Genomic DNA, 57,671 nt, shown 5'->3' on the forward strand with positions numbered 1-57,671 from the left:
AAGAGTTCACTGCGAATGGCGCTGGCCTGCCTCGTTCTGTCCTTACGGGCCTTAGTAGCTCTTAGGGGCGAATCCCGAATCCCATTTGGCTGCATCTTCCTTCCCCGGCCCGGACAGCCTCTCCGATCGTTGGCTTCCGGTTCCGCCTCCCCATTCCGTGCGAACCTTCCGCCAGCCATCCTTGTTAAATAACAATTTTGAGGGGAGATTGTGAATATGGTGATAAAAAAATCTTTATTGGGAGACAACTTCTTTAAAATGTAGTATTATAATAAGGACTAAAACAAAGGAAAAAGGAAAAGAATATGCTGTTTAGTTCACTTGTTTTTATCTGGTACTTTTTGCCGATAGTATTTCTGGCTTATATCTGTATTCCCAATTTGAAATTAAAAAATGGAATTCTTCTGATTTCCAGCATTCTGTTTTATGCTTGGGGAGAGCCCAAGTATGTGGTTTTAATGGTTATCTCCATTGGAATTAATTATGTGTTCGGGCGGCTGATTGATGCCGGGCAGGAAAAGAGAATGCGCCAGATCATGATTACGGCTTGCATTGTGGTGAATCTTGGGATTCTGGGGTATTATAAGTATTTTAATTTCTTTGCGGATTTGGTTAATTCGGCGGCGAGAAGAGAGGTGGTTGGAGCCAGGAATATTGTGCTTCCAATTGGCATTTCTTTTTATACGTTTCAGGCTTTGTCCTATGTGGTGGATGTTTACAGGAAAAAGATTAAGGTTCAGAAGAATTTTTGGAACCTGGCATTATATATCAGTTTTTTCCCTCAGCTGATCGCAGGGCCGATTGTAAAATATCATGAAATCGATACGCAGCTGACGCAGAGGACGATCTCAACCGGGCGCATGGCATATGGGATCAAACGGTTTAGCTATGGATTGGGGAAGAAAGTGATATTTGCCAATACATTTGCCGCTGTGGTTGATAATGTGCTGACGTCTCCCAATCAGGAGCTGGCTAGTACTGGACTGGCTTGGTTTACGATTTTATTGTATACGCTGCAGATTTATTATGATTTTTCCGGGTATTCGGATATGGCTATCGGGCTTGGAAAGATTTTTGGATTTGATTTTATGGAAAACTTTAATTATCCTTATCTGTCCCAGTCAATCCGGGAATTCTGGAGACGGTGGCATATATCGCTGTCCACCTGGTTTCGGGAATATTTATACATACCGCTGGGCGGCAACCGGAAAGGCAATGTGAGGACCTATATCAACCTGTTTATCGTGTTTTTGGTAACCGGGTTATGGCATGGGGCCGGAATTAATTTTGTGCTGTGGGGCGCTTACTATGGGGTGTTTATTGTAGCGGAGCGTTTATTTTTAGGGGATATATTGGAAAAGAACCGTTTTAAGGTTTTAAACCATGTCTATACCATGTTTGTGGTGATTGTAGGATGGATGCTGTTCCGGATCGAAAGCCTGGGACAGATCAAAGAGATGGTGAAGGTAATGTTTTTCGGCAGGGGCGGCTGCTATACGATACCGATGTTTGCGGACCGGAGAGTGATTTTCTGGTTTGTGGCGGGGATCTTGTTCTGCGGGCCGGTTCAGGCTGTGTTTAAAGGGTTAAAGGCTCATTTATATGAGGAAGATCATATCAGCTGGTGGGATATTGTGATGATGGCAGTGCTGTTGGGATTCTGTACACTGCTTTTGGTGAACAATACCTATAATCCGTTTATTTATTTCAGATTTTAAGGAGGCGGGCAGAATGAAGAAAAATTGGATGATCATATGTTTTTTTGCCATTTTGCTGCTGCCGAATTTATTGGGGCTGGCATTTGGCTACCAGGCGGAATCTGAGAATACGGAAAAGAGAGAACTGGCCGGGATGCCGGTATTTTCATGGGAAACGATGAGTGAATTCCCGGGACAGGTGGAAGATTATATTAACGATCACGCTCCGTTTCGAAGTCATTTTATTGATGCTTATGCGTCATTTAATATGGAAGTATTTCACAGCATTGATAATAAAGAAGTGATTGTAGGAAAGGATAAATGGCTATTTTATACGGGAAATGAAAGCATGATCGATACGCTTGGAGTCTGTCCGTTTACGGAAGACCAGCATAAGATGATTCTGGACCGTTTGCTGGCGGTGAGGGACAAATATGTGGAGAATAAGGACGATTTTATCTTTTACATAGCGCCAAATAAGGAGATTGTGTACAGGCAGTTTGTGCCGGAGTATTATGATCCTTTGTCGGATACCTCAAAGGCTAAGGAGCTGGTTAAATATATTCGTGAAAATTCAGATATTAAAGTGGTTTATCCGTTGGAAGAACTGACGGAAGCCAGCAAGGATCAGCTTATCTATTATAAGACGGATACCCATTGGAACAACCTGGGCGGTTTTATCGGCGTTCAGGAACTGATCGGCGAGGCTGGCGGTGAGCCGGTGGATTACCGCGACATGACGATTCGGTATGAAGAAGGAAACAGAGGGGATCTGGGCGATTTAGGGCATACTCCTATGAGATACTTGGAGGAGACGGAGGTCACTTTAGAAGGATACCATGAAGATGTGAAGATCGATATGCTGGAAAATAATGAGGATGGAAGCGGTGTGATAAAGGCGAAGACTGATGGAGCGCCGGATGGGCGGAGCCTGACTATGGTGAGGGATTCGTTTGCAATCGCTATGGCTCCGGTGCTGATGCGTTATTTTTCCGAAACCACATTTGTGGAGTGGCAGAAGCTGCCGGAAGTGGATATGAGTCAGGAACGGAGCGACCTCTTTGTGTATGAGATTGTGGAGCGGAACTTGGGAAGGATGTCCATGGATTTGGATGCGCTGCTGGCTGAGTGATGAAAATTATGGGAAGAGAGTTATGGGAAGAGGGTTGCATAGAGCGAGTTACAAAAAGCAACTTACATAAACCGAGTTGCATAGAGCAACTTACATAAATTGAAAAGGGTATCACAGAATGATTTGGAAAAGATGGAATATCATATCATTCTGCGGTACCTTTTTTGTAATGGCTCAGCCTTCCGATGGCTGTACCGGCTCCGGCAGTTTCCATGGCCTTTCCAGTTCCGGTTTCGGGCATAAGCACTTCTAAACGTGCAGGATTTTTCTAAAACCTAAGGGAAATGTCCAAACTCGCTAACGCTTAAACAGGTGGACATTTCCCTTGAACGAAAAATTCTGCGCGTTAAGAATTGCTAATACTCTGCAAAGTCACAGGAAAAGCCATGGAAACAGCCGGAGCCGGTACAGCCATCGGAAGGCCAAACGGTTACCCTTTTTTCTCTTCATATAAACGGCATTGTTGACATTTATGATAAAACACGTATAATTAAATATAAACAAATATAAATAAGAAAAAACAGGATCGGGGAATAAAAAAATGTTTATGGAGGAAAGACAAAAAAATATTGTAAAACAGGTAAACTCGTCCGGGAGGATTACAGTGGCGGAAATCCAGTCGCTGTATCAAGTCTCTGCGGACTGCGCCAGAAGGGATCTGAGGCTGCTGGAGAGCAGGGGACTTCTGCAGAGAACTCATGGAGGAGCGATTAAGGCGGTTTCCAAAGGAATTTATCCGGAGGAGACCTATAATCCACGGGATTTGAACGAGGTAAAGAAAGACTATTGGGAAGTGGCTAAACGGGCTGTCCGGCATATCAGCAGTCAGGATGTAATCTATATCACGACTTCGTCGGTGGGATATTACATGGCTATGAATCTGCCGGATGATCTGAACATCACCGTTTTGACCAATTCGGTTACGATAGCGGATGAACTGAGAAAAAAGAGTCAGGTATCCGTTATCCTTTTGGGAGGAGAGATGTCGCACCGGGGGCACTGCCACGACTATTACACGATTCAGATGGTGAAAAATATCCGTATGGACAAAGCATTTTTATCCCATTCTGCGCTGTCGGCGGAGTTTGGGGCGTCGATACATGACAGCGCAGGCGCGGCATTTGCTAAGGCGGTGATGGAAAACAGTTCCATGAATATCGGAGTTTATCCTTCCGGGAAGATCGGTAAAAATTCCATTCATTCCGTGTGTAAGGCGGAAGATTATGATTTGCTGATAACGGATGATCATGTATCGGAGGATTTTTTGAAACAAATGGATGAGATGGGGATTTCATATGACGTCGTAAAATTATCGGAGGAATAGGAGCATGTATTGTATTTTGGTAACGGGAATTCCTGCGGCAGGAAAGAGCACTTTGGCCGGATTTTTGTCTGAATCCCTGCATTTGCCTCTCATTTCAAAGGATCAGATAAAGGAAATCATGTATGATGATATCGGTTTCCGGTCCAGGGCGGAAAAGGTCAGGCTGGGGATTGCAGGGATGAACATCATGTATTATACGGCGGGGCAGCTGATGAAGGTAAAACAGCCGTTTATACTTGAAAATAATTTTGAGAATGTATCCAGGGACGGATTGATGAAACTGCTGGATCAATATGATTATAAAGCCATAACTATTACGTTGACCGGAGATTACCGGAGCATATATCAAAGGTTTTTACAGAGAAATGCCAGCCCGGAACGCCATAGGGGGCATGTTGTGAATGACTGTTATCCGGAGGAAAATAGAGGAAAAGAGGAAAACGGTTCGAAAAACAGAGGCACGGAAGTATCCTATGAAAGCTTTGTGAACGGGATTGTGAACAGAGGGATGGATAAGTTTAAAGCGAATGGGCCGCAGATTCTGGTGGATACTACGGATTTTGGAAAGGTGGATCTTTACAGGCTGTTGGATGAGATTGAGAGGTGTAAGCGTCGTTTTTTTACACAATAGACCAGGTCATTTCATGCTAAGGGTGAAGGGATTTTCAGAAAAGCCTTGAGGTTTTAAGTTAAAACCTCAAGGCTTTTTCGAAAATCCCTTCACCTTTAATGTTAAACATAGTATAATAAATGCATTATCAAAATCTCAAACACTAAAGGAGCATGTATTTCATGAAAAAATATGATTATGTCCTGATCGGCGCCGGCTTGTTTTCAGGAGTTTTCGCATATGAAGCTGCAAAAAAAGGTAAAAAATGTCTTGTGGTGGAAAAACGCAGCCATCTGGGCGGCAATGTATACTGTCCGGAGGTGGAAGGGATTCATGTTCACCAGTACGGCGCGCATATTTTCCATACCAGCAATAAGAAAATCTGGAATTATGTAAATGAACTGGCTGATTTTAACCGCTTCACCAACAGCCCGGTAGCAAATTATAAGGGCGAAATCTATAATATGCCTTTTAATATGAATACATTTAATAAAATGTGGGGCGTGATCACTCCTCAGGAAGCCAAAGAAAAAATTGAGGAACAGAAACAAGCGGTCGCCGGAGAACCGAAAAACCTGGAAGAACAGGCCATCAGCCTGGTGGGAACGGATATTTATAAGAAATTGGTGAAAGGATATACGGAAAAGCAGTGGGGACGGGACTGCCGTGAACTTCCCAGCTTCATTATAAGAAGGCTTCCGGTGCGTTTCACTTATGATAATAATTATTTTAATGATTTGTATCAGGGAATCCCGGTTGGCGGGTATAATGTGATTATAGATAAGCTGTTTGCGGACTGTGATATTGAATTGGAGACGGATTATCTGGAGAAAAAAGAATATTATGATTCTCTGGGCGAGACTGTTATTTATACAGGAACTGTGGACGCATATTTTGATTATTGCTACGGAAAATTGGAATACAGAAGCCTGAAATTTGAAACCGAGGTACTCGATATGGGGAATTATCAGGGAAATGCGGTGGTCAACTATACGGACAGGGAGACACCATATACGAGAATCATCGAACACAAGCATTTTGAGTTCGGCACGCAGCCGAAAACGGTGATAACGAAAGAGTATCCGGCGGCATGGGCCGAGGGAATGGAACCGTATTATCCGGTAAATGATGAAAAGAACCAGGCGTTGTACCAGAAATACGCGGAGCTGGCGGCAAAAGAAGAGCATGTGATTTTCGGCGGCAGGCTTGGGGAATATAAGTATTACGATATGGACAAGGTGATTGAGTCGGCTTTGGCGGCGGTTAAAGTGCACCAGGGATAGAAAAACAGACGGAATACGAGGCGGATATGAAAGTATTAATGGCAACTTACCAGGGAGAGCGGTTCCTCAGACAGCAGTTGGATTCCATTCTGGAACAGTCTGTACAGCCGATGAATCTTTTGATATCGGATGATCTGTCCACGGATGGAACAATGGAGATCATCAGGGAGTATAAGAACCGCTATCCGGGGCAGATTGAAACCATGAATCATGAGCAGGCATCCGGAGGGGCGGCGGCCAATTTCCTGAGGCTGCTTTCCTATGTGGCGGAAAATGACGACGGCCGGGAGGAGTATTTCCTTTTAAGCGACCAGGACGACGTGTGGATGCCGGATAAGACGGAACAACTGTTAAAAAAGATGGGGGAAATGGAATCGATTTTTGGAAAAGACACGCCGATTCTGATTCATTCCGATATGAAAGTGGCGGGGACGGATCTCTCTGAGATTCATCCCAGCTTTTTTGCGTATCAGCATATCAGCCCGGAGAGGACCGGATTAAATCAGCTTCTGGTGCAGAATCCCGTGACCGGCGGGGCGGTCATGTTTAACAGGGCGCTGCTTCCTTATCTGAAAAAGACGCCGAAAAACTGTTTCATGCATGATTGGTGGCTGGCGCTTTTGGCGTCATGTTTTGGGAAGATCGGATATGTGGACCGGCCGTTGTCCTTATACCGGCAGCATGGGGACAATACTTTGGGAGCCAGGAGCAGCAGGGATGTCACCCAGTATGCAGAGAGGCTTACGGAGGAGAAAAACCGGCAGGTAAAGGAGAATTACAGGAAGATGTTTGCACAGGCGTCTTGCCTGATGGAACTGTTTCCGGATCAGCTTGCTATGGAACAAAAAGAGATTATCAGGGCATTTTTAAGAATTCCATCCGGTAATTTGTTTACAAGGGCATTTCTTATAAAGAAGTATCATTTTTATAAAAATACGTTGGCCGGAACCATTGCCCAGTGTTTTACGATGGGAGTCCGGCGGTAGAGAGTAAAAGGAGTTTGAGATGGAACAGCAGCCATTGGTCAGCATTAACTGCATTACTTATAACCATGAAGAATATATAAGGAAGACGCTGGAATCATTTTTGATGCAGAAGGTGGATTTTCCATATGAAATCCTGGTACACGACGATGCTTCTACGGATAAAACGGCTGAGATTATCAGGGAATATGCCGAAAAATATCCGGAGATCATAAAACCGATGTATCAGACGGAAAACCAGTATTCCAAGGGGATTTCCAACATAAGCGGCGCATTTAACTTTCCAAGGGCCAGGGGTAAATATATCTGCATGTGCGAGGGAGATGACTACTGGATTGATCCGTTAAAAATGCAGATGCAGGTGGATTATATGGAGAGCCACCCGGACTGCACCCTGTGCTTTCACAGCGCGAAAACCGAGGTGGTGGACGGTTCCATGACGGAGGGAAAGGTGAGACCCTATACGGAGGACCGGATTGTTACTCCGGAAGAGATCATTGATAAGACATCCGGATATGCGACGGCTTCCTTGATGTTTCCCACAAAATATGTGAAGGAGCTGCCGCGGTATTACACGGACTGCCAGGTGGGGGACATTCCTCTGCAGCTGATGATGGCCGAGCATGGATACGGTTATTATATGGACCGGGATATGTGTGTTTACCGGGTGGGTGTGAGCCAGTCCTGGACGACCGCAAGTAAGAAGGGAAATTATAAGGAAAAACAGCGGAAATATTATGAAAATATGAAGTGGATGTATGAGGAATTTGACCGGGTGACGGGCGGGCGTTTTCATAAGGAGAGCGTGTCGGCGGCGGAGCGGATTTATTTTCTGACCATGGTGAATACGAGGCAGTATGATCAGGTGCTGAGGCCGGAATTTAAACGGTATTATAAGGAGTTATCGGACAGGACCAGATTTTTCATTCAGATGGAAGTTAAGGCTCCGTGGCTGTACCGTTTGCTGCAGAAGGCGGCTTATGCGGTTCGCAGGTGAGAGTTATTTACATGATACCTGAAGGGATTTCCGAAAAAGCCCTTCACCCTTGATATAAAAAATGGAAGGAACGATACAATGGCATCAAGCGAAACAAAGACAAAAGTACTAAACGGTCTTTTTTGGAAGATCATGGAAAATGGAGGGTCTCAGGGAATTCAATTTTTGGTATCCGTCATATTGGCCCGCATGCTGTCCCCGGAAGAATACGGGATTGTGGCGATCATCACCATTTTCATCACTATCGCCAATGTGCTGGTGCAGAATGGATTCAGCACGGCTCTGATACAGAAGCAAAATGTGGACGATGCGGATTTTTCATCCGTATTTTTCTTCAATCTGATGACCTCGGCCGTCATCTATCTCTGCCTGTTTTTAGCGGCTCCCTGGATCGCCGGATTTTATCATAACGAAGAGATGACAGCGGTCATTCGCGTGCTTTCGGTTATTCTGTTTCCGGGTGGAGTTACATCCATTCAAAATGCCTATATTTCCAGAAAACTGGAATTTAAAGGCCTGTTTCTGGCTACTTTGGGTGCGGCGGTGATTTCCGGCGGAGTTAGCATTGGAATGGCCTATTTGGGAATGGGCGTTTGGGCGTTGGCCTGGCAGCAGATCATGTATTATTTCTCCCTGATGATCATACTTTTTATTACGATCAGCTGGAGACCCAAATTTATCTTTGTATTTGAACGGATTAAGGGGATGTTTGCATTTGGGTGGAAACTGCTGTGCGCATCTTTGATTGACACGATATTCAACAACATTCACGGGCTCATTATGGGGAAGATCTATAATGAAGGCGTGCTGGGCAATTACAACCGGGGGGATCAGTTCCCAAAACTCATTGTGAATAATTTAAGCGCGGCCATTCAGTCGGTTATGCTTCCTGTCCTGGCGGCCAGCCAGAATGATCTGGCCCGGGTGAAAAGCATGCTGAGGCGGTCCATTGTGACCAGTTCCTTTCTGGTGCTTCCTATGATGGCGGGAATGATTGCAGTGGCAGATTCTCTGGTGTTGGCGCTGCTGGGAGAAAAATGGATGTCCTGCGTGCCTTATCTGAGAATCATGTGTGTGGCCTATTCTTTCTGGCCCATTCATATCGCCAACCTTCAGGCGTTGAACGCGGTTGGGCGGAGCGATATTTTCCTAAAATTAGAAGTGATTAAAAAGGCGGTTGGGCTGGTTGTGCTGCTGATCGGAATCCAGTATGGCGCGATCACATTGGTGGCGCTGAAGGCGGTGGCTGATTTTATCTGTACCTTCATCAATGCGTGGCCGAATAAAAAACTGCTGAATTACAGCATTGGGGAGCAGTGGATTGATATTCTTCCATCCATTGTGGTTTCCTGCCTGATGGGGATTATTGTGTATGGAATCCAGTTTGTTGTGCATGGGGCTTGGCTGTGCCTGATCGTTCAGATGGCAGCAGGCGTGGCGGTCTATGCCGGATTGGCCTGGATGTTCAGACTGGAGAGTTTTGAATATTTGAAACGGATTGTGATTGAGAGAATTGGATAATGAATAGGCAGTGAGATGGGAATGGGTCAAGTCTGGTAACAGGCTTGGCCTTTTTAGTTTGGAATGAATGCAAAGGTGATTTTAAAACAAATGTAAACCAATTATAATATATAAGTTGACAATGTGCATTCGTACCGATATAATTTGATATAATGTTAACATTGATAAAAATATAAGTTTACAATCGGCAACTTGAGGAGAGAAGAACATGAACGAAATAAAACAATCTGTCTCCCGCCTTACCACATCTCATATGCGGATTCAAAAAACGCGGAACCTGGTATTCTGCGCCATGTTTACCACATTGACTGCGGTGGGAGCATTTATAAAAATACCGGTTCCCGTGGTTCCGTTTACCCTGCAGTTTCTGTTCACCATGATGGCCGGCCTTCTAATGGGCGGGAGAGCCGGAGCGGTCAGCGTGGGCGTTTATATGGCGCTGGGACTGGCTGGACTCCCCATATTTGCAGGCGGCGGCGGTATCTGGTATCTGCTGAAGCCCAGCTTTGGTTATATCATCGGATTTTGCATTGCCAGTTATGTGACGGGAAAAATGGCGGAGAATATGCAGAAACTCACCGTAAAGGGACTGCTGGCCGCTAACTTTACCGGCCTTTTCATCGTTTACGGCGTGGGAATGTTTTACTATTATGTGATCTGTAATTATGTGATCAATACTCCCATCGGGCTGTGGCCGCTGTTTTTGTACTGTTTTATCCTGGCGGTTCCCGGCGATATCTGTCTGTGCATTTTGGCCGCGTATCTGACCATGCGGATCAAACCGGCAATTGAGAAAGTGAGGTAATGATATGAGTATAGTAAGGGAATTAAAAAATAAGGTCTTGTCCGGACAGCTTTTGAGCCGGGAAGAAGCGGTTGTGCTTGCGAAAGCGCCTTTTGAAGAGTTGGTCGATGCGGCTGATGAAATCCGTACCCATTTTTGCGGAAACCGGTTTGATCTTTGTACGATTGTGAACGGAAAATCGGGACAATGCTCGGAAGACTGCAAGTACTGCGCCCAGAGCGCACATTATGATACCGGACGCGTGGAAAGCTACCCGCTTTTATCCACAGAAGAACTTGTTGAGCATGCAAAGATCAATGCAGGACAGGGCGTTTTGCGATATTCCATCGTTACGTCGGGAAAAAGGCTTTCCGATCAGGAGGTGGAACAAGCATGTGAAAGTATTCGGGAAATCAGAAAGCAGGCCGGCATAAAAGTCTGCATTTCCTTCGGCCTTTTGTCCCAGCAGCAGTTTCAGAAGCTGAGAGAAGCCGGGGCGGACAGGGTTCACTGCAATCTGGAATCATCACGGCGTTATTTCCCTGAGATTTGCACCACTCATACATTTGAAGAGAAGGTGGAGACATTAAAGGCGGCTAAGCGCGCGGGAATGGAAATTTGTTCAGGCGGAATAATGGGGCTGGGAGAGACGATGGAGGATCGGATCGATATGGTTTTGAGCGCCAGAGAGCTGGGGGTTAAATCGGTTCCCGTAAATCTTTTAAACCCAATTCCCGGCACTCCTCTGGGGCATAATCCCATTATGAGTGATGAGGAAGTTTTAAGGATCATAGCGGTTTTTCGTTTTCTCATACCGGATGCATCCATCCGCTTAGCGGGAGGAAGAGGGCTGCTTGAGGATAAAGGGGAGAGGTGCTTTCGAAGCGGAGCCAATGCAGCGATCTCAGGCGATATGCTGACAACGGCAGGGATTACGGTGAAAACGGATTTAGAGCTTTTGGAGAAGCTGGGATACGAGGTGAAATTAGGAGATGAGTAAAAATCTATTTATTACAGGTACGGGAACGGACGTGGGAAAGACTTATGTAACCGGGCTGATTATGAAAAAGCTTTGCGGCAGCGGAAAAAGCGCCGCTTATTATAAAGCCGCGATGAGCGGTAATGAAAGACAGCCGGATCAAACTCTGATACCGGGCGACGCGCTTTTCGTGAAAAATGTTTCCGGCACAGAACAGCCGCTGAAAGAGATGTGCCCCTGTGTCTATGAACTGGCGTATTCCCCGCATCTGGCGTCCGGAATCGAGGGGAATCCGGTTCAGATGAACGTGGTAAAGAGAGGATTTGAAGAAATTTGTCAAAAATATGACTATGTCACTATGGAAGGCAGCGGAGGAATCCTCTGTCCGGTTCGTTTCGATCAGGAGAAGATTCTGCTGGAAGATGTGATTAAAGAATTGGGCTTATCCTGCCTGGTGGTCGCCGACGCCGGTTTGGGAACCATTAACTATGTGGGATTGACGGTGGAATACATGAGGAGCAGAAAGATTCCTGTTAAGGGCATCCTATTCAATCATTTTCATCCGGGAAATGTGATGGAGGAAGATAATCGGAACATGTGTGAATACATAACAGGTTTAAAGGTTTTGGCCTGCGTAAAGGACGGAGACAGGGAGTTGGATATGGATGCGGAGATTCTGGCGTCCCTCTATGAATAAAGAAATACAGATAAAAAGAAAGGCTTGGTGAAAATCCTATGATCTGGTATCCATATCAGCAGATGAAAACGATGAGGGAACCGTATAAAATAATTGATGCAGAAGGGGTATTTCTCTATACGGAGGAAAGGAAGATGATTGATTCCATCTCCTCCTGGTGGAGCGTGATACACGGCTATAAACATCCCGTGCTAACTGAGGCGGTCAAATCCCAGGCAGACCGTTTCTCCCATGTGATGCTGGGAGGACTGACACATGAGCCGGTGATGAAGCTTTCCGAAAAGCTTGAAAGCTGGCTTCCGGGAGATTTGGATTACTGCTTTTTTTCCGATTCGGGAAGCGTGGCCGTTGAAGTCGCTTTAAAGATGGCGCTTCAGTTTGATACGAACCGGAACGGAGACAGAAAAAAGGTGCTTTCATTAACTCATGCATACCATGGAGACACGTTCAAGGCGATGGAGGTGGGAGATGATGAAGACTACCATTTTGCATTTGGAGAAAAGAGGGATGTGATTCATATTCCAACCGAAATTCCGGCGCTGGAAAAGGCGTTTAAAGACCATGGAGGCGAACTGAACTGTTTTATCGTGGAACCGCTTCTTCAGGGTGCGGGAGGGATGAGGATGTACAGTCTCTCTTTTCTAAAACGGGCCAGGGAACTCTGTGATCTTTATGACGTTCTGTTGATATTTGACGAGGTGGCAACCGGATTTGGGCGGACTGGAAACAGGTTTGTGGCTGATCTGGTCTGCCCTGATATTCTGATTCTTGGAAAAGCTTTGACGGGAGGCTATATCGGGCATGCCGTTACCGTGGCAAATCACAAGGTTTACGAAGGATTTTACAGCGACAATCCGGAACACGCGCTGATGCACGGGCCCACCTTTATGGGCAATGCGCTGGCATGCAGCGTGGCTTTAAAATCCATAGAGCTGTTTGAGCAGGAAGATTACATGGCTAAAATAAGCAGGATAGCCGAAATCAGCAGGCGTGAGATGGGAGACTTTACCGATCCGAGGATCAAAGAAGTGCGCATCATGGGCGGATGTGTCTGCGTAGAAGTCCATGATCCCGCCGTGCTTGACGGTTTTCAGCAGTTTGCATATAAGCGGGAAGTATTCAGCCGGCCGTTTCTAAGGTACATGTATTCCATGGTTCCCTATGTGATACAGGAAGATGAGCTGGTTCAGGTTTTTGATACGATGAAGGCCTGGTTCAGGCGGTAAGCGTAAAAAAGGCAGCAACGGAGTGAATTACATATTCACTGCCGATGCTGCCTTTTGGCTGTTTACTGCCTGATGAAAATTAATTCACACCGGTCACGGTAACGTCCGTTGGATCCCATGTCTGGGTATCCGGAATGGTGTATGGGATTACCGGGCGGCCGTAAGGTCCCGGATCCTGAGCGTTGTATACGGTGACTGTTGTGCCAACCGGACAATTGTCGAAGATCCATTTGGCATCCTGGGTCAGGTAACGGATACATCCGGCTGAACGGGCCACACCCAGATAATTATAGGTGGATGGCTGAAGTGTCATATTGTTCTGTTTTTCGTAGATAATAGAATGAAGCAGGAAACTCTGTCCGGCTGCCAAACGTGTTGCATACTGGGCATACACGCCGCTGTTCATCAGACGCCAGCGGTATTTCTCCGGGGTCTTGAAGGTGCCGAGCGGGGTATCGTCTCCTGTGGAACAAAGGAATGATTTGACCGGGATGATGAAGCCGTTGGCTCCGTCTGCGGCGTAAACCGTTGTTACGTTCATCTCTTTGTTGATCTTGATCTGATAGGTGCTCTGTTTTCCGATAATCGGGTCCAGATCCTTAACCAGAACTCCGGCTTCATTAAAGTATAACTTGTAGCCGTCAATATACTGCCATCCCGTTACCGGCATGGAATCCACGAAATAATAGCGGTCGCTGCCAACGTATCCCCAACCGGTAAAGTTGGTTCCGTCGCCATTGATATAACGGAGCTGTCCGTCTATGTACTGAACGCCGTCGTCATGAACGGAATCCAAAACGTGTTCCGTAGAGTGAGGCCATTCCACGTCTTTGCCGTTGAGGGCCATACGGAAACCTACAATCTTCTTATCCGTACCCATGGTTCCGCTGGCTTCGCCGTTCTTGGTCCATCCGGTTGTGGTGCCGTCTGATAAAATACTGCAGTAATAGATGTCAAAGGTGTTGCTTACCGGTCCGTCCAGTTTCAGCTGAATCGCTTCCATCTGGGTTTCGTCGGCGTAAACTGTGGTGTACTGTCCGTTCATCACCCATGGAGTCCAGCCGTACTGTGTGCTGTAGGTGCGGTAAAGGACGTTGCCCACCGTATTGGTTAAAAAGATGGAGATAGAGCGGAATCCAAGTCCGTCGCCTAATGCGATCTGCTGGTCATTGACAAATGGCTGTGACCATACGCTTCCCGGAATCAGAACGGTTGTCTGAAGCTGTGGAAGGTTTGCTCTGGCTGCGGCTTCGGCAGCTTCTGCAGAAGCCAGTTCAGCGGCCAGTTCATCCGCTGTCTGTCCACCGGTTTCCTGTCCGGCGGTGGTTTCCTGAGTCTGGTTTTCAGAAGCTCCGGAAGTTGTGTTATTCTCGGCAGACCCTGTCTGTGCAGAATCACCGGTCTGTTCGGTTGATTCGTACTTGTCCGGAAGATTAAATCCCGGGCCATACCCCTCTTCGGCAAATGCGGTCATGGACGACATGGTAAACATAGCGCATGCCATCATCAGCGCTGCTGAAGAACGAAATAGTTTATGCATTGCAATTATCCTCCTGTATCCTAGAAATGATATCTTCATGCTCCTAATACATGAAGATACATTGTTAATCTAACACATTTAAAATGAAAATGCTACTAAATTATGGGGGAAGATTTACATTTTACCAGTAATCATGTAAAATGAAAGGCAAAAGAAATTGAAAAGAAAAGAAAATGTAATAAATCAGGAAGGATCTGGATATGAACATTGTATACGCGTCCAACGACGGCTATGCCAGGCATCTGGCGGTATCTTTGTATTCTCTGCTGGAACATAATTCTGAGGCCAAAGAGCTTAACGTCTATCTTCTGTCTGCCGGAATGTCGGCAGAGTACCAAAACAGGCTGAAAGAGCTGGCTGGAGAATTTGGAAGAGAGCTGTCCGTCATTGAATTTGGCAATTTAAAAGAGAGGTTCGATTATCAGATCGACACCAGAGGATTTGACATCAGCGCCATGACCAGGCTGTTTTCGGCCGGCGTGCTGCCGGCTGAGGTGAAACGGGCGCTGTATCTGGACTGCGACACGGTGGTTCTCGGCAGTTTAAAAGGCCTTTGGGAGACGGATCTTGGGAACAATCTGGTGGGTATGGTGATGGAACCCACGGTTTATACTGAGATTAAAGCAGTGATTGATTTAACGCAGAAAGAGGCATATTATAATTCAGGTGTCCTCCTGATGGACATCGATGGATGGCGCAGGGAACATATTCAGGATCAGTTTATGGATTACTACAGCCGGAAGAACGGCCAATTATTTGCCTGCGACCAGGATACGCTGAACGGAGTGCTGAAAGGAAGAATTAAAACCCTTCCTCCCAAATATAATTTTTTTACTAATTACCGCTATTTTAAATACGAGACGCTGGTGCGCGCCACAGAGGCGTACCGGGAAGTGAGCAAAGAGGAATTTACAGAGGCCGGGAGAAAGCCGGTTGTGATACATTATATGGGAGACGAGCGCCCCTGGGTGGCCGGAAACAGGAACTATTACAGGAAATATTATGAATATTATCTGGAGCGCACCCCATGGAAGGGCGCGCCTAAGGAAAAGGGAAAAGAGCTCTATATGCTGGTGTATTTTACCATGAACCAGGTCACCAGGATCTGTCCGCCTGTGCGGAAATGGATCAGCAAACGGTTCGGCATGAAAATCATCGATTCCCGCAAGAAAAAATAAGGTGGACAACAATCCTATGAGTAAAATCAGCTGTGTGATTCTGAATTACAACGATGCGCCTATGGTGGAGAAGCTGTTAGAAGAGATTCTGCCCTATTCCTGCCTGGATGATATAATTCTGGTGGACAACCATTCCACCGACGATTCCGCAGAGCGGTTAAAAAAATGGAAAGACGGGCGGGTTCATCTCCTTCTGGCAGAGAAAAACGGAGGCTACGGCAGCGGCAACAATCTGGGAATCCGGTATGCGTTAGAAGAACTGAATTCCGATTACATCATTATCGCCAATCCCGATGTTGTTTTTTCCAGGCAATGCGTGTATGATATGAAGAATACATTGGAAGCGAAGCCGGAATACGCCCTGGTTTCAGCCATGGTTAAGGGGACGGACGGAAGAACTCTGTTCTCCTGCTGGAAGCTTCTTCCGCAGTTTTTGGACCTTTTGGATACGGGGCTGATCACGAGACGGCTGTTTAAACGGTTTCTCTGCTATGGACCGTCTCATTTTTTAAAACGCCCTTATGTGGAGGTGGATGCCGTTCCGGGTTCCTTTTTTATGATTGACGCGGCGGCGGCCAGAGAATGCGGGCCTTTATTCGATGAAGAGGTGTTTTTATATTATGAAGAAAAGATATTGGGGCAGAAATTAAAAAAACAGGGAAAGAAGACCCTGCTTCTGACGTCCCAAAGCTATATACATGCCCATTCCGTAACCATAGATAAGACGGTGGGGAATATTGCGGCAAAACAAAAGATCCTGCATGAGAGCAAGTTATATTATTATAAAAAATATCTGGGAGCCGGTCCGGTGAAGATGGGGGCGGCTAAGGTATTTCTGGAAATCGTGATGCTCGAAATCCAGTTTTTGACGAGAGTGTGCAGGTTGCGGTGGTAGGCTTGTCCTGGGACCGCAGAAAGGAATAACATGTCTGATAAAGTAAAACCAATTTTAGTAACGAGATCCTCGCTTCCTCCTTACGAGGAATTTGCGGAGATGATAAAGCCGATCTGGGAATCCGCCTGGCTGACCAATATGGGGGATTTTCATCAGACCCTGGAAGCCAGATTAAAGGAGTATATGGATACGGACAACCTGGTGCTGTTTGTCAACGGCCATATGGCTCTTGAGATGGTTCTGCAGGCGCTTGAACTGACGGGAGAGGTGATCACCACCCCGTTTAGTTTTGCCTCCACCACCCATGCGATTGTGAGAAACGGTCTGACACCGGTGTTCTGCGACATTGATCCGGAGAATTACACCATAGATGCGGACAAGATCGAAGCTTTAATTACAGAAAAAACCTCGGCCATCGTGCCGGTTCATGTATACGGGCATATCTGCGATGTGGATAAAATTGCAGCAATTGCCAAAAAATATAATCTGAAGGTGGTTTACGATGCGGCCCATACCTTTGGCGAAGCGCTTAACGGTGTCGGCGTGGCAAACTTCGGGGACGCCAGCATTTTCAGCTTCCACGCCACCAAGGTCTATCACACCATTGAGGGCGGAGCGGTTACCTATCAGGAGGAGGGGCTGAAAAGCCGCCTGACCTGCCTGAAAAACTTCGGGATTATCGACCAGGATACCGTGATCCAGGTGGGGGGCAATGCCAAGATGAACGAATTCCAGGCCGTTATGGGAATCTGTAATTTAAACCATCTGGAAGAAGAGATTGAAAAGCGGCGGATTGTGACAGAGCATTATTTAGAGCGGCTTTCCGGTGTAAAGGGACTTGTGATGCCAAAGGACCAGCCTGGCGTGAAGAAGAATTACGCCTATTTTCCGGTGCTTTTTGACGGTTTTCCAAAGACCAGGGATGAGATATACCGGCTGCTGGCCCGGGAAGAAATCTATGCGCGCAAATATTTTTATCCGCTGATTAATGATTTTGACTGCTATAAGGACCAGTATTCTTCGGAGGATACTCCGGTGGCAAAAAGGATTGCAGAACAGGTGATGACGCTTCCGTGTTATGCTTCTCTGACCGTGGAAGACGTGGATCGTGTCTGCGATGCGATATTGAGGTATGCGAAATGAATGTGCTTTTAACAAGCGTCGGCAGGCGCAGTTATCTTGTGGAATATTTTAAAAAAGCGGTGGGAGAAGACGGAAACGTGGTGGTGACCAACAGCGCGGTGTCCCAGGCATGGGCGGCTGCGGACAAGGCATTTGTATCCCCGGTCATCTATGAGGAAGGATACATTCCGTTCTTACTGGATCTGTGCAGGAAGGAAGAGATCGGGGTTTTAGTATCCCTGTTCGACATTGACCTTCCTGTTTTGGCTGCCCACCGGAAAGAATTTGAAGAGATCGGGACCGTGGTTGTGGTATCGGACCCTGAAGTGATCGAAATCTGCAATGACAAATGGAAAACGTATGAATTTTTATTAAAAAACGGTTTTTCGGCCCCCCGGACTTATCTCGGTTTAGACGAAGCGAAACAGGGAATTTTATCCGGAGAGATCAGCTGGCCGGTCATGGTAAAACCCAGATGGGGAATGGGCTCTCTGGCTCTGTACCGGGCGGACAACTTAAAAGAGCTGGAAGTATTTTACGAGAAAACCAGAAAGAATATAGGGGAGACCTATTTAAGATATGAGGCGGTTCAGGCGCCAAAAGCCTGTGTGCTCATCCAGGAATGCCTGATGGGCCAGGAATACGGCATGGACGTGATCAACGATCTGTCCGGTTCCTATCAGAATTCGGTTCAAAAGCGGAAGGACGCCATGCGCTCCGGGGAGACGGACAGCGCCGAAACGGTGGAAATCCCGGCTTTGCGGGCGATTGGAGAAATGATTTCCGGACTTTTAAAACATCGGGGCAACCTGGATATGGATTTGTTTGAAAAAGATGGGGAATTCTATGTATTAGAGCTGAATGCCAGATTTGGCGGAGGATATCCGTTCAGCCACATGGCGGGCGTCAATCTGCCCCAGGCAATTGTGAACTGGAGCCGGGGACTGACATCAGACCGGAGCCTGCTGGAGGCAAAAACGGGAATTAAAGGATACAAGGACATCCGAATGGTCTGCTTAAACCGGGCGGAACAGGAATGACATAGGAGACAAATGCAGATGCAGAAAGTACTTTTGGTAGTTCCTTCTTATAATGAAGAGGCCAATATTGAACGCGTGGTTGAGGAACTGAAAAAACATCCTGAATTTGATTATATTGTGGTAAATGACGGCTCTACGGACCGCACAGCCGAAATCTGCCGGGCACACGGCTACAATCTGCTGGACCTACCGGTCAATTTGGGGCTGGCCGGCTGTTTTCAGGCCGGGATGAAATACGCCTATCAGAGAGGATACGCATACGCCATCCAATTTGACGGGGACGGTCAGCACCGCCCCGAGTTTATCGACGGGATGAGGAAGAAGATGGACGAGGGCTATGATATCGTGATCGGCTCCCGTTTTGTCAATCAGCACAAGGATATGAGCGTGCGGATGATCGGAAGCCGTCTGATAAGCATAGCCATCCGCCTGACCACAGGAGTTAAGATTACGGACCCCACATCGGGAATGCGCATGTTTAACAGGGACATGATCAAACAGTTTGCGCTGAATTTAAACTACGGGCCGGAACCGGACACCGTCTCTTATCTGCTGAAACAGGGCGCCAGGATCGCGGAAGTGCCTGTCACCATTGAGGAACGGATCGGCGGAGAAAGCTATTTAAAACCGATGGTGGCGGTGCGCTATATGACCCGCATTCTGATCTCGATTCTGATGATACAGAATTTCAGGCCGGACAGACATAAATAGGCGGGGCCGGAATTAAATAGAACTGAATGAGGAAAAATTATGGAATATTTAGCGCGTAAACTGATGAAAACAGGGGCTGACAAGGACAGGCAGAACATGGTCTGGAATATGATCGGCAGCTTTTGTTATGCGTTAGCCAGCATGGTTCTTTCCTTCCTTGTGATGCGGGTGGTGGGAGACGAACAGGGAGGAATCTTTGCGTTTGCCTTCAGCGTATTCGGACAGCAGATGTTTATTGTGGCTTATTTTGGAACCAGGCCGTTTCAGATTACGGACGGTTCCAATGAATATACGATGGGCGATTATTTACGCCACAGAATTGTTACCTGCCTGGCGGCTGTTGGTGCGGGCATACTGTACCTGGTGTTCAGCGGATATGCGCCGGATAAGATGGCGGTCATATTTCTGATGGTCTGCTATAAGGTTATCGACGGGTTTGCCGATGTGTTTGAATCGGAATTTCAGAGAAACGGAAACCTCCATCTGACCGGAAAATCCAATACCTTCCGTACCATTTTGTCGGTGTCTTTATTCTTAATCACATTGACGGCCACAAAAAACCTGGTGGTTTCCTGCACGGCTGCTGTGGCGGCTCAGGTCTTGGGAATGCTGGTTATTGACGTGTCTTTGATACGCAGGCTTTCCGGGATCAGCTGGGAGAGGAATCAGGGAAGTTTGAAGGCGCTGTTTGGCAGCACTTTTTTATTGTTCATCTCCACATTTTTGGATTTTTATGTGTTTTCTTCGGCGAGATATGCCATTGATGCCCATTTAAATGATGCGGCGTCCGGGTATTTTTCTATTATATTTATGCCCACATCTGTAATTAATCTGGTGGCCGGGTTTGTGATCCGCCCGTTTCTTACTCCTCTTACGGAATATTGGAACAGGAAGCGTTTCCGCGATTTCAGGAACATGACAGGTAAGATCGGGCTGGTGATTTTAGGGCTCAGCGTTCTGGCGGTGGGAGCAACCTGGCTGATCGGCCGTCCTGTGCTGGGGATTTTAGAGATTGTTTTAGGGGAAGCCTATAAAGGCAAACTGGTGCTGCTTCATAAGGAATTTACGGTAATCGTGCTGGGCGGAGCATTTTATGCGTTTTCAAACCTTTTATACTATGCGTTAGTGATTATGAGAAAACAGAAGTTCATATTCAGCATTTACCTTGCGGCCACGGCGGCCGCCGTGTTCCTGGCGCCTGTGTTTGTGATAAGGTACGGGATGATGGGCGCGGCATGTATCTATCTGCTTTTGATGGTGCTGATGGCTGTGGGATTTGCATTTTTTACTTATATTTCGTATGAAAAAGGAAAACACGATGGGGCCTGACGCAAAAGGACGATGAACTTTTTGCAGAATACAGGGCCGCCTTGTGCGGAGGAATGAAGGAGATTATGAAGGACAGGAAACTGGTGGATGTGATCATCCCGACCTACAAACCGGACGGTAAGTTTGAACGGCTGCTGGCAATGCTGAGGCGGCAGACTTATCCGGTCCATAAAATCATCATAATGAATACGGAACAGGAATATTGGAAAAAGGAATATGAAGAGGATGAGCGTCTGGAAGTCCATCATCTGACAAAGGCGGAATTCGATCATGGGTGGACGCGGGGACAGGCTGTGGATTATTCGGAGGCGGATATTATCGTATTCATGACGGATGATTCGGTGCCGGAGGATGAGCGGCTGATTGAACAGCTGGCAGCAGGATTTGAACTGGCGGACAATGTGGCTGAGGTATACGCAAGACAGCTTCCCACAGAGGACTGCCGGGTGATCGAACGGTACACCAGATCCTTTAACTATCCGGATGAAAATCAGGTGAAGACCTTAAAAGACCTGGACAGGCTGGGTATTAAAACTTATTTTGCATCTAATGTGTGTTGTGCGTATGACCGGAAGATTTATAAGAAATTAGGCGGCTTTATCACGAAAACCATATTTAACGAGGATATGATCTTCGCGGCGGGGGCCATTCAGGCGGGATATGCCGTTGTTTATGCGGCGGGGGCCCGGGTGGTGCATTCCCACAATTTAAGCGGCCGGGAACAGTTCAAGCGGAATTTCGACCTGGCGGTGTCACAGGCCGACCACCCTGAAATCTTTGAAGGCATCAAGTCGGAGAGCGAAGGGATGCGGCTGGTAAAAAATACGGCATCCTATCTTAAAAAGTCGGGAAACGGGCGTTTCATTCCTCTTTTAATCTGGCAGAGCGGATGCAAATATCTGGGTTACCGGATGGGAAAACGATATAAAAAGCTTCCTGGATGGGTGGTGCGCAGATGCACCATGAACGGAAGTTACTGGACGAAAGCAGGTGATTGATTATGATGACGCCCATGTTGCGGGTTATGCTGATTCTGGTGTCATTTGGGACTCTGTTCCTCATGATGCGCAAGATCAGGCAGGCGAAGGTACAGATTGAAGCATCGATTTACTGGGTGATCGTGGCTCTGATGCTGGTGGTGTTCAGCATTTTTCCGAAATCGGCGGATTTTCTGGCACATCTGGCGGGAGTGTATTCAACGGCGAATTTCCTGTTCCTGTTTGTTATTTTTCTTTTGATTCTCAAGGTGTTTTACATGACCATCCATATCTCACAGCTGGAGACAAAGCTGAAGGATCTGGTTCAGAGGATGGCGCTGGATGAAAAGATGAGGGAAGATGCCGGCGGAATAATGGAGCCGGAAGAGGAGTCATCTAGTAAAAACAGCCGGGAAGGCAGGATGGAACAGGACGTATGAAAAATGGGAAAAAACTAAAATTAGGGATTTTTTACCCGGTCAGCATGTTTATTCTTCTTTTATTCTTCGGATGGCATCTGCTGGATGTGAAGGACGGGGTGTTTGAGACAGGGGATTCCTGGCTTTTGAGAAATTATCTTGTTTTGGCGGTCTGCGTGTTTGCAGTGGTGGCATCAGGAGGATATCTTTTGCTGGTAAAAAGGCAATGGAAGCTGGAACAGGTATTTCTGTTTTTTAGCCTGTCCTTCGGGATTTTGTATCTGAGCGTTCTGCCGCCTCTGTGCGCGCCGGATGAAAGCAGCCACTATATCAGCGCTTATAAGCTTTCCAATCAGATGATGGGAAAGAATCCAACCCATGAGGACGGCCATGTGCTGATCCGCTCCCGTGACCTTTTTCTGGAAGATCTGATGGGCGTGGACGATCAGTATAAGACGGGACAAAAGGTGGAACCGGTGATTCTGGGTCATCTGCTGGATGAATCCACATACCGGATCATCCATGAAAACGGTTTATTTGGCGGTGCGGACAAAGAGGGCGCTTTGGACTATGACGGACAGCCTGTGGAAGGCGGAAAAGGATGGAACGGGGAAAGCGCGGCGCTTTCCAATCTGATTCCGGTGAACACTACGCCTCTTGCCTATGTGCCCCAGGCGCTTGGCATCACGTTTGGACGTCTCCTCTCTATGAGCGGGATTGGCCTTATGTTTATGGGAAGGCTTTTTAATCTGTTTTTTTATGTGCTTGTCGTCTGGCTGGCGATGAAGCGGATGCCGTTTGGCAAGGAAGTGATGTTCGGCACGGCTATGTTGCCGATGACCCTTCATCTGACCGGGTCCATGTCCTATGATGTGATGATACTGGCTCTGTCATTTTATTTTACCGCCTGCTGTTTGGACTTGGCTTATGCCAAAGACCGGGTCAGAGCCGTGGATGTGTTGGTGATGGCTGTCATAATGGCAGTATTGGGGCCGTGTAAAATGGTCTATGCGGTTTTAATGGGCCTGTGCCTTCTGATCCCGGTGCGGAAATTCGGCGGATGGGGCAAATGGTTTTTGGCGGCCGCGTTGGTGGCCGGAGCATTTGCATTGTCCATGCTGGTAGTCAACAGCCGGACGATAGCGGTTTATGCCACGCAGACGGAGAGCTATGTGCCCTGGGCTGAGGAAGCGGGGTACAGCCTGACTTATCTGATTCATAATCCGGTGAAGCTGGTTAAGATCTTTTATAATACGGCGTTATTCCAAGCGGAGCATTATCATATGACCATGATAGGGGCTTATCTTGGGAATATCGATGAGATTTTGAATGTACCGTATCTGGCGGTGGCGCTGCTCACCATGTGTCTGATCGGGCTTTCTCTGAGAAAACCTGGGGAAAACCTGCCGTTTCGGATGGGGGCTAGAGTGTGGATCTGGGTGCTGTGCCTGGGATGTGGGGCGGCGGTGTGCCTGTCCATGCTGATCGCATGGACGCCTATGAGCTCTGCGGTGATTGCGGGCGTGCAGGGGAGATATTTTCTGCCGCTTTTGCCGGTATTGCTGCTGACGGTGAAAAATGACTGGGTGGTGGTGTCGAAGAGTGGGGACAGGATGATACTTTATCTTATGTGTTGGGTGAATGGTTATGTGCTGCTTCGATTGTTTAGTATTGTCAGCATTCGGTTGTAGTGGTATATTATTAACGTTGAGATTTTACATTAAGGGTGAAGGCATTTTCGAAAATGCCTTGAGGCTTGATGTTAAAGGGTGAAGGCATTTTGAAAAATGCCTTCACCCTTAATGTAAAAAAACAGAGTAAAAGGAGAAAAACAATGGGTAAAATCAAAGTTACAGCTTGTGACATAGAAGGCTTATATGTAATCGAACCAACCGTATTCAAGGATGAAAGAGGTTATTTTGTGGAAACCTATAACCAGAATGACTTTAAGGAAGCCGGATTAAACATGGTATTCGTCCAGGACAACCAGTCCATGTCGGTGAAAGGCGTATTGAGAGGCCTTCACTTCCAGAAACAGTTCCCACAGGGAAAACTGGTCCGTGCCATCCGCGGAACCGTATTCGATGTGGCCGTAGACCTCCGCTCCAATTCCAAAACCTACGGAAAATGGTTCGGCGTGGAATTATCCGCCGAAAACAAAAAACAGTTCTACATTCCGGAAGGTTTTGCGCATGGCTTTTTAGTTCTGAGCGATGAAGCGGAATTCGCTTATAAATGTACGGACTTCTATCATCCGGGCGATGAAGGCGGTCTGGCATGGAATGATCCTGAAATCGGTGTGAATTGGCCGATTACAGAAGATATGAAACTGATTATCTCTGAGAAAGACCAGAAATGGAGCGGACTTAGCGAGACTTTCAAATTTTAAATGAAGAGGATTACCGGATGAATTATTTGATATCCTTATTTAAGGAGATTATTAAGAAGAGAAAACTGATCTGGGATCTGTCAAAGGCAGACTTTAAGAAACGGTTCGTGGGTTCCTATTTTGGAATCGTGTGGATGTTCGTTCAGCCGCTTGTGACTGTGCTGATCTATTTCTTTATCTTCCAGGTGGGATTTAAAAGCGTTCCGCCTGTGCCGGACGTGCCTTATGTGGTCTGGCTCGTGCCCGGTATTGTACCGTGGTTTTTCTACAGCGAGACATTGAACTGTATAACGAACTGCCTTCAGGAATACAGCTATCTTGTTAAAAAAGTAGTGTTTCAGGTGGAAATACTACCGATCATCAAACTGGTATCCTGTCTGATGGTTCACGCCTTTTTTATTATCATCATGCTGATCATGTTCCTCTGCTACGGCAGATTCCCGCTGGTGACCTGGCTGCAGATTCTGTATTATACGTTTGCGGCTTCCATGCTGGCCCTCGGTATCGGGTATTTTACCAGCGCCATCAATGTGTTTTTTAAGGATATGGCCCAGATCGTCAGCATCTGCCTTCAGTTCGGCATGTGGCTGACCCCAATCATGTACCATGAATCCCTGTTCGCGCAGAAAGCGCCGTGGGTGGTGCCTGTTCTGAAACTGAATCCATTCTACTATATTGTGGCAGGATACAGGGACAGCATGCTGACCGGAAATTATTTCTGGGAACGGCCTACGCTGACGGTTTATTTTTGGGTGTTTACGGTGGTTGTATTTTTAATTGGATTGAAAGTATTTAAACGTCTGCGGCCGCATTTTTCAGATGTGCTGTAGAACGTGGGTTTGCGTTACTATTCACGGTGCCGGGAATAGTAACGAGTTTGCTGTTGGTAGATGGATAATTGAATAGACTTTACACCAGTAACATGGTATAATCTAAACACATTAACCATAGTAAGGGAAGGTGATATCATGACGGATTCAGAAAAGATTGACTTGATGCTTTTGCAGACGCAAGCTATGAATGAGCGTCTTGGCGGAGTAGATATACAGATGCAGGCTATAAATGAACGTCTTGGCGGAGTCGAGCTACAGATTAAATCAACCGAGCGTAGGTTAAAGAACGAAATTCGCAAATCAGAATCCCTTATACTCGACGAGGTGGAACGTGTCCATATGATCTTGGATGAACATATACACGACACTAATAAACATACAGCATAACAATTAAATATTTCATACCTGAGTGTAAAGTCTATTATGTTATTAATGCTTTACACTCTTTTTAATTCAGCATTATATAAAGGGAGATTGATATTTATGTGTACAACGGTAAAGCATTATCAACTACAGCAGAACCGGTATATGATCTGAATGCTTACCATCTGTCATCATAAATAAGGATGTGGCATGGTCTGAGGAATAAATAATATTGATTCCTCGCAACTGTCCAGCAACAGTATTGATTGAAAATAAGAAATTGCCATGATAGAATGATAAAAAAGAACAGTAAAGACCGGAGGCATATTGAGATGAAAAAAAATGACATAATCATGATTCATGGAACCGACTATAAAAATATGGCGATAAGAGTACTTGAAGAGGCGGATGTGGCATCGGATATCGGCGATACATCTAAGAAGATTGCATTAAAGCCCAATTTAGTCGTGGCAAAAGATCCGTCCAGCGGAGCCACCACCCATGCGGAGTTGTTGGCCGGAGTGATTGAATACCTGCAGGATCATCATTTTACCAACATTTCCATCATGGAGGGTTCCTGGGTGGGAGATAATACCCAGTCTGCATTTTCAGCGGCCGGATACAGAGAGGTTTCTAAAAAGTATAATGTTCCGTTAGTGGATCTTCAGAAGGATACATATCAGGAATACGATGCCAAGGGAATGAAGATCCGTTTGTGCGATAAGGCGGCCGCGGTGGATTATATGATCAACATGCCCGTACTAAAAGGCCACTGCCAGACCACGGTGACCTGTGCGCTGAAGAATAACAAGGGCGTTATTCCAAATACTGAGAAAAGACGTTTTCATACCTTAGGTTTACATAAGCCAATCGCCCATTTAAATACCATTGCCCGCAATGATTTCATTCTGGTAGACAATATCTGTGGAGACCTGGATTTTGAAGAAGGCGGCAATCCGGTAACGATGAACCGGGTGCTGGGATTTAAAGATCCGGTGTTGTGTGACGCGTTTGTTTGCGACTGTATGGGATACGATGTGGACGACATTCCTTATATCCGCCTGGCGGAGAAGTTAGGAGTAGGAAGCGCGGACATTGAAAACGCCAATGTGATCATGATAAATGAGGATGTTTCAGGAGGCCGTTTCCGCATGACACACCGAGTTCAGAAATTGGCCGGATATACGGATGCAAAAGACGCCTGCAGCGCCTGCTATGGTTCATTAATTTTTGCTTTGGACCGCTTAAATGATGCCGGCTTTTTGCATAAAGGACTTCCTCAAATCTGCATCGGGCAGGGATACAAAGGAAAAAGCGGTGAGATTGGCGTGGGCCAGTGCACCTGTGGTTTTGCAAAGAGCCTGAAAGGATGTCCGCCTAAGGCAATTGATATCGTGGAATTCTTGGAAAATGAATGGTAAAATCTTTATTTAACTGAGTAAGAAACGCCGAAAAGAAGGGGAAACCTGGGCGGGCGGCGGAACTAGAGAAAGACAGGGGATTCGGGTTACGACCCTAAGTGATACTAGGCCGGCAAGAGCGGAAAAAGGCAGCTCGGCGCCATTCACGATGAACTCTTTATGACTTCATCGTTCAAGGGCGCCTCAAATACTGATTCGGAATTCAGCCTTTGTCTGCCTTTTTCCGCTCTTGCCGACCAAGTATTACTAAGGGTCTGCACACGATCCCCTGTCTTTCTCTAGTTCCACCGCCCGCCCAGGTTTCCCCTTCTTTCCGGCTGTTGCTTGGCTAGCTGAGGAAAAAAGATTTTTTACATTAAGGGTGAAGGCATTTCCAGAAAAGCCTTGAGGATTTAATGTAAAGGGTGAGGTCATTTTGCGAAATGCCTTAACGTTTAAAGTAAAACCTGAAGTCGTTTTTGAAAATCCCTTCATCATCTATGTAAATTTGGCATTACGTAAATCCCAATTCAATAACATTGTTTTTAACTGGGACAGCTCCTCCGAACTTCGCCTACCCATTCCATACGTCCCTTTCGCCAACTCAGTTAAACAACAGTTTGTTCTCCTGGATTTTTTGAGGAATAAGTTCCCTTTTACAAGTTGAAAATATATGGTATAATGTTTTTCGACATTATACCCGTGCAAATGATATATATGCACCGGTATTGGTAAGTGTAAGATGATGGTAACTGTTCAGTAGGTCTGCGCATTTACTGCGCTGACCGTAATAAAACGTGGGAAAGCAGGCGAAAATCCCATCGCCGCAGGCGATTTTGCATGGATTTTTGCTCATAATTGTGAGGGTACTGAACAATTACAGATAATGGAGGATGTTATGTCCCAGCAAGCAGCAGACAATGCGATTACAGTAAAAGATGTAACGAAAATATATAAATTATACGAAAAGCCCGTAGACCGTCTAAAAGAATCCTTAAATCCAACCCATAAAGAATACCACAGGAAATTTTACGCCCTGAACAACATTTCATTTGAAGTGAAAAAAGGCGAAACGGTGGGGATTATAGGGACTAATGGTTCCGGAAAGTCTACCATATTGAAGATCATCACAGGCGTGCTCACCCCTACCACCGGAGAAGTGCAGGTGGAAGGAACCATTTCAGCTCTGTTGGAATTGGGCGCGGGATTTAATATGGATTATACGGGAATTGAAAATATCTATATGAATGGAACCATGATGGGATTTTCCAGGAAAGAGATGGAGGATAAGCTTCAGGACATTCTGGATTTTGCGGATATCGGAGATTTCGTGTATCAGCCGGTGAAGACCTATTCCAGCGGTATGTTTGTCCGCCTGGCATTTGCGCTGGCCATCAATGTGGAGCCGGAGATTCTGATTGTGGATGAGGCGCTGTCCGTAGGAGACGTGTTTTTTCAGTCCAAATGTTACCGCCGAATGGAAGAAATCCGCCAGAAGGGAACCACAATCCTGATGGTTACGCATGATATGGGAAGTATTATCAAATACTGTGACCGTGTGGTGCTGCTCAATAAAGGCGATTTCGTGGCGGAAGGCGCGCCGGGTCATATGGTGGATTTATATAAGAAGATTCTGGCGAACCAGATGGATTCCCTGGAAGAAGAGCTTCAGGAGATGAACGATTTTTCCGGCCAATCGGAAGGGCGGAAGGAAAAACGGGAAAAAGGCGGCCTGATGAAGGAGAAGATCACCATTAATTCTAACCGCACCGAATACGGAGACGGAAGGGCGGAGATCTATGACCTGGGATTATTTGATGAGAGAGGTAATCTGACCAACCTTTTATTAAAAGGGGAGATGTTTACCATAAAAGAGAAGATCCGCTTCCATACCTCATTGGAATCCCCGATATTTACCTACACGATCAAGGATAAAAAGGGTTCGGATTTAAGCGGCACCAATACCATGTTTGAAGGAACGGACATTAAACCGGTCAGACAGGGAGATTCCTACGAGGTTTCGTTTACCCAGAAGATGACGCTTCAGGGAGGCGAATATCTGCTTTCCATGAGCTGCACCGGATTTGAAAATGGTGAGCACGTGGTTTATCACCGTTTATACGATGTGGCCAATATCACGGTCATTTCCAATAAAAATACGGTGGGAGTTTACGATATGGAATCCACAGTGGAAGCAAAATTAAACCCGCAGGACTGACCCGGAACGGCTGATTGGAGGTATAGATGAAAAATATCAGTTTTGATTTAGCGAATTTATTCAGAATTTACGGCGTGGATACCAAGCGGATTTTAGAGGAAAATGTGGATCTGGACTATCTCTACGCCCTCAGCGAACAGCGGGAAAATGTGGTGGAATGGTTTGAGTTCAGCCCCGACGCCAGACTTTTGCAGATCGGCGCGGATTACGGGGCTTTGACCGGGCTTTACAGCAGGCGGGTGAAGGAAGTCTGCGTGCTGGAAGAGGACCCAGGGATAACGGAGATTGTGAAAATGCGGTATCCGGAAGCGGACAATATCATTTATGAAGCGGAAAGCCTGGAAGAACATGCGAAAAAGCAGGCGGGAAGCTATGATTATGTGATGATGATCGGTTCCCTGGCCGCTCCTTATAAAGAACAGATCGAAGCGGCAAAATCCTTGGTTAAGCCGGACGGCTGCCTGATACTGGCCGTGTGCAATAAATTCGGAATGAAGTACTGGGCCGGCTGCGAACGGGAGCCGGTTAATGTTTCCAGAAAAGAATTGGCCGCATTGATTGGCGGGGAGGAAACGGCCAAGTGGTATTACCCAATGCCGGATTATAAGATTCCCATCACCATTTATTCCAAGTCCTATCTGCCGAAAAAAGGCGATCTGACCCACACGATCACGGCTTACGACTATCCCAAATACATCCGCATGGATGTGGGAGAAAAATACGATGAAGTTTGTGAAGACGGAGAATTTGAACAGTATGCGAATTCATTTCTAGTAGTATGGAAAGGAAACCATGGCACAAATTAAATTTGTAAAATATAACAGAACGAGAAAAGAACAATTTCAGATAAAAACCACCATTTTGGAAGAAAATGGGGTTTCATACGTGGAGAAAACCGCGCTTTATGCCAGCGGAGTTCCCCATATCTGGTCATTTGCGTCCAAATATGAGCAGCTTTCCAGCCAAAACCGCAATTTAAAGGTGGCTCGGCCTTTTATCAGCGACGACCGGTGCGTGGCCCGCTTTCCTTATTTGGAAGGGGATACTTTGGCGGAGCGTTTGGGCCAGGAGATTCAGGGCGGAAAAGCTCCGTTAGACGCGATCCGCGCGGCCATGGATCTGGTCTATGAGATTTTGCCGGAGTACGTTCAGCCGTTTGAAGTGACGCCTGAATTTACGGAAGTGTTCGGCGAGATCGGGCCATTGGAGGATGAGGCCTATTCGGTGGCGAATATAGACGCTTTATTTGAAAATATGCTGGTCACAGAGGACGGAATCTACTGCCTGGATTACGAGTGGGTGTTCACCTTCCCGATACCGGTGCATTTTGTGCAGTACCGCACCTTATTTTATTTTTATGACCGCTATCATGCGCTGATGGAATATGAAAATGCGGAAAGCTTTTTGATAGAATTTGGAATCACTCCTGAGATGACGGCGGTTTATCATGAGATGGAGCGGGGATTTCAGGAATATGTCCACGGGGAAAACCAGCGCATTTATCTGGAAAATTATTATGTGGATACTAGAAATATCTCCGATTTCGGGCGGACGGATCAGGAACTGAACCACGCCAGGGAAAGGATCGAACAGTTAAAAACAGAGGTGGCCGACAAGAACCTGATGATCCGCAAGATTCAGGAAATTCAGCGCCTTACCAATAATCATGTGACCAATTTGGAGATCACCATTAAAAACCAGAGCCATGAGATCAATGAACTTGGAAAGACGCTCACTTATCTCAATGGCCATGAAGCCCTGCTTTTCAAATTCCGAAGAAAGTTAGGAGCCAAATTCAACGAAAAATACCCCAAAGGGTCTTTGGAACGCAAGAAGCTGGCGTACAAAAAGCAATATGCGATGCACCCTGTCCGTTCCTTTAAATTCTACTCCTCGGAGGAGGGAAAGAATCTGAGGGAAGGCGATTTCAGGATCGGGGACATTTACCGGGAACATGGGAAACTTAAATTTCCGGCTGTGGAAAAGCCTATGGTTTCCATCATTATCCCCGTATATAATCAGATCCATTACACCTATGCTTGTCTGGTTTCCATTCTGGAACACACCCAGGATGTGACCTATGAGGTGCTCATTGCGGATGACGTGTCCACAGACGCCACGGCTCAGCTGGACCGTTTTACGGAAGGGCTCAGAATCTGCCGCAACAGCATGAATCAGGGCTTTCTGCGCAACTGCAACAATGCGGCCCGTTATGCAAAAGGCAAATACATTATGTTCCTGAACAATGACACTCAGGTGACGGAAGGCTGGCTCAGCTCTCTGGTTCACCTGATCGAGTCGGATTCCACCATCGGAATGGTGGGCTCAAAGCTGGTGTATCCGGACGGACGGCTTCAGGAGGCCGGAGGCATTATCTGGAGTGACGGAAGCGGATGGAATTACGGACGTCTGGACGATCCGGACAAGCCGGAATACAATTATGTAAAAGATGTGGATTACATCTCAGGAGCTGCTATTCTGCTTTCCAATGATTTATGGAAGCAGATCGGCGGATTTGATACCAGATTTGCGCCCGCTTATTGCGAGGATTCGGATCTGGCGTTTGAAGTGAGAAAGGCGGGTTACCGTGTGGTTTACCAGCCGCTTTCCAAAGTAATCCATTTCGAAGGCATTTCCAACGGTACGGACACCCAGGGCAGCGGATTGAAGCGGTATCAGATTGCCAACAGCGAAAAGCTGAAGGAAAAATGGGCGGATGAATTCGCAAAACAGTGCGTGAACAACGGAAATCCCGACCCGTTCCGGGCCAGGGAGCGCAGCATGGGCAAGCCGATCGTTTTGGTTGTGGATCACTATGTGCCCACATTTGACAGGGATGCAGGATCGAAAACCACGTACCAGTATTTAAAAATGTTCCTGAAAAAGGGGTATGTGGTGAAATTCCTGGGCGATAATTTCCTTCATGAGGAGCCTTATTCCACCGCCCTTACCCAGATGGGAATTGAGATCTTATACGGCGCGGAATATCAGGTTAAGATTTGGGACTGGCTGAAGGATCATGGGGACGATATAGCGGTGGCCTATTTAAACCGGCCCCATATTGCGTCCAAATATGTGGATTATATTTTAGACAATACCAGCATGAAAGTGATCTATTATGGTCATGACCTTCATTTTCTGCGGGAAGGCAGGGAATATGAGCTGACCGGGGATCTGGAAAAGAAAAAGGCGTCGGATTACTGGAAATCAGTGGAATTTTCGCTGATGCAGAAGGCGGCGGTTTCCTATTATCCTTCTTATATTGAACGGGATGCGATTAAGGCTGTCAATCCGGAGATCAATGTGAAGGATATTACGGCATATGTGTATGAAGAATTTAAGGAACATCTGGAAAAGGACTTCACGAAACGGGAGGGCATTTTGTTTGTGGGCGGTTTTGCTCATCCGCCGAATGCAGACGCGGTTCTTTGGTTCGCAAAAGAGGTGTTCCCGCTGATCCGCGCTAAGATACCGGTGAACTGGTATGTGGTGGGATCAAAAGTTACAGATGAGATAAAGGCTTTAGAAGAGCCGGGCAATGGAATTGTGATTAAAGGTTTTGTGAGTGAAGAAGAACTGGATCGGTTATACGCCGCCTGCAAGCTGGTGGTGGTGCCTCTCAGATACGGCGCAGGCGTGAAGGGAAAAGTGGTGGAAGCCATTTATAACGGAGCGCCCATTGTTACAACTTCCATAGGAGCGGAAGGAATTCCGGATGTGGAGGATGTGCTGGTGGTGAAAGATGAACCGGAGAGCTTTGCGGATGCGGTGACGGAACTTTATCAGGATGATGCGGGATGCCTTGAACTTTGTGAGAAGACGCAGACTTATATCAGGAAATATTTCAGTATGGATGCGGTATGGAGCCGGATTGAAGAAGACTTTGCGGTGAAGTGATTTTTTACATCAAGGGTGAAGGCTTTTTCAAAAAAGCCTTCACCCTTTTGTGCGAATCACCTCACCCTTGATGTAAAAACAGGAGGATAGCGATAATGCAGGCAATTTTACTGGCCGGAGGCTTAGGCACCCGTTTACAGAGCGTAGTAAATGACCGTCCCAAGCCCATGGCCCTCATACAGGAAAAACCGTTCATGGAATACGTAATCCACGAATTAGGAAAACACGGAATCACGGATATCATCTTTGCAGTCGGCTACAAAGGCTCCATGGTGGAAGAATACTTTAAAGACGGTTCTGATTTTAACATAAACGTATCCTATGCCTATGAAGAGGAACTTTTAGGCACCGCAGGCGCAATTAAAAATGCGGGAAAGCTGGCAGCGGAAGACCGGTTTTTCGTATTAAACGCCGATACATTCTACCAGATCGATTACAGCCGCATCATGAAGCTGCATGAGGAGAAGGATCTGGATATGGCTCTTGTTTTAAGGAAGGTGCCTGATGTGTCCAGATATGGAGAGGCGGTACTGGAGAATCACATGCTGACCGCATTTAATGAAAAAACCACGGATTCCCGCCCCGGCACCATAAACGGGGGGATCTATCTGATGAAGCGGGAGCTGTTAGACGATATCCCGGAAGGCAAGGTATCTTTGGAAAATGATATGATTCCCAAGTGGCTGAAAGAAAAAAAATGTCTGGGCGGAATTGTTAATGACGGTTATTTTATTGACATCGGCGTTCCGGAGGACTATTTTAAATTTATACAGGATGTGAAGGAAGGAGTCGTGGCATGGTAATCAGGGGAAGAGCTCCGCTGCGCGTAAGCTTCGGCGGCGGCGGTACGGATGTGGCACCATTTTGCGTGGAACAGGGAGGGGCGATCATCGGCAGCACCATCAACAAATACGCCTATTGTTCCATCATTCCAAGAGAGGACGACCAGATCATCGTACACTCTCTGGATTTTGATATGACGGTAAAATACAACACCAGGGAAAACTATGTTTATGACGGCAAGCTGGATCTGGTTACGGCCGCTTTAAACGCCATGGAAATCAAAGAAGGCTGCGAAGTTTATCTACAGTGCGACGCACCTCCCGGCTCCGGCCTTGGAACCTCATCCACGGTTATGGTTTCTCTTTTAATCGCCATGGCCAAATGGAAGGGCGTGGAGCTGGACGCTTACGCGTTAGCCGACCTGGCCTATAAAGTGGAAAGGGAAGATTTAAAGATTGACGGCGGATACCAGGACCAGTATGCGGCCACATTCGGCGGATTTAATTTCATTGAATTTCATGGAAGAAATAATGTGGTGGTCAATCCTCTAAGAATTAAAAAGGATATTATCCATGAACTTCAATACAACCTGCTTCTTTGCTACACCGGCAACATTCACGTTTCCGCCAATATCATTAAAGACCAGGTGAGCAACTACGAGAAAAAAGACGCATTCGAGGCCATGTGCGAGGTAAAGGCTCTGGCTTATGCCATGAAGGATGAGCTGTTAAAGGGTAATCTCCACAGCTTCGGCAAACTTCTGGATTACGGATGGCAGAGCAAGAAGCGGATGAGCAGCAAGATCACCAATCCCCAGATCGATGAGCTTTATGAGGAAGCATTAAAAGCAGGCGCTCTCGGCGGAAAGCTTTTGGGAGCGGGCGGCGGCGGCTATTTGCTGATGTACTGCCCTTATAATGTGAAACATAAAGTGGCGGCCCGCATGGAAGAAGTAGGCGGACAGCTGGCAGACTGGAATTTTGAACTGCGGGGGGCCCAGGCCTGGATCGCGAATGAAAACAGATGGAATTATGACAATGTGTGCGTCCATATGCCGAATAAGGAGTATAACTTTAAATTTTAAACCAAAATGCGATATCAAAAGTTACGCTTCACAGTCCCGGTGGTCCCTGCCGTCCGTGCCGGTTTTGGCAGTATGCAGGAACTTTCCTGTGACTTTGCAGGGCATTAGCAATTCTTAACGCGCAGAATTTTTCGTTCAAGGGAAATGTCCACCTGTTTGAGCGTAAGCGAGTTTGGACATTTCCCTTGGTTTTTAGAAAAATCCTGCACGTTTAGAAGTGCTTATGACCGAAACCGGAACTGGAAAGTTCCTGCATACTGCCAAAACCGGCACGGATGGCAGGGACCACCGGGACTGTGAAGCGTAACATCAAAACTCTGAAGGAGAATAAGGAAATGAAGCCCGTAATCTTTTTAGACCGTGACGGAACCATTAATGAAGAAGTGAATTACCTATACCGGCCGGAGGATCTGCGGATTCTGCCCGGGGTGCCGGAGGCCATCCGCCTGTTTAATGAGCATGGATATCAGGTGGTGGTGGTGACGAACCAGGCCGGAGTGGCCCGGGGATATTATACGGAAGAGGATGTGGAAAACCTGCACCGGTATCTGAATGGGCGGTTAGAATCATATGGCGCCCATATCGACCATTTCTTTTACTGCCCCCACCACCCGGAACATGGAATCGGCCAATATAAAAAAGTATGCCGGTGCCGGAAGCCGGCAACCGGATTGTTTGAACGAACCGAGGAATTCTTTCCGGTGGACAAGGAAAACTCCTATATGATCGGGGACAAGCTGATCGACGTGGAGGCAGGCCATAATTACGGCGTTAAGGGAATCCTGGTGGGAACCGGATACGGGGCGCAGATTTACGAAGAACTGAATAAAGGCAAAAGGGCGGACGGGGAGGAAAAACCTTATGATTTTTACTCGGAAGATCTTATGGGCGCAGCCCGGTATATCCTCAAAGAAAAGTAACAAACCGGATGAAGAAAATGCCATGGGCAGAATGGAGACAGCTATGAATGAGATGAAATATCTGGATGAACTGACCGAACGGTATCCATGTTTAGATGCGGTCAAAGCAAATATATTAGAAGCGTACAAAATCCTGGAAACCTGCTATGAACAGGGCGGAAAGCTTCTGGTGGCAGGAAACGGCGGAAGCGCCGCGGATTCCGAACATATCGTGGGCGAGCTGATGAAGGGATTTGTTAAAAAAAGACGGGTTTCGGAAAGCTTTGAATCCGCTCTTGAACAGGTTGATCAGGAAAAGGGAAAAGAACTGGCAGAGAAACTCCAGGGCGGACTTCCAGCCATCGCATTGTCGGGCCATCCCGGATTATCCACCGCATATTTAAATGATGTGGACGGAGATTTGATTTATGCACAGCAGACCTATGGATATGGCAGGCCGGAAGACGTGCTTTTGGGGATATCTACGTCCGGAAATTCAAAAAATGTGGATTACGCCGTGATTACGGCAAAAGCCATCGGCATGAAAGTGATCGGCCTGACGGGAAAAGACGGTGGAAAGCTTGGAAAGTCAGCGGATGCGGCCATCATTGTGCCGGAACAGGAAACTTATAAAATACAGGAACTGCATTTGCCGGTTTACCATACGCTGTGCCTGATGCTGGAAGAACACTTTTTTAGATAAGGACAGCTTAGTGAATGGAAATTAAAGAAAAAAAGAACGGTTACCCATATCTGAGGGCAGCTCTTTTACTGGCTGCCCCGGCGTTAATGTATTTTGTATTTGAATTTATAACAGGAAGTCTGACACAGATCCGGGGAGTTTATCTGCTTTTGAATCTGTGTTTTTACTACCTGATTTATCTGACGGTATTTGCTCTCGTTGGCACCACGAGGGTCTCTTACCTTGTGCTCAACACTTTTTTTACCATATGGGGTCTGGCGGAGTACTATGTTGTGCAGTTTCGCGCAAGGCCCATCATGCTTTGGGATGTTCTGGCGGTGAAAACGGCGGCCACGGTATCCGGCAATTACACCTATGAGATCACTCCGCGTATTGTGGCTGCCGTGTTGTTTGTAATTGTGCTGGATGTGCTGATTTTTAAATTCCCCTTCCGGTTGAAAACGAGAAAGCTTCACGCGGCGGCGGCAGGAGTTTCCTGTCTGTGCTGCGCGGCATTTTTCACTCTGTTTTTCCGGGTGTTTGTGGACACCTTCAGCCTGGATGTGAGCATGTGGAATCCGGAAGAATCTTATGAAAGTTACGGTACTATGCTCTGCACCATGCGGATGTTCGGGTATCTGGATAATAAGCCTCCCCAGGGCTATTCCCTGGCGGAAGTTTCTAAAATCGGGGAAGAGATAGAAGCGGCAAAGGATCAGGAGCTGCCGTGGAAAAGCAGTACGGATACGGTTCCTACGAATATTATCTGCATTATGAATGAAAGCTTTTCGGAATTAAATGTGATTGCTCCATTTGAAACAGATATTCCCTATCTGTCCTTTTACAATTCCATCCGGGAGAACTGCATCAAAGGAGAACTCTATATGCCGGTGTTCGGGTCCATGACCAGCAATTCCGAGTATGAATTTCTGACCGGAAATTCTATGGCATTTGCACCTTCCGGGTCTGTTCCTTACCAGATCTATATGAGAGAACCGACTTATTCCCTTCCGCTTATTTTGAAAGAACAGGGATACCGGACAGTGGCTATGCATCCTTATCCGGCGGATAACTGGAACAGGACGGAAGCTTATAAAAGGATGGGATTTGATGAATTTTTGGCAGAAGACTATTATGAAGATTCTCCCCGTATACGCAATTATGTCAGCGATAAAGGGGATTATGATAAGATCATAGAGGTGACGGAGAATAAGGAAGAAGGACAGCCTTTGTTTCTATTCAATGTGACCATGCAGAATCACGGAGGTTATGTGGAAGAATATGAGTCTGTCGTCCATTTGACCGAATATGAGGATATGCCCATGACAGAGCAGTATTTGTCCTTAATGAAGGAATCGGATGATGCCCTCCGCTATCTTCTGGATTACTACAGCCGGATTGAAGAACCTACGATGATCGTGCTGTTTGGGGATCATCAGCCCAGTATAGAGCCGGAGTTTTATGATGCATTGTATGGATGCAGCATAGACACTTTAAAGCCGGAAGATTATCTGAGACGGTATATCACCCCATTTTTGGTATGGACAAATTATCCTACAGACAGTATGATGTCAGAGAAGATGAGCGCCCAGTACCTGTCCAATGTGGTGCTTCAGAGGGCGAATCTGGAGATGACGGATTATCTGTATTTTATCAACGCCATGCAGAAAGCCGCCCCGGTGGTTCATATGCTGGGATATTATAACCGGGATATGCAGTGGGAGAGCTGGACAAACTGGCATGAGAAAAAGGAATATCAGTTATTCCATGAATTTGAAATGCTGCAGTATAACAATATGTTTGAAAAGAAACGGACGGCGAGCCTGTTTCAAATCACGAATGAATGAGGCGGTTAAATGAAACAACATACATTTGCAATTTGTGCCTATAAGGAGTCACCATATCTGGAAGCCTGTATCCGTTCCCTGAAATCGCAGACCGTGGGAAGCAGTATCCTATTATGCACTTCCACGCCCTGCAGCTTTATCGAAAAGCTGGCGGAAAAGTATCAGATTCCGCTGTATGTAAGAGACGGGGACAGCGATATTCAGACAGACTGGAATTATGCTTATCAGATGGCGGACACCAAATATGTGACCATAGCCCATCAGGACGATATGTACCGGAAAGATTATGCACTGACAGCTATAAATACTATGGAAAAATATAAAGACTGCACCATGTTTACCACGGACTGCGCCATCATAAAAAATGACGTGCTACAAAAGCCGGACGGAGTGGCTCTTGTGAAAAAGCTTCTCCGCATGCCACTCAGGATTCCGGCCCTCAATCACCTGTCATGGGTGAAAAAAAGCGCATTGATATTCGGCAACCCGATCATCTGTCCGTCCTGTACGTACAACAAAGAACTGATTGGAGAGCCGCTTTTCGATTCTCCTTATAAATTCGCGCTGGACTGGGATACCACGTTAAAGCTGGCCGAACGGCCCGGCCGGTTTCTTTTAATAGAAAAGCCGCTGATGTTTTATCGGATTCATGAAGGCGCCACGACGAAGGCGTGCATATTGGATAACAGAAGATCCAGGGAAGAGGTGGAGATGTTCGCTAAGTTCTGGCCTTCCTGGGTGGTAAAGGTAATCGCCCATTTTTACAGACGGGCTTACCAAGCCTATGATTAACGATTAATATAAGGAATATTTTATGGAAAAGAGAGAAAAGGCCGCGGCATCAGGGATGGCGGCAGTCACCGCCGTCACCCTGGCCACAGGCGTTTATTATATGTTTTTAAAAGGCGGCATGGGACAGCGGCTGATGGAAAAAGAGACCTTGTATCTGATGGGAGAGATTCTGGCCGTCTTTTTATGGAACCTGTTCTGGATAAAGAGAGGGAAAAATGGCGTTCTGAACACGGTCATGACAGCCGCCGGAATCTGCATCTTTACCTGGTGCCACAGAATCTTTCTTCCACTGGTTGTTTCGGGTCTGTACGCCGGTTATCTGGTGCTTCTCGGCAGTCTGGTTTCACGGATTCTCTTGGGAAAAGGGAAAGAACCGGCTCAGTGGTTCGAGTGCTTTTTATGGGGAAGCGGTGCCTGGATTCTGGCCGTATGCCTGATCTCGGCGACAGGGCATGGCGGAATTCCTCTCTGGAGAGGGCTTGCGGCGGTTACTGCGGCTCCATTGTATCTGTATGAGGGAATCCGGTTTATAAGGCGGAAAAAAAAGCCTGACCTTACTGTTTCAAATGATTGGTTTACGGCTGCGGCCCTGGCTCTCATCCTGGCTATGGCGCTGCTGCAGGCGGGCCGGATGAACATCGCCGTGGATTACGATTCCATCCATTATGGGCTCCGCTCGCCTTATATTCTGGACAACGGAAAAGGTATTTATGAAAATCTGGGCAATATCAATCTGGTATATACGTATTCCAAGGGATTGGAAGTTTTGGTTCTGCCTTTGGCCGGAACCGCTACTTATGGCTATGTCCTGTCCTTTAACCTGTGGGTGAGCGCAGGAATACTGATTTTAGTCCGCCGGATTGCCGGAGCCTGCACCTCGAAAAAAGGGGCGCTGGCCGCAACTGCGGCAGTATCCTGCATTCCCGGGATTATGAATATGGGAATTACCGCTAAGACGGACAGCATTACCTTGTTTTTCCAGCTGATGTTTATCTGCCTGATGCTTGACTACAGGAAAGAGGGAACGGATAAGACCAGATATTTTGTGGCGGGAAGCTGCGCCTGTCTGATGAGCTATCTGATGAAGCCAACCTCCCTTGTTTTTACGACTGCTATCTATGGAATGACCCTTCTGTATCTGCTGTTTGGCAGGCGGTTCCATGTTACGGTAAAGCACAGGATCTGGCTGTGCGCCGCAGTCTGTATCGCGGCCTGGATTGGAATTTGGGCCAGAACCTTTCTGCTTACCGGATATCCGGTGACTTCCGTATTTACATCCGTATGGGACGCGCTGGGATTTCGGATCAAATACCCCTTTTCCTTTCAGGGGATTCCGGACGCCGGAGGAGAACTCACTCTGGCTGAAAATGCCATGCACTTATGGGACCGTCTGTGGAAGATGATGGCCGCTCCTGTGGGAGAAGACATGGCCCATGTGGTGATCGCATGGGGAGGCCCGGTGATTCCGGTGCTTTTAGCCGCGTTGATTTTGTTCAGGAAAAAACTGAGGGACGGATATCAGTATCTGATGATTTTATATCTGCCGTTGGCATTTATCTCATTAATCAGCGTTCAGATGTTGTGGCAGGTGGATGGAAACTATTTTATGCTGTTTTACAGCCTGACGGTTATTCTGGCGGTATCGGCTGTTTTTGGCAGTTCGGATCAGGCGAAACGGGCGGCGTCCCGGATATTTGCCCCGGCACTTTTGGCAGCCGTGCTGGTGACCTCCATTACCAACTGGTCGGGGACTCTGGGATTAACGCCTGTCAGCGTCCGGCATCACGGATATTATAATCATCTGGAAGAGAATCGGAACCGAATGGCGGAAAAGGGAAATGAGGCCATCTGGAATCTTCTCGCATCCGATCCCAGAAATCGGGTGATCGCCATGGGAGAACATTTAGAAGTGGTGACATTTCCATGCAATGTGCAGAGCTATTATGACGTTACGGGCAGCGGGGGAAATGTTTATCTGGTGAAAAAACTGGATTATTTTAAAGAATTTCTCCGCTATGCCAAGACCGATTATCTGTATGTGCAGGCAGATGACGAGACGGACGGCCCCAGGGCCAGTGAGATCGTCCGCTACATGCTGGAGGACGGAAGCTTGTATGATGTGAAATACGAATACGGCAATATGATTGCCCGTATTGATCACGAAAAATAGAACGGTATATACGGATTCAAATGCCATTTACACGGCAGATTGTGAGGAAAAAATGGAGATTAAATATACACAGGCGCAGAGAGAGCAGTGGAAGAATGACATCATTGCGTTTTGCTTATTGACTGGATTTGCCTTTTTTATCAACAGGGGGATTACGATCAAGGGATTGTATATGGACGATTTGTATCTGTGGTCCTGTTACGGGGAACAGTCATTTTTTCAATATGTATTCCCCATAGGAAGCACCAGGTTCCGGTTTATCTATTATCTGGCGGCATACTTGGAGCTGGGGGTGATCGGCAATCACATTGATCTGCTGGTGCCGGTCAACATCGTGTTAAACGGTCTGCTGGCGGGAACCATCTATCTGATGGGCAAGAAGATGAGCCGTTTGGGCCCGGTGGGATTTTTCTGCGGAATCATGTTTTTGCTTTCCAGAATGTCCTATTACCAGATCGGCCAGGTGTACGGCCTGATGGAAACAATGGCCCTTTGGGCGGCGATCGGGATTCTCTACTGCCTTTACCTCTATCTGAACGAGGACCGGGGATTTATGGGGGCCGTGGCCCTTTACTTTACCGTGTGCTTTATCCATGAGCGGTACATGGTGCTTCTGCCTTTGTTCTTCATCGTATTGCTGTTTAAGAAGAAAAAGGATATTAAGCTTTGGAGCTGCCCGGTTATCGCGTTTTTGGCTGTACAGCTGATCCGTCTGGTCACCATTGGAACGGTATCTCCTGCGGGAACGGGCGGAACTGACGTAGCGGATACATTTTCTATGGGAAGCGTGATTAAATACGCGCTGAGCCAGGTGGCATATGTGTTTGGAATTAACGCCGGGCCGGAACATTTAAACGGACTGTCCTGGATGGATTCTCCGCGTTATATCAGGGTGATGGTTCTGTCCGCGGATGTGCTTCTTTTGCTGGTGGTGATCTGCTTTTTGTTTGAAATAATCAGGAACAAGGAAAAGCGCGGGACGTATCTTGCCAATTCCCTGCTCTTTATCTTGTTTATCGGCGGCTGCATCGCTTCTTCCAGCGTGACAATCCGGGTGGAGATGCGCTGGGTTTACGTGTCATATGCAGGGGCGCTTTTATTCCTGTGCTACATGTTCGGCAGCATGAGCGCCTGGTACGATAAGACGTTTACTTACCGACGCCAGCTGATCTGCGGTGCCCTTCTTCTGGGATATATGATATTAATGTTCCCGGTAGAATTGTTTTACCGCTCCCAATACCATAATATCTATCTGTGGCCGAATCAGATGAGGTACAATTCCCTGGCTGAGGAAACCTATGAAAAGTATGGGGACGATATCTTCGGCAAGACCATATACATCATCGGTGACAGTTATGAGATGAGCCGGTTTACGGCTGACACGTTCTTTAAGGTATTTGATAAGGAACGGAAAGCGGAGGGCACCAATGTGGTCTTCATCGACAGCATCCGGGACATCGGCCAGATCACGGATCATATGCTGGTTCTGAGAGAGGAGCCGGAATTTAACGCGTTCCAGGATATCACAGAATATGTGCGGAACCAGAAATGTGAAGTGGAATACGGATATTACAGAGACGGCTGGATGGATGAAGAAGCCAGCATCCGGGTGATGGCAGGAGCCAGCGGGGTGATTAAGCTGGAGTTTATGTATCCCGGCAATTTAAGCGGCCGTGACGAATCGGTTATCTACATGAACGGAAAGCCGGCTAAAACCGTGAAAATGGAGGAAAATGTGGTGAAGGTGGAACTGGAGACAGACCCTTACCGAGTTGTGCACTTAAAATTCGAGAATAACTTCTATATGCAGAATGCGCAGGAACAGAGAGGGGTTAAGCGGCTGGCTGTAATTGTAAATATTACGGCGGACTGATAATCCGGGGGAAGAAACGGATTCCGTAAAAAGACTGCAAAAGCAAGCGAAAACGCCAAAAAGAGGAAAAAGTCCTTTTTTTGGCGTTTATTTATCTTGTTCATTTCTTTCGAGCGTATCGTTCCACTATATAATCACATGTTTTCCAGCATGGCCAAAGCCTTTGTCCACTGCCGGTAAACCGGAAGCAGCCGGTTATAAACCTCAACATGTTCCGGGTTGGGAACAGAGATATTCTGGGTTATATGGATTTCCTCTATCTTATCATATCCCTTCCACATTCCGCAGGCGTTGGCGGACAAAGCTGCGGCGCCCAAGGAAGCGGCATTCTGATCCACATTGGTTTTCAGAATGGGCATATTGTAAATATCTGCAAAAATCTGGCGCCAGACCGCACTTTTACTGCCGCCTCCGCAGATCAGCATTTCTCCGTCAATGGAAACCTGTTCCAGAAGAATATCCAGTGTGTAGCGCAATGACATGGCAATGCCTTCCATGGAAGCGCGTACCAGGTCTTCCCTGGTATTGCTGAGGGTAAGCCCCATAAATCCGCCACGTAATAATGGACTTGGTTCCTGGGCGCTTCCGCCTGCTAAAGCAGGATTAAACAGGACGCCGTGACTGCCTGCCGGTACGGACTCTGCCATTCGGTTCATGGCATCATAAGTATCCGTATCTTCCGCAAAATCCCGGCACAGCTGATCCCTGACCCAACGGAATGAATTTCCGGCTGAGAAAATAGATACGGCGGAAGTGTAGTAACCCTTAACGGCATGGGCGAAGACGAATGGCCTGGAAACGCTGTCGATTACCGGTTTTTTTGATGTGACCGCAATCCAGCTGGAAGAACCTAAAGAGGTGTAAGCCACGCCTTCTTTCAAACCTCTGGCGCCCAATGCCATACAGGTATTGTCCACCGCTCCGCAGGCGACCGGAGTTCCTTCTTTTAATCCGCATTTTAAAGACGCCTCTTTAGTTACATATCCGATTACTGCATCGCTTGGGCGGATGTCGGGAAAGATCTCCCGGTCAATTCCTGCGCAGTCAAAAAACTGTTGTTCATAATCCCATTTATTCAAATTGAAGACTCCAAAGCCTGAAGCATAGGAAGGATCGGTGCAGAGAGTTCCGGTCATCATGTAATTGATAAAATCTTTAGACCCCAGGATTTTATCAATTTTCTGATAGATATCAGGTTCATGTTCCTTCATCCACATCAGTTTTGTGATGGTATAGCATTCGGCAGGATCGCCATTGCCGGTGGTTGAGTACCAGGACTGATAATCAAGGGATTCAAACAGCCTGGCTGCCTGCTGCTTTGCCCTCATATCACACCAGATAGGAACCTGCTCTTTTAACAGGGAACCGTCTTTCCCGATTGGAACCGCCACCAGGCTGTGCCCGGACAGAGCTGCACAGGCAATCTCATCCGGTGAGGAGTCGGACTGATCTAAAAGCTGTCTTGTGGCGGCGCAGACATGGTTCCACCAGTCCATAGGCCGCTGTTCCACGTAATGTTCCCTCGGAAAATAAGTGGGATATTGGATAAATACTTCGGCTAAAGATGTTCCGTTTTCTGAAAAAAGGGAAGCCTTGATTCCGCCTGTCCCTAAATCGTATGCAATTAACTTATTCATAATGATCTCCTAATCTGTATAATATCTGGTCTGTCAGATAAAATTTATATAATTAAAAACGAAAAACGGAAACATCCTTATGAAATGTCTGAAACAGCGCTTTTTGCCTTAAAGCGTATAGATATTTATCCCATGTTCTTCATAAAAACGCACGTATTCGGAAGAAGGCATTTTATCCGTTACAATGGAAGGGGTAAAGGTCAGATCTTCTAACCGGATAAAAGAACGCCTGTCGAATTTTTTGCTGTCAATGCACATGATGGGTTCTTTACAGCAGGCGCATACGGTTCTGATAATATCCAGAATATATATGTCCGTCAGCGTATAGCCGGCTTCTAAACTGACAGCGTCAACCGAAAAGAAGGCTTTACTCAGATAGATCTGTTCTAAATCCTGTGTAATATTATCCGGAACGGTGTACATCCCTTCGTTTTGGACACGGCCGCCTAAAAACATAAGGCGGATGGATGGATTGGAAGAGAACATGTTGATGACGTAAAAATTATTGGTCATAATGTTTAGATTACTGCGTTTTGAAAGCGCCTTTGCAAGATAGTAACAAGTGGTGCCGGGGCCGAGAAATACCCATTCCCGTTCCCCGACAAGCTGGGCTGCAGCCTGTGCAAGCTGTTCCTTTTCCTTATCGTAAGGGATTTTGATATCATTTGATATATTATAAAGCTGATTGGAAGCCTCTTCCGGTGTATTTAAAGCGGCTCCGCCATGGTACCTTGTTACAAACCCTTTTTTCTCCAATAGTTCTAAATCGGTGCGGATGGTAGCCTCCGTTACATTCAGCATTAAACTTAAAGTGGATACATCGATTCTTTTTTGTTCTGTGATAATTTCTTTTATTTTTTGTATTCGTTCTGCTTTATACATAACATCCCCCTGTATGTTTTTTGTGTTTCATTTATTTGTATTTATTTTGCTTCGAAAATATTAGCTGCTCATGAGTTTTAAAAAGATATGCTTATTTTACCATATAAATAAGAAGATATCAACTAAAAAACAAAAAATAAAAGGAAAAACAAAAATAAACGAAAATAAAAATAAATAAATAAAAGAAAAAGAGTGACAAACGAAAAAAAGTGTGCTATAATTAAAAAAACGAAAAAGAAACATTCTGATTTTTAAAAACTGGATTGCCGCCAGTTTAACGCACGAAGCACCAGAAACAAAAAAGATACTTAAAAAATGGAGGGATTTTAGATGAAAATAGGTTTTTGCGTAGTGAATTATTCTGAGAAACCGGTTGAAGAAGTGGTAGAGCTGGCTGCCAGCCACGGATACGACTGCGTGGAACTGCCGTCTTATGTGGGGAATGGACAGGTAGATGTGGAAGATATTTTAAAAAACCACAAGGCAAAAGATCTGAGGAGGATGGTCGAAAGCTATGGGATGACCATATCATCTTTGAGCAACCATGCCGATTCCTTTCTGGTTATGGGGCCCTACAGCGATTTGACGGTTTCGGGCTGCAAAGGAACAAAAGAAGAAAAAATCAAATTTGGTACCGAAAGCATGATTCGTTCCGCACAGCTGGCGGCGGAATTGGAGGTTCCGGCAGTCGTGGCATTTTCGGGAATGGAGAATTACGGAAGAATCAACGATTGGCCTGAGCCGAATGGATGGAAGTATGAAGAAGAGCAGTTCGCTGAAAAATGGGGACGAATCTTTGATAAATATAAGGAATACGGAGTTAAGGTAGCGTTTGAACCCCATCCGAATAATATCGTTTACGATATCCAGTCCACCCTCCGCCTGTTGGAGGTAACAGGACATCATGAAAGCTTTGCAATCAATTTGGATCCGGCCAACATCCTGTTTTCCGGTGTGAATGTACAGACCTTTGTGGATGAGCTGAAAGGAAGGATTGTTCTTGTCCATGCCAAGGATTGTGAGCTGGTTGAGCATAATATGGCAAAAGGCGGTTTGAATATGTATATGCAGGACGGCTGGGGCAGGTTAGACCGCTCGTTCCGGTTCCGGATTCCGGGCTGGGGAGATGTAGAGTGGAAACGCTTAATCAGTGAATTATTCTTAACCGGATACAATGGGGTGTTCAATTACGAGCATGAAGATGTGATTATGAGCCGTGGAGACGGTATTAAAAAGACCATTGAATTTTTACGGCCGCTGATGATCGATGCGCCTTATGAAGGCCGCTCGGATGCATTATTTACAAAGTAAAGGAGAGAGATTATGAAGACAATGAGGGCGCAGGTTCTTACAGAACCATATCACTACGAATTAAAAGAGGTAGCTGTTCCCGAGATAAGCGATGACGAAGTGCTGATTAAAATCAAATACTGCGGGATTTGCGGTTCGGACTGGGGATCATACACGGGAAAATATGCGGATGAAGTCGCCTGCCTGCCGTTAATAACAGGACATGAGTTCTTTGGAACCATTGAAAAGGCAGGGGCGAATTCAAAGGGGCTGAAGCCTGGAGACAGAGTCGCATGCGATATCTGTAAACCATGCGGCACCTGTTATCACTGCAGAATCGGAGAACCGCTATTGTGCTCTGATTTTAAACAGATCGGAATTCATCTGGACGGAGGCTTTGCGGAATATGTAAAAGTGCCGTGGATGAATGTATACCTGGTTCCCGACGAGGTATCCGATGAAAAGGCAGCATTTGTGGAGCCGCTTACCGCCTGCTTGAACGCTTCTCACAAGATGGACTGCTCTATCGGACGAAGCGTTGTGGTAATTGGGGCAGGTCTTGGAATTATTCATGCCTGTATGGCCAAACTCAGGGGAGCAGCACCGGTCATTGTGATCGACGGTAATGAGGACCGTCTCCGCATGGCAAAAGAGATGGTAGCCGACTATGTGATTAATTTTAAGGAAACGCCGGATGTGGTGGATGAAGTGAAAAAACTGACCGGAGGAGTAGGAGCCGATTTCGTGCTGGAGGCAGTTGGAAATTCAAAAACCTATGAACAGGCATTCCAGATGGTACGAAAAGGCGGAAAAGTGGAGGCCTTTGGTATTTGTTCTGATGACGACTATGCGAAACTTCCCCCTGTCCAGTTTGTGCTGGAAGAGAAGAAGGTCAGTGGCAGCTGTGCGGGAATTGGATATGACTGGGGAGATGCCCTTACGCTGCTTAAATATAACAGAATTGACCCTACGCCGCTCATTTCCATGATTGTTCCCCTGGAGGAGTTGGAAACCGCGGTAAATGAGATTCGGAAAAATCCCAAACTGGTAAAGGTCTTAGTAAGCCCTGAGATAAAGGAACGGGTAATTTTATATAAGTAATATTGGGAGAAAATTTTATTTTACATAGAAAAGGAGAATGGATAGATGGGATATAAAGAAACGCTGCTGCAGCCTATTAAAATTGGAACGAGAGAGTGCAAAAACCGTTTTTTTGCGCAGCCGATGGAGTGCGTGGATTCAGATGCTGAGGGAAATCCAACAGATCTTACGTATGAGCGCTATGAAAAACTTTATAAAGGGCAGTTTGGACTGGTGGATTTAGAAGCGATCACGGTGACCAATGAAAGCCGTGCCAGAAAGACACAGTTGGAGATTATGCCGCGTAATGAAAAGGCTTTGGCTAATTTTATCAAAAAGTTAAAAGAAGTCAGTCCGGATACCCTGATCGTGTTCCAGCTGACCCATTCCGGAGAAATCAGCGTGCCGGAATTTTCAAGGCGGGTAACCGTTAAGCCGGTTTACGGCTTAGGCGGGGATTTGTTATCGGAGGAAGAAGTTGATCATATCATGGATCAGTTTGCCCTTGCGGCCAAAATCTGTCAGAATGTGGGAGCCGACGGTGTGGATATGAAGCTCTGCCACGGCTATCTGGGATCACAGATTATCCGTCCGTATAATGACAGAGACTGGAAATACGGAGGTTCCTGGGAGCGGCGTTCTGCATTTGCTTATGATCTGATGGAGCGAATACAAAAGGCCGTAAATTACGACAAGAATTTTCTCATTGGTTCAAAGATGTCTATGTGGGAAGGATTCCCGGGCGGATGCGGGTCTGCGGGTCCTGATTCACCGCTTATGGACATGACTGAACCGATTGATCTGATTAAAGGATTGGAAGAGCGGGGAGCCAGCTATTTTATAGAATCGCTTGGAAACGTGCACAGCAGCATGAGTTTTATGGAAGCCGGAACGAATGATCCGTATTTCTCCTATTTACATATTTATTTTGCAGATTTGATGAAAAAGGCGCTGAAACCAGAGACTGTTGTGATCGGCTCCCATTTTTCCTCCTTCCGCGGCGGCAAGAATAAATTATTATCCATCGAGCCTGAAAAATCTTCCATGTTCGCAATGGGAGCCAGATGTATTGAAGATGGAATTATGGATATGGTGGGACTTGGACGCCAGTCATTTGCCGATCCGCTCACTCCCCTTAAATTAATCGAGGGACGGGAAGAGGAGATCAAGTATTGTACCCAGTGTATGAACTGTGAAGAGCTGATGATCCGCCAGCAGCCGGTTGGATGCGTTGCATTTAACAAGCCGTATACTCAAAGATTTGTGGAAATCCGCAAACAGATGGGAAAATTAACAGAGTTACACACCTGATAAAAATCCGGGTGAAACAATATTATTTTAGAAAAGGAAGGTAAAGCAATGAAAGAGTACAGAAAAGAAGTTTTAAATGTGAAAGACATCGCATACATGATGGATCCCAGCGTGCTGAAGCTGGATACCACACTTGAGGATGTGGAGGAGATGGTAGAAGCTTGTAAGAAATATGATTTCGGTTCCTGTTTCTGCTGGCCATGTTACTATCCTCAGCTTGCAGAGATGTTAAAAGGAACCAACACTGCATTTGGAACATCTTTAGCATTTCCATCCGGACAGGAATCCACAGAAACCAAGGTGTATCTGGCCCACGAATTTATGAAATTAAATCCGGTGGAAAATGATATGGTAATTAACGTAGGCTGGTTAAAATCAGGAAGATATGATTTGGTGCTTAACGATATTAAGGCAGTTCGCGAAGCGACGAAGGGAACATCTTTAAAGGTTATCATCGAAGCCATGGTATTGACTGATGAAGAGATCGTAAAAGCCTGTGAACTCTGTATCGAAGGAGGAGCGGATTATGTTAAGACAGGCACCGGATTTTCACAGACGCCCACTACGCTTCATCACGTGGAACTGATTCACAAAACAGTGGGAGACAGAGCAAAATTAAAGGTAGCAGGCGGGGTAAGAGATCTGGATACACTTTTGAAAATGTATAAAAGAGGCGCATGCAGATTCGGAATCGGTATGAAGTCTGCCGTTAAGATTATTGAGGAAGCGATTGCCATTGGACATGATATTGATATTTCAACCGTTGAATAAGGAGGGGAAGGTATGAATTTCAAAAGGTTTTTTGTTCTTCAGATAGCGATTGGGGCGCTGGCCGGTCTGGTTATGCTGATAACGAATCTCATGCAGGTTTCAGGGTTTATAACGACTGAGGCGGGACTTACATTTGTAACATTTATCTCTTGGTCCTGTTACTTTTTCTCGGGAAGCACGCCAAAAGATGCGTTTATTTCCTGGTGCAGTTTTATTGTGGGTATTGTCTGCGCGATCATCATATTCGTGTGTAATACAATCTTATCCGGCTTTGGAATTAACAGCGTTTATGTAGGACTTCCTTTGGCTGTTGTGGTAGGCGTTATCCTGATGGATTACGGTGAAAAACTTCCGTTTGGAAACCGGGTTTCCGCAATCTATCTGGGAGCCGCAACTTACTTCGGAATGATGGGGATTCCAAGCGTGGCTTCACAGGGATATTTTATGGTTGGAGTTGCAGAACTGGTCTATGCGGCCCTGGGCTTGGCAGCCGGTTATCTGACAATTGTAATTATGGATAAATTTGCGGTAAATTCGGAAACCGCGTGATTTTTTCACGGATGAATGCAAAAGAGAAGGAGCCGGAGAAGGCGGACCGATCATATATCATCGGCCCGGACTTCCCGGCTCCTTTTTAATTTAACTGAGTTTTAACTCATACCTGACTGAGCCACCGTTCCACAAAAAACAGCGCGCTTCCGATGGCCGGCGCCAGCGGGCCATGCTGTCCTGGCAGCAGGATATGCTCTGGGATCGGAAACGGTGAAAGTTCCGCCACAAGCGTTTCCAGCCGGTCAAAATCATCCTGCGTCATATAACTGGCGAGAAGTCCGCTGACAATGACTTCCGAGTCCAGGAGTATCAACAGGTTGCGGAGCGCATAGGCCAGCTTTTCCAGATATTCATTCCAGATTTGACAACTTTTTACATCTCCCCGGCGCACGTTTCGGAAAAATTGATCCAGGGAAGAACCTGCCGCCTTTTTCAGGCTGTCTGCGCTGCAATAAGTTTCCAAACATCCTTTTTTACCGCAGTAGCAGTCGGGGCCGTCGGGATCGATGCACATATGCTCAATCAGTCCGCCGTGCATGCTCAGACCGTCGAAAATCTGCCGGTTCAGGATCAGCGCGCCGCCCATATTCTGATTGAGCAGAAGGACAATTGCGTTAACCAGGTTTTTCCGGCCCCATAACTCTGCACGGGCCGCGGCTTTGGAATCGTGAAACAGCAGGCTTTTACAGGGAATATGGCGGGACAGATCCGACAGTTTCAGCCCCGTGTGGTTTAAAATCTGTCCATAGCTGACCGCGGTGCCGTCTGCCGTGATAATACCTTGAATGGCGATGCCGGCTCCCAACAGCCGTTTCGGATCCAGGTCATTTTCCCGGATAAGGTCTTCTGCCAGAGTTCCCAGACTGCGGTAATAGCCATCGTCCGCTGAGAATGGGAGTTCCCGGCTTATTTTTGCGGTCACTTCCCCATACAGATCCACCGCGGTGAGATGAACTCTGTCTTTTAAGATATCAATTCCCAGGGTAATCTGGGCGTCTCTAACAATCTCAATGGTCTGCGCCTTGCGGCCTCCGGTGGATTCATAGTAGCCGGACCGGCAGATTAAGCCTTCTTCTTCCAGCATCTTTAGATTCTGCGTAACGGTGGAAAGGCTCAGATGCAGGGCTTCCACAATCGCTTGTTTGGAGGTGGTTTTCTGTTCGTAGATAAATGTATAGATATTATGTCTGTTGATTTTTCTGACCTCCATGGTGGTCATACCGGTTGCTGCCATAAACTACCCCTTCCATAAACTGCATATTATATAAAATATAAGGACTGCCTGATACAGCCAGGCTACCTTATGATTAAGTCTTCGTAATTGTTCAGTACCCTCACAATTACGAGCAAAAATCCATGCGAAATCGCCTGCGGCGATGGGATTTTTGCCTGCTCTTTCAAGTTTTATTACGGTCAGCGCAGTAAATGCGCAGACCTGCTGAACAGTTACAAGTCTTCTATTAAAAAGTCTATCATCACCTATTTAAAATGGCAATGAGAATTCGCTTTTATATCAGAACCATTGTAATAGTTCGGTCTTCCTGTGTCAAAAGAGATAGTAAGGTTTCAACAAAATACAAGCTTTATATTTAGTAATTCTGTCCATTGTTTTTTGGAATGGAATTCTTTATTATAGACTTATGAGTAATAGTTACATAAAAGTGTTGAGCGAAAGGATACGACATGAAGAGTGCGGTATTTTATGGTAAACATGATTTGAGGATTGAGGAAAGTCCTGTGCCCGAAGTTGGGGAAATGGATGTTCTGATTGAGGTAAAGGCCTGCGGCGTGTGCGGCACGGATGTTCATATCTACGAAGGGGATAAGGGCGCGGCTGATGTGACTCCTCCAACGATTCTGGGACACGAATTTTCCGGCGTGGTTGCAGCGGTGGGGAGCAAGGTCACCAAGTTTAAAGCGGGCGACCGTGTATGCATTGACCCCAATTGTTACTGCGGTTCCTGTGATTTCTGCAGAGATGGCATCGCCCATTACTGTACGGACATGATCGGCTACGGTACCACGGTAAACGGCGGATTCGCCCAGTTTTGCAGCGTCAATGAACGCCAGGTCTATCTTTTGGGAGACAATACCAGCTTTGAACAGGGGGCCATGGCGGAACCGGCAGCCTGCTGTCTGCATGGAATTGATATGTGCGGGATCAAGCCGGGAAGCAGTGTGGCGGTGATCGGAGGCGGGATGATCGGCCTTTTGATGCTGCAGCTGGCCAGACTGGCGGGAGCGGCCAGAATCGCCCTGATTGAACCGGTGGAGAATAAACGGGATGTAGCCCTGCAATTGGGCGCAGACCTGGTGATTGATCCCATTCATGAAGATGTGGAAAAGAAGCTGAAGGAAAACGGCATGACCTGGCTGAACGCTGTGATCGAATGCGTGGGCCGTCCGGAGACCATCAGCCAGGCGATTTCCATCGTGGGAAATACCGGAGTTGTGATGATGTTCGGTTTAACCAAGCCGGATGAGACGGTTTCCATCAAGCCGTTTGAGATCTTTCAGAAGGAAATTGTGCTGAAGGCGTCCTATATCAATCCCTACACCCAGAAACGGGCTTTGGAACTGATCGATTCCGGCCGGCTGGATGTGAGCAGCATGATCTGCCAGGTCTGCGGTCTGGACAGTCTGGAAGATATCTTGAGCGACCCGTCGGTGAGAGCAAAGGGGAAATATATCATTGCGCCTGACAGGTAGAAAGATTTTTGATTCATGACAGACGGTTCGGCATGGATTTTTGCCGGTAGCTGCCGGGTAATGAACATTTACGAACAGATTAGATTTAGGGGGTAAATAGCCGGATGGATTTTAGACAATTACTGAAATCATTTAAAGTCCATCCGGAAACTGGTAAATGTATTTAGGAAGGAAAAGATATTTTTGTAATTGACACAGTACATAACCGTTTGTAGACTTTATTTGAATATAAAAATAAGTTATCCTGTGAAACAGGGGGAAGCAGCAGGAGATTTTTTGGCAGGGGCGTTACTATCTTGAAAATTGCAGAAATAGAGGGTATACTTATTTCGAAATAAAAAAATAGTGGGTGACGATTTGATGACTAAAAAATCTTTAAAAGACGTAAAAGTGAATAACACGGCTCAGGTGCTGGAATATATTATGAAAAATGAGCAGATCTCCAGAATCGAGATTGCAGAAAAGAGCGGTCTGTCCCCCAGCACAGTGAGCCAGGCAGTGTCTCTGTTAGTGGAACAGGGGCTTGTAGAGGAACTGTGCGCAGGTGAGTCCACCGGCGGAAGAAAGCCGATTCTGCTGCGGGTAAGGCCGGATTTTGGATGCATTGTGACTGTGGAGATTAGAAGAAACGGAGTGGAAGCCCAGATCTTTGATATGACGGGGAATCTTTTGTCCGTTCATGAACTGTCAAAACGGAAGCTGTCCGGCAACGGGCTTTTGGATGCGGTGACGGGCTTTGTGAAGTCGGTAAAGAGGGGAGAGGTGCAGGCTCCGGATCATGTGATCGGAATCGGCCTCCTCTGTCAGGATGATATTCCGGAATACGATCTGATGACGGAATTTACCACATCCATTTCCAGCGATGTGATCCGTTTGGAGACGGCGCTGACGTCCAGCTGCGGCGTTCCGGTGAAAAAGGAACTGATTAACCGCTATCATTTGGATTACTATCTAAAAACTGTGGATGCCAAATGCACTGATTACGCCTATATCAATATAGGGGAACGGGTCACGGCCAGTTTTGTATTAAACAAGACCCTTGTTCACAGCACCGGCGATTCCGTGTTCGATATCAGTTCCGCAGTTTTAAGCGGTAATTATGCAGGAGACGAGAGGCAGACAGCAGCGGGAGCCGCATTTGCCGAGAAGGCCGCCAGGAAATTTACAGCGGAAAAGTTGGCGGAGCAGCTGACACAAGTATTAAAAAGCGCGCTTTTATTTTTCCCGATCAACGATGTTTTTATCGGGGGACAGATAGAAGGGCTGGATCATATTGTTGAAATGGTTTCAAAGGAATTTTCTTTCCATCCGGTGATACGTAAGGCCGGAGAGCCGGGCGGATCGGTAAATTCCGCATTCGCCCGCCAGATATTAGCGGAGAATTACAGGTTGCTTGTGAATTACAGGTAAAGGCCGGGTTCTCCGCTGGAAGAGATACTAAAAATGGCTGATAGAACTGCGCAGGTGTGAGCCGTTTTTATTATAAAAATTTCAAAAAGGAGAACAAGTTTATGGTACAAGGTATCCTGATTCTTTTGTTTATGCTGGTTATTATGGGGCTTATGGTAACTCGCAAGATGCCGACGGTTCTGGCATTATTCGTATTGGTGGTAGGTATTTGCCTGATTGGCGGCGTGCCCGCAGTGGCGACGGATGCGGACGGCAATGCCGTAGGATTTTTGCAGGGAGTTATGCAGAACGGCGCAATGAAGCTGGGAGACGCCATCATGGTTGCGATTTTTGCCGGATGGCTGGGAATGGTTATGGAAAAGACGCGTATCAGCGAAGCGATGATAAAAAAGGGCGCTGAACTGGGCGGGGACAAAACCCTGGTTGTGACTCTGGTGCTTTTCATCGTTGCATCGCTGCTCTTTACAACCGTTAACGGACTTGGAACGGTGATCATGGTCGGTACGATTGTAATTCCCATTCTGGTATCCGTGGGGGCGGATAAGTTTACGGCTACGGCAGCCATGCTGTTTGCATATTGTGTGGGAAATAATGTGAATCTTGCCAATGTGAACTCCATTGCTGCGGTGATCGGCGCTGAATTTGACGATGTATTTAAGATACTTTTGATCTGTGCTATCGGAGCATTTATTTCCGGTGTGATCTTCTTCTGCTGGCGTTACCGCAAGGTGGGAAGAAAATATGCATTTTCTGCCATGGTAGGAGAAGAGGAAGATAATATTTATCAGATAAAAGGGGTAACGGGAGGTCTGGCTATGCTGACTCCGATCATTCCGCTGGTGCTGGTGATCGGTTTTAAATTCCCGTTAATCGCATCATTTTTGATCTCAATTGTGTGGGCCTGCCTGTTTACAAGCGTGAGGGCGGGATGGAAACGCACGATGAACATGCTGACGAAGGCATTATTCGACGGATTTTCGGCTACAGCGCCTTCCGCAACTCTTATGATCGGCATAGGAATGCTTTTATTAGCGATCAATCAGCCTACGGTAAAAGAATCGCTGGCTCCGATTATGCTGGCAGTTACACCTGGAACGACTATTGGATTTATGGTTTTCTTCATCGTTCTGGCTCCGCTGTGCTTATACCGCGGCCCGTTGAATCTCTGGGGATTGGGCGCAGGAATTGCTGCTCTCATGGTTGGCCTGGACGTATTGCCGCTTAATGTGGTGATGGGAGGTTTCTGTGCCGTTTCCGCCATGCAGCTGCTTTGCTGTCCGACCAATACTCATAATGTATGGGTGACCAGTTATACGGGAGAAGAGGTGACTTCTGTCACAAAACGGCTGCTTCCATGGATTTGGCCGGTTGTTATTATCGGTGTAATTGCTACTGTTGTTTTATATATGTAGTTTTTTCGATATTCGAATAAACTGCCGCCTTTGAATGCCGGAGATGTTGGACGGATGTACAGGGCTTAATAAATTTTATGCAGAGAGGATTTTTCAGCTATGAAAGTGAGAATAGGTATTGATGTAGGAGGGACTTTCACAGATGCGGCGCTGATCAATAACGATACCTTCGAACTGATCAGCACGGCCAAGGTTCCCACCAGCCATAACGCCAAGGCCGGTGTGGCGGAAGGCATCGTGCAGGTGCTGAAAGCGATTATGGAACAGAACCGGGTGAAGCCGGAGGACGTGGTGTTCATCTCCCACGGAACGACTCAGGCCACCAACGCCCTGTTGGAAGGCGACGTGGTAAAGGTAGGAATTGTGACATTGGGCAAAGGAATTGAAGGCGCCAAATCCAAAAGTGATACAAACATGGGCGCCATTCCCCTGACCGCGTCCAAATATCTGCATTCTGAAAATGAGTATGTGGAAAGCGATACGGCTCATTTTGCAGAGGATGTGGCGGCCGCTGTTGCAAAGCTGAAAGGAAAAGGATGCCTTGCCATCGTGGCCTCGGAAGCGTTCAGCGTAGACCATCCGGAAAATGAAGGAAAGGTATTGGAAGCGTGCGAAAAAGCGCAAATTGCGTCAACCGCAACCAATGAAATCTCCAAATTATACGGATTGAAAGTGAGAACCCGCACTGCGGTGGTCAATGCCAGCATCATGCCGAAAATGCTGGATGCGGCCAATATGACGGAGAGCAGCATTAAAAATGCAGGGATTAAGACTCCGCTGATGGTCATGCGGTGCGACGGCGGCGTCATGACCGTGGATGAGGTACGGAAAAGGCCGATTCTCACCATCCTTTCCGGCCCTGCCGCAGGCGTGGCAGGCGCGCTCATGTATGAGAAACTGACCAACGGGATATTCCTGGAAGTGGGAGGAACCAGCACCGACA

General features: G+C 46.8%; 49 protein-coding genes (1 of these 49 running past the window's edge). 45 read left to right on the plus strand and 4 right to left on the minus strand.

Annotated elements, in window-relative coordinates:
- Positions 1 to 305 precede the first annotated feature (305 nt).
- From C0033_RS20975 to bioA, 12 genes are all read left to right on the plus strand, one after another.
- Entirely contained in the window at positions 306 to 1,718 is a 1,413-nt protein-coding gene (locus C0033_RS20975; RefSeq protein WP_103229871.1) for an MBOAT family O-acyltransferase, read from the plus strand.
- Between the two features lie 13 nt (positions 1,719 to 1,731).
- Positions 1,732 to 2,829, plus strand: coding sequence for a hypothetical protein (locus C0033_RS20980; protein WP_103229872.1), 1,098 nt, complete (start codon positions 1,732 to 1,734; stop codon positions 2,827 to 2,829).
- 547 nt (positions 2,830 to 3,376) lie between these two features.
- Positions 3,377 to 4,153, plus strand: a complete 777-nt coding sequence (locus C0033_RS20985; RefSeq protein ID WP_242984569.1) for a DeoR/GlpR family DNA-binding transcription regulator — start codon at positions 3,377 to 3,379, stop codon at positions 4,151 to 4,153.
- A gap of 4 nt (positions 4,154 to 4,157) precedes the next feature.
- A complete protein-coding gene (locus C0033_RS20990) occupies positions 4,158 to 4,784 on the plus strand; it encodes an AAA family ATPase (RefSeq protein WP_103229874.1) in 627 nt (208 codons plus the stop codon).
- Positions 4,785 to 4,945: 161 nt separating this feature from the next.
- Positions 4,946 to 6,046, plus strand: a complete 1,101-nt coding sequence (gene glf / locus C0033_RS20995) for a UDP-galactopyranose mutase (protein ID WP_103229875.1) — start codon at positions 4,946 to 4,948, stop codon at positions 6,044 to 6,046.
- 26 nt (positions 6,047 to 6,072) lie between these two features.
- Complete coding sequence (locus C0033_RS21000) at positions 6,073 to 7,032, plus strand: glycosyltransferase family 2 protein (RefSeq protein ID WP_103229876.1); 960 nt, start codon at positions 6,073 to 6,075, stop codon at positions 7,030 to 7,032.
- A 19-nt stretch (positions 7,033 to 7,051) separates the two neighbouring features.
- Entirely contained in the window at positions 7,052 to 8,026 is a 975-nt protein-coding gene (locus C0033_RS21005; RefSeq protein ID WP_103229877.1) for a glycosyltransferase, read from the plus strand.
- A 78-nt stretch (positions 8,027 to 8,104) separates the two neighbouring features.
- Positions 8,105 to 9,547 (plus strand): lipopolysaccharide biosynthesis protein, encoded by a 1,443-nt coding sequence (locus tag C0033_RS21010; RefSeq protein WP_103229878.1) that lies wholly within the window; start codon positions 8,105 to 8,107, stop codon positions 9,545 to 9,547.
- Positions 9,548 to 9,800: 253 nt separating this feature from the next.
- Positions 9,801 to 10,352, plus strand: a complete 552-nt coding sequence (locus C0033_RS21015; protein WP_103229959.1) for a biotin transporter BioY — start codon at positions 9,801 to 9,803, stop codon at positions 10,350 to 10,352.
- A gap of 4 nt (positions 10,353 to 10,356) precedes the next feature.
- Positions 10,357 to 11,331: a biotin synthase BioB gene (gene bioB / locus C0033_RS21020; RefSeq protein WP_103229879.1), complete on the plus strand. Its 975-nt coding sequence runs from the start codon at positions 10,357 to 10,359 to the stop codon at positions 11,329 to 11,331.
- Entirely contained in the window at positions 11,324 to 12,007 is a 684-nt protein-coding gene (gene bioD / locus C0033_RS21025) for a dethiobiotin synthase (RefSeq protein ID WP_103229880.1), read from the plus strand. The genes bioB and bioD overlap by 8 nt, the downstream gene beginning before the upstream one ends.
- A gap of 38 nt (positions 12,008 to 12,045) precedes the next feature.
- The gene (gene bioA / locus C0033_RS21030; protein WP_103229881.1) at positions 12,046 to 13,233 is read left to right on the plus strand and encodes an adenosylmethionine--8-amino-7-oxononanoate transaminase; all 1,188 of its coding nucleotides are present in this window, start codon (positions 12,046 to 12,048) and stop codon (positions 13,231 to 13,233) included.
- A gap of 79 nt (positions 13,234 to 13,312) precedes the next feature.
- On the opposite strand, the gene C0033_RS21035 is transcribed toward bioA, so the two are convergent.
- Positions 13,313 to 14,773, minus strand: a complete 1,461-nt coding sequence (locus C0033_RS21035; RefSeq protein ID WP_103229882.1) for a L,D-transpeptidase — start codon at positions 14,771 to 14,773, stop codon at positions 13,313 to 13,315.
- Positions 14,774 to 14,973: 200 nt separating this feature from the next.
- Between C0033_RS21035 and C0033_RS21040 the strand changes: the two genes are divergently transcribed.
- The 24 genes from C0033_RS21040 to C0033_RS21155 all read left to right on the plus strand — a co-directional run bounded on the left by C0033_RS21040 (position 14,974) and on the right by C0033_RS21155 (position 43,674).
- Positions 14,974 to 15,951: a glycosyltransferase family 8 protein gene (locus tag C0033_RS21040; RefSeq protein ID WP_103229883.1), complete on the plus strand. Its 978-nt coding sequence runs from the start codon at positions 14,974 to 14,976 to the stop codon at positions 15,949 to 15,951.
- A gap of 16 nt (positions 15,952 to 15,967) precedes the next feature.
- Entirely contained in the window at positions 15,968 to 16,846 is an 879-nt protein-coding gene (locus tag C0033_RS21045) for a glycosyltransferase family 2 protein (protein ID WP_103229884.1), read from the plus strand.
- Between the two features lie 30 nt (positions 16,847 to 16,876).
- Positions 16,877 to 17,989, plus strand: a complete 1,113-nt coding sequence (locus C0033_RS21050) for a DegT/DnrJ/EryC1/StrS family aminotransferase (RefSeq protein ID WP_103229885.1) — start codon at positions 16,877 to 16,879, stop codon at positions 17,987 to 17,989.
- A complete protein-coding gene (locus tag C0033_RS21055) occupies positions 17,986 to 19,008 on the plus strand; it encodes an ATP-grasp domain-containing protein (RefSeq protein ID WP_103229886.1) in 1,023 nt (340 codons plus the stop codon). Before C0033_RS21050 ends, C0033_RS21055 begins: the two co-directional genes overlap by 4 nt.
- Before the next feature lie 18 nt (positions 19,009 to 19,026).
- On the plus strand, positions 19,027 to 19,719 hold the full coding sequence (locus C0033_RS21060; protein ID WP_103229887.1) for a glycosyltransferase family 2 protein: 693 nt from the start codon (positions 19,027 to 19,029) through the stop codon (positions 19,717 to 19,719).
- Positions 19,720 to 19,758: 39 nt separating this feature from the next.
- Entirely contained in the window at positions 19,759 to 21,048 is a 1,290-nt protein-coding gene (locus tag C0033_RS21065) for a lipopolysaccharide biosynthesis protein (RefSeq protein WP_103229888.1), read from the plus strand.
- 53 nt (positions 21,049 to 21,101) lie between these two features.
- Positions 21,102 to 22,046: a glycosyltransferase family 2 protein gene (locus C0033_RS21070; RefSeq protein WP_103229889.1), complete on the plus strand. Its 945-nt coding sequence runs from the start codon at positions 21,102 to 21,104 to the stop codon at positions 22,044 to 22,046.
- A gap of 2 nt (positions 22,047 to 22,048) precedes the next feature.
- A complete protein-coding gene (locus C0033_RS21075; protein ID WP_103229890.1) occupies positions 22,049 to 22,465 on the plus strand; it encodes a DUF2304 domain-containing protein in 417 nt (138 codons plus the stop codon).
- Positions 22,462 to 24,135 carry a DUF2142 domain-containing protein gene (locus tag C0033_RS21080; protein ID WP_242984570.1) on the plus strand — a complete coding sequence of 558 codons (1,674 nt, stop codon included), beginning with the start codon at positions 22,462 to 22,464 and terminating at the stop codon, positions 24,133 to 24,135. The genes C0033_RS21075 and C0033_RS21080 overlap by 4 nt, the downstream gene beginning before the upstream one ends.
- A 143-nt stretch (positions 24,136 to 24,278) precedes the next feature.
- Positions 24,279 to 24,833 carry a dTDP-4-dehydrorhamnose 3,5-epimerase gene (gene rfbC / locus C0033_RS21085; protein WP_103229961.1) on the plus strand — a complete coding sequence of 185 codons (555 nt, stop codon included), beginning with the start codon at positions 24,279 to 24,281 and terminating at the stop codon, positions 24,831 to 24,833.
- Positions 24,834 to 24,850: 17 nt separating this feature from the next.
- Positions 24,851 to 25,663, plus strand: coding sequence for an ABC transporter permease (locus C0033_RS21090; RefSeq protein WP_103229891.1), 813 nt, complete (start codon positions 24,851 to 24,853; stop codon positions 25,661 to 25,663).
- 138 nt (positions 25,664 to 25,801) lie between these two features.
- On the plus strand, positions 25,802 to 26,053 hold the full coding sequence (locus C0033_RS21095) for a hypothetical protein (protein ID WP_103229892.1): 252 nt from the start codon (positions 25,802 to 25,804) through the stop codon (positions 26,051 to 26,053).
- A 308-nt stretch (positions 26,054 to 26,361) separates the two neighbouring features.
- Positions 26,362 to 27,450, plus strand: a complete 1,089-nt coding sequence (locus tag C0033_RS21100) for a DUF362 domain-containing protein (protein ID WP_103229893.1) — start codon at positions 26,362 to 26,364, stop codon at positions 27,448 to 27,450.
- Between the two features lie 877 nt (positions 27,451 to 28,327).
- Entirely contained in the window at positions 28,328 to 29,647 is a 1,320-nt protein-coding gene (locus C0033_RS21105; protein WP_103229894.1) for an ABC transporter ATP-binding protein, read from the plus strand.
- 26 nt (positions 29,648 to 29,673) lie between these two features.
- Positions 29,674 to 30,453, plus strand: coding sequence for a class I SAM-dependent methyltransferase (locus C0033_RS21110; protein WP_103229895.1), 780 nt, complete (start codon positions 29,674 to 29,676; stop codon positions 30,451 to 30,453).
- The gene (locus C0033_RS21115; protein WP_103229896.1) at positions 30,440 to 33,544 is read left to right on the plus strand and encodes a glycosyltransferase; all 3,105 of its coding nucleotides are present in this window, start codon (positions 30,440 to 30,442) and stop codon (positions 33,542 to 33,544) included. The genes C0033_RS21110 and C0033_RS21115 overlap by 14 nt, the downstream gene beginning before the upstream one ends.
- Before the next feature lie 95 nt (positions 33,545 to 33,639).
- Positions 33,640 to 34,347, plus strand: coding sequence for a nucleotidyltransferase family protein (locus C0033_RS21120; RefSeq protein WP_103229897.1), 708 nt, complete (start codon positions 33,640 to 33,642; stop codon positions 34,345 to 34,347).
- Positions 34,341 to 35,411, plus strand: coding sequence for a GHMP kinase (locus C0033_RS21125; RefSeq protein ID WP_103229898.1), 1,071 nt, complete (start codon positions 34,341 to 34,343; stop codon positions 35,409 to 35,411). The genes C0033_RS21120 and C0033_RS21125 overlap by 7 nt, the downstream gene beginning before the upstream one ends.
- 335 nt (positions 35,412 to 35,746) lie before the next feature.
- On the plus strand, positions 35,747 to 36,331 hold the full coding sequence (locus C0033_RS21130) for an HAD family hydrolase (protein ID WP_103229899.1): 585 nt from the start codon (positions 35,747 to 35,749) through the stop codon (positions 36,329 to 36,331).
- A gap of 43 nt (positions 36,332 to 36,374) precedes the next feature.
- Positions 36,375 to 37,013, plus strand: coding sequence for an SIS domain-containing protein (locus C0033_RS21135; RefSeq protein WP_103229962.1), 639 nt, complete (start codon positions 36,375 to 36,377; stop codon positions 37,011 to 37,013).
- Between the two features lie 14 nt (positions 37,014 to 37,027).
- On the plus strand, positions 37,028 to 38,839 hold the full coding sequence (locus tag C0033_RS21140) for an LTA synthase family protein (RefSeq protein WP_103229900.1): 1,812 nt from the start codon (positions 37,028 to 37,030) through the stop codon (positions 38,837 to 38,839).
- A gap of 9 nt (positions 38,840 to 38,848) precedes the next feature.
- Positions 38,849 to 39,631 (plus strand): glycosyltransferase, encoded by a 783-nt coding sequence (locus C0033_RS21145; protein ID WP_103229901.1) that lies wholly within the window; start codon positions 38,849 to 38,851, stop codon positions 39,629 to 39,631.
- A 22-nt stretch (positions 39,632 to 39,653) separates the two neighbouring features.
- The gene (locus C0033_RS21150; RefSeq protein ID WP_103229902.1) at positions 39,654 to 41,801 is read left to right on the plus strand and encodes a hypothetical protein; all 2,148 of its coding nucleotides are present in this window, start codon (positions 39,654 to 39,656) and stop codon (positions 41,799 to 41,801) included.
- Between the two features lie 52 nt (positions 41,802 to 41,853).
- A complete protein-coding gene (locus C0033_RS21155) occupies positions 41,854 to 43,674 on the plus strand; it encodes a hypothetical protein (RefSeq protein ID WP_103229963.1) in 1,821 nt (606 codons plus the stop codon).
- A 134-nt stretch (positions 43,675 to 43,808) separates the two neighbouring features.
- Here C0033_RS21155 and C0033_RS21160 read toward each other — a convergent pair whose 3' ends face one another.
- Together C0033_RS21160 and C0033_RS21165 are read right to left on the minus strand one after the other, a co-directional pair.
- Positions 43,809 to 45,311, minus strand: coding sequence for an FGGY-family carbohydrate kinase (locus C0033_RS21160; RefSeq protein WP_103229903.1), 1,503 nt, complete (start codon positions 45,309 to 45,311; stop codon positions 43,809 to 43,811).
- A 108-nt stretch (positions 45,312 to 45,419) separates the two neighbouring features.
- Positions 45,420 to 46,193 carry a DeoR/GlpR family DNA-binding transcription regulator gene (locus tag C0033_RS21165; RefSeq protein ID WP_103229904.1) on the minus strand — a complete coding sequence of 258 codons (774 nt, stop codon included), beginning with the start codon at positions 46,191 to 46,193 and terminating at the stop codon, positions 45,420 to 45,422.
- A gap of 330 nt (positions 46,194 to 46,523) precedes the next feature.
- Between C0033_RS21165 and C0033_RS21170 the strand changes: the two genes are divergently transcribed.
- From C0033_RS21170 to C0033_RS21190, 5 genes are read left to right on the plus strand one after another with little or no spacing between them, the layout of a single operon-like run.
- Complete coding sequence (locus C0033_RS21170; RefSeq protein ID WP_103229905.1) at positions 46,524 to 47,504, plus strand: sugar phosphate isomerase/epimerase; 981 nt, start codon at positions 46,524 to 46,526, stop codon at positions 47,502 to 47,504.
- Between the two features lie 12 nt (positions 47,505 to 47,516).
- Positions 47,517 to 48,584 carry an alcohol dehydrogenase catalytic domain-containing protein gene (locus C0033_RS21175; protein ID WP_103229906.1) on the plus strand — a complete coding sequence of 356 codons (1,068 nt, stop codon included), beginning with the start codon at positions 47,517 to 47,519 and terminating at the stop codon, positions 48,582 to 48,584.
- 45 nt (positions 48,585 to 48,629) lie between these two features.
- The gene (locus C0033_RS21180) at positions 48,630 to 49,874 is read left to right on the plus strand and encodes a 2,4-dienoyl-CoA reductase (protein WP_103229907.1); all 1,245 of its coding nucleotides are present in this window, start codon (positions 48,630 to 48,632) and stop codon (positions 49,872 to 49,874) included.
- Between the two features lie 48 nt (positions 49,875 to 49,922).
- Positions 49,923 to 50,645 carry a deoxyribose-phosphate aldolase gene (gene deoC, locus C0033_RS21185; RefSeq protein ID WP_207656886.1) on the plus strand — a complete coding sequence of 241 codons (723 nt, stop codon included), beginning with the start codon at positions 49,923 to 49,925 and terminating at the stop codon, positions 50,643 to 50,645.
- 12 nt (positions 50,646 to 50,657) lie between these two features.
- Positions 50,658 to 51,194: a DUF1097 domain-containing protein gene (locus tag C0033_RS21190; RefSeq protein WP_103229908.1), complete on the plus strand. Its 537-nt coding sequence runs from the start codon at positions 50,658 to 50,660 to the stop codon at positions 51,192 to 51,194.
- 106 nt (positions 51,195 to 51,300) lie between these two features.
- On the opposite strand, the gene C0033_RS21195 is transcribed toward C0033_RS21190, so the two are convergent.
- Positions 51,301 to 52,431: an ROK family transcriptional regulator gene (locus C0033_RS21195; RefSeq protein ID WP_103229909.1), complete on the minus strand. Its 1,131-nt coding sequence runs from the start codon at positions 52,429 to 52,431 to the stop codon at positions 51,301 to 51,303.
- A gap of 449 nt (positions 52,432 to 52,880) precedes the next feature.
- On the opposite strand from C0033_RS21195, the gene C0033_RS21200 reads away from it, so the two are divergent.
- The 4 genes from C0033_RS21200 to C0033_RS21215 all read left to right on the plus strand — a co-directional run.
- Positions 52,881 to 53,906, plus strand: coding sequence for a zinc-dependent alcohol dehydrogenase family protein (locus C0033_RS21200; protein WP_103229910.1), 1,026 nt, complete (start codon positions 52,881 to 52,883; stop codon positions 53,904 to 53,906).
- Between the two features lie 360 nt (positions 53,907 to 54,266).
- Positions 54,267 to 55,316: a winged helix-turn-helix domain-containing protein gene (locus C0033_RS21205; protein WP_103229911.1), complete on the plus strand. Its 1,050-nt coding sequence runs from the start codon at positions 54,267 to 54,269 to the stop codon at positions 55,314 to 55,316.
- 101 nt (positions 55,317 to 55,417) lie between these two features.
- Entirely contained in the window at positions 55,418 to 56,728 is a 1,311-nt protein-coding gene (locus C0033_RS21210; protein WP_103229912.1) for a C4-dicarboxylate ABC transporter, read from the plus strand.
- Positions 56,729 to 56,827: 99 nt separating this feature from the next.
- On the plus strand, positions 56,828 to 57,671 hold the start of the coding sequence (locus C0033_RS21215) for a hydantoinase/oxoprolinase family protein (protein WP_103229913.1). Its footprint extends 1,304 nt past the window's final position; only the first 844 of its 2,148 coding nucleotides appear in the window; the start codon lies at positions 56,828 to 56,830; the stop codon falls past the right edge of the window.

Source organism: Clostridium sp. chh4-2, from assembly GCF_002899675.1.
GTDB lineage: Bacteria > Bacillota > Clostridia > Lachnospirales > Lachnospiraceae > CHH4-2.

Bases quoted from the DNA above. Each gene is read 5' to 3' on its own strand.
- C0033_RS20975 (WP_103229871.1), top strand. From the start codon at position 306: ATGCTGTTTAGTTCACTTGTTTTTATCTGGTACTTTTTGCCGATAGTA.
- C0033_RS20980 (WP_103229872.1), top strand. From the start codon at position 1,732: ATGAAGAAAAATTGGATGATCATATGTTTTTTTGCCATTTTGCTGCTG.
- C0033_RS20985 (WP_242984569.1), top strand. From the start codon at position 3,377: ATGGAGGAAAGACAAAAAAATATTGTAAAACAGGTAAACTCGTCCGGG.
- C0033_RS20990 (WP_103229874.1), top strand. From the start codon at position 4,158: ATGTATTGTATTTTGGTAACGGGAATTCCTGCGGCAGGAAAGAGCACT.
- glf (WP_103229875.1), top strand. From the start codon at position 4,946: ATGAAAAAATATGATTATGTCCTGATCGGCGCCGGCTTGTTTTCAGGA.
- C0033_RS21000 (WP_103229876.1), top strand. From the start codon at position 6,073: ATGAAAGTATTAATGGCAACTTACCAGGGAGAGCGGTTCCTCAGACAG.
- C0033_RS21005 (WP_103229877.1), top strand. From the start codon at position 7,052: ATGGAACAGCAGCCATTGGTCAGCATTAACTGCATTACTTATAACCAT.
- C0033_RS21010 (WP_103229878.1), top strand. From the start codon at position 8,105: ATGGCATCAAGCGAAACAAAGACAAAAGTACTAAACGGTCTTTTTTGG.
- C0033_RS21015 (WP_103229959.1), top strand. From the start codon at position 9,801: ATGCGGATTCAAAAAACGCGGAACCTGGTATTCTGCGCCATGTTTACC.
- bioB (WP_103229879.1), top strand. From the start codon at position 10,357: ATGAGTATAGTAAGGGAATTAAAAAATAAGGTCTTGTCCGGACAGCTT.
- bioD (WP_103229880.1), top strand. From the start codon at position 11,324: ATGAGTAAAAATCTATTTATTACAGGTACGGGAACGGACGTGGGAAAG.
- bioA (WP_103229881.1), top strand. From the start codon at position 12,046: ATGATCTGGTATCCATATCAGCAGATGAAAACGATGAGGGAACCGTAT.
- C0033_RS21035 (WP_103229882.1), bottom strand. From the start codon at position 14,773: ATGCATAAACTATTTCGTTCTTCAGCAGCGCTGATGATGGCATGCGCT.
- C0033_RS21040 (WP_103229883.1), top strand. From the start codon at position 14,974: ATGAACATTGTATACGCGTCCAACGACGGCTATGCCAGGCATCTGGCG.
- C0033_RS21045 (WP_103229884.1), top strand. From the start codon at position 15,968: ATGAGTAAAATCAGCTGTGTGATTCTGAATTACAACGATGCGCCTATG.
- C0033_RS21050 (WP_103229885.1), top strand. From the start codon at position 16,877: ATGTCTGATAAAGTAAAACCAATTTTAGTAACGAGATCCTCGCTTCCT.
- C0033_RS21055 (WP_103229886.1), top strand. From the start codon at position 17,986: ATGAATGTGCTTTTAACAAGCGTCGGCAGGCGCAGTTATCTTGTGGAA.
- C0033_RS21060 (WP_103229887.1), top strand. From the start codon at position 19,027: ATGCAGAAAGTACTTTTGGTAGTTCCTTCTTATAATGAAGAGGCCAAT.
- C0033_RS21065 (WP_103229888.1), top strand. From the start codon at position 19,759: ATGGAATATTTAGCGCGTAAACTGATGAAAACAGGGGCTGACAAGGAC.
- C0033_RS21070 (WP_103229889.1), top strand. From the start codon at position 21,102: ATGAAGGAGATTATGAAGGACAGGAAACTGGTGGATGTGATCATCCCG.
- C0033_RS21075 (WP_103229890.1), top strand. From the start codon at position 22,049: ATGATGACGCCCATGTTGCGGGTTATGCTGATTCTGGTGTCATTTGGG.
- C0033_RS21080 (WP_242984570.1), top strand. From the start codon at position 22,462: ATGAAAAATGGGAAAAAACTAAAATTAGGGATTTTTTACCCGGTCAGC.
- rfbC (WP_103229961.1), top strand. From the start codon at position 24,279: ATGGGTAAAATCAAAGTTACAGCTTGTGACATAGAAGGCTTATATGTA.
- C0033_RS21090 (WP_103229891.1), top strand. From the start codon at position 24,851: ATGAATTATTTGATATCCTTATTTAAGGAGATTATTAAGAAGAGAAAA.
- C0033_RS21095 (WP_103229892.1), top strand. From the start codon at position 25,802: ATGACGGATTCAGAAAAGATTGACTTGATGCTTTTGCAGACGCAAGCT.
- C0033_RS21100 (WP_103229893.1), top strand. From the start codon at position 26,362: ATGAAAAAAAATGACATAATCATGATTCATGGAACCGACTATAAAAAT.
- C0033_RS21105 (WP_103229894.1), top strand. From the start codon at position 28,328: ATGTCCCAGCAAGCAGCAGACAATGCGATTACAGTAAAAGATGTAACG.
- C0033_RS21110 (WP_103229895.1), top strand. From the start codon at position 29,674: ATGAAAAATATCAGTTTTGATTTAGCGAATTTATTCAGAATTTACGGC.
- C0033_RS21115 (WP_103229896.1), top strand. From the start codon at position 30,440: ATGGCACAAATTAAATTTGTAAAATATAACAGAACGAGAAAAGAACAA.
- C0033_RS21120 (WP_103229897.1), top strand. From the start codon at position 33,640: ATGCAGGCAATTTTACTGGCCGGAGGCTTAGGCACCCGTTTACAGAGC.
- C0033_RS21125 (WP_103229898.1), top strand. From the start codon at position 34,341: ATGGTAATCAGGGGAAGAGCTCCGCTGCGCGTAAGCTTCGGCGGCGGC.
- C0033_RS21130 (WP_103229899.1), top strand. From the start codon at position 35,747: ATGAAGCCCGTAATCTTTTTAGACCGTGACGGAACCATTAATGAAGAA.
- C0033_RS21135 (WP_103229962.1), top strand. From the start codon at position 36,375: ATGAATGAGATGAAATATCTGGATGAACTGACCGAACGGTATCCATGT.
- C0033_RS21140 (WP_103229900.1), top strand. From the start codon at position 37,028: ATGGAAATTAAAGAAAAAAAGAACGGTTACCCATATCTGAGGGCAGCT.
- C0033_RS21145 (WP_103229901.1), top strand. From the start codon at position 38,849: ATGAAACAACATACATTTGCAATTTGTGCCTATAAGGAGTCACCATAT.
- C0033_RS21150 (WP_103229902.1), top strand. From the start codon at position 39,654: ATGGAAAAGAGAGAAAAGGCCGCGGCATCAGGGATGGCGGCAGTCACC.
- C0033_RS21155 (WP_103229963.1), top strand. From the start codon at position 41,854: ATGGAGATTAAATATACACAGGCGCAGAGAGAGCAGTGGAAGAATGAC.
- C0033_RS21160 (WP_103229903.1), bottom strand. From the start codon at position 45,311: ATGAATAAGTTAATTGCATACGATTTAGGGACAGGCGGAATCAAGGCT.
- C0033_RS21165 (WP_103229904.1), bottom strand. From the start codon at position 46,193: ATGTATAAAGCAGAACGAATACAAAAAATAAAAGAAATTATCACAGAA.
- C0033_RS21170 (WP_103229905.1), top strand. From the start codon at position 46,524: ATGAAAATAGGTTTTTGCGTAGTGAATTATTCTGAGAAACCGGTTGAA.
- C0033_RS21175 (WP_103229906.1), top strand. From the start codon at position 47,517: ATGAAGACAATGAGGGCGCAGGTTCTTACAGAACCATATCACTACGAA.
- C0033_RS21180 (WP_103229907.1), top strand. From the start codon at position 48,630: ATGGGATATAAAGAAACGCTGCTGCAGCCTATTAAAATTGGAACGAGA.
- deoC (WP_207656886.1), top strand. From the start codon at position 49,923: ATGAAAGAGTACAGAAAAGAAGTTTTAAATGTGAAAGACATCGCATAC.
- C0033_RS21190 (WP_103229908.1), top strand. From the start codon at position 50,658: ATGAATTTCAAAAGGTTTTTTGTTCTTCAGATAGCGATTGGGGCGCTG.
- C0033_RS21195 (WP_103229909.1), bottom strand. From the start codon at position 52,431: ATGGCAGCAACCGGTATGACCACCATGGAGGTCAGAAAAATCAACAGA.
- C0033_RS21200 (WP_103229910.1), top strand. From the start codon at position 52,881: ATGAAGAGTGCGGTATTTTATGGTAAACATGATTTGAGGATTGAGGAA.
- C0033_RS21205 (WP_103229911.1), top strand. From the start codon at position 54,267: ATGACTAAAAAATCTTTAAAAGACGTAAAAGTGAATAACACGGCTCAG.
- C0033_RS21210 (WP_103229912.1), top strand. From the start codon at position 55,418: ATGGTACAAGGTATCCTGATTCTTTTGTTTATGCTGGTTATTATGGGG.